53 protein-coding genes, 1 tRNA gene, 1 other RNA gene, 1 riboswitch and 1 other annotated feature (1 of these 57 only partly in view) are annotated in these 56748 nt (G+C 57.1%); of the genes, 30 read left to right on the top strand and 25 right to left on the bottom strand.

The features are described from left to right. The 5 genes from pheT to MED193_RS11520 form a co-directional block, all read left to right on the top strand. Window positions 1-1890, top strand: partial view of a phenylalanine--tRNA ligase subunit beta gene (gene pheT, locus MED193_RS11540; RefSeq protein ID WP_009809906.1) — the 3' portion only. The gene continues 507 nt to the left of window position 1, outside the view; only the last 1890 of its 2397 coding nucleotides appear in the window; its start codon lies beyond the left edge, outside the window; its stop codon occupies window positions 1888-1890. A 182-nt stretch (window positions 1891-2072) separates the two neighbouring features. Then, window positions 2073-2612, top strand: coding sequence for a GNAT family N-acetyltransferase (locus MED193_RS11535; RefSeq protein WP_039966135.1), 540 nt, complete (start codon window positions 2073-2075; stop codon window positions 2610-2612). A 178-nt stretch (window positions 2613-2790) separates the two neighbouring features. Then, window positions 2791-3240: a YtoQ family protein gene (locus MED193_RS11530; RefSeq protein ID WP_009809904.1), complete on the top strand. Its 450-nt coding sequence runs from the start codon at window positions 2791-2793 to the stop codon at window positions 3238-3240. Next, a complete protein-coding gene (locus tag MED193_RS11525) occupies window positions 3237-3770 on the top strand; it encodes a GNAT family N-acetyltransferase (protein ID WP_009809903.1) in 534 nt (177 codons plus the stop codon). Before MED193_RS11530 ends, MED193_RS11525 begins: the two co-directional genes overlap by 4 nt. Before the next feature lie 117 nt (window positions 3771-3887). Continuing rightward, entirely contained in the window at window positions 3888-4340 is a 453-nt protein-coding gene (locus tag MED193_RS11520) for a hypothetical protein (RefSeq protein ID WP_009809902.1), read from the top strand. A 77-nt stretch (window positions 4341-4417) separates the two neighbouring features. On the opposite strand, the gene MED193_RS11515 is transcribed toward MED193_RS11520, so the two are convergent. From MED193_RS11515 to ald, 3 genes are all read right to left on the bottom strand, one after another. Continuing rightward, the gene (locus MED193_RS11515) at window positions 4418-5224 is read right to left on the bottom strand and encodes a mechanosensitive ion channel family protein (protein WP_009809901.1); all 807 of its coding nucleotides are present in this window, start codon (window positions 5222-5224) and stop codon (window positions 4418-4420) included. Window positions 5225-5361: 137 nt separating this feature from the next. Then, window positions 5362-5796 carry a large conductance mechanosensitive channel protein MscL gene (gene mscL, locus MED193_RS11510; protein ID WP_009809900.1) on the bottom strand — a complete coding sequence of 145 codons (435 nt, stop codon included), beginning with the start codon at window positions 5794-5796 and terminating at the stop codon, window positions 5362-5364. A 199-nt stretch (window positions 5797-5995) separates the two neighbouring features. Next, window positions 5996-7114, bottom strand: coding sequence for an alanine dehydrogenase (gene ald, locus MED193_RS11505; RefSeq protein WP_009809899.1), 1119 nt, complete (start codon window positions 7112-7114; stop codon window positions 5996-5998). Window positions 7115-7250: 136 nt separating this feature from the next. Between ald and MED193_RS11500 the strand changes: the two genes are divergently transcribed. From MED193_RS11500 to ppk2, 3 genes are all read left to right on the top strand, one after another. After that, a complete protein-coding gene (locus MED193_RS11500) occupies window positions 7251-7709 on the top strand; it encodes an Lrp/AsnC family transcriptional regulator (protein WP_009809898.1) in 459 nt (152 codons plus the stop codon). Between the two features lie 45 nt (window positions 7710-7754). After that, on the top strand, window positions 7755-7889 hold the full coding sequence (locus tag MED193_RS23335) for a hypothetical protein (RefSeq protein ID WP_009809897.1): 135 nt from the start codon (window positions 7755-7757) through the stop codon (window positions 7887-7889). Between the two features lie 144 nt (window positions 7890-8033). Then, the gene (gene ppk2, locus MED193_RS11495; protein WP_009809896.1) at window positions 8034-8951 is read left to right on the top strand and encodes a polyphosphate kinase 2; all 918 of its coding nucleotides are present in this window, start codon (window positions 8034-8036) and stop codon (window positions 8949-8951) included. A 97-nt stretch (window positions 8952-9048) separates the two neighbouring features. Here the strand turns inward: ppk2 and MED193_RS11490 are convergent, their stop codons facing one another. Further along, a complete protein-coding gene (locus MED193_RS11490; RefSeq protein WP_157041344.1) occupies window positions 9049-9561 on the bottom strand; it encodes a MarR family winged helix-turn-helix transcriptional regulator in 513 nt (170 codons plus the stop codon). Between the two features lie 81 nt (window positions 9562-9642). Between MED193_RS11490 and MED193_RS11485 the strand changes: the two genes are divergently transcribed. Then, window positions 9643-10812 (top strand): cytochrome P450, encoded by a 1170-nt coding sequence (locus tag MED193_RS11485; protein WP_039966852.1) that lies wholly within the window; start codon window positions 9643-9645, stop codon window positions 10810-10812. Window positions 10813-11260: 448 nt separating this feature from the next. Here the strand turns inward: MED193_RS11485 and rpsU are convergent, their stop codons facing one another. Further along, window positions 11261-11467: a 30S ribosomal protein S21 gene (gene rpsU, locus MED193_RS11480; RefSeq protein ID WP_008207378.1), complete on the bottom strand. Its 207-nt coding sequence runs from the start codon at window positions 11465-11467 to the stop codon at window positions 11261-11263. Window positions 11468-11620: 153 nt separating this feature from the next. Between rpsU and MED193_RS11475 the strand changes: the two genes are divergently transcribed. Then, window positions 11621-12319: a COQ9 family protein gene (locus MED193_RS11475; RefSeq protein ID WP_009809893.1), complete on the top strand. Its 699-nt coding sequence runs from the start codon at window positions 11621-11623 to the stop codon at window positions 12317-12319. 126 nt (window positions 12320-12445) lie between these two features. Next, entirely contained in the window at window positions 12446-13441 is a 996-nt protein-coding gene (locus tag MED193_RS11470; protein ID WP_009809892.1) for an NAD(P)H-quinone oxidoreductase, read from the top strand. 101 nt (window positions 13442-13542) lie between these two features. Here the strand turns inward: MED193_RS11470 and MED193_RS11465 are convergent, their stop codons facing one another. After that, window positions 13543-14190 carry a ribonuclease T2 gene (locus MED193_RS11465; protein ID WP_009809891.1) on the bottom strand — a complete coding sequence of 216 codons (648 nt, stop codon included), beginning with the start codon at window positions 14188-14190 and terminating at the stop codon, window positions 13543-13545. A 146-nt stretch (window positions 14191-14336) separates the two neighbouring features. On the opposite strand from MED193_RS11465, the gene MED193_RS11460 reads away from it, so the two are divergent. After that, the gene (locus tag MED193_RS11460) at window positions 14337-15104 is read left to right on the top strand and encodes a DUF1013 domain-containing protein (protein ID WP_009809890.1); all 768 of its coding nucleotides are present in this window, start codon (window positions 14337-14339) and stop codon (window positions 15102-15104) included. Between the two features lie 113 nt (window positions 15105-15217). Here the strand turns inward: MED193_RS11460 and recR are convergent, their stop codons facing one another. Next, window positions 15218-15817 carry a recombination mediator RecR gene (gene recR / locus MED193_RS11455; RefSeq protein ID WP_009809889.1) on the bottom strand — a complete coding sequence of 200 codons (600 nt, stop codon included), beginning with the start codon at window positions 15815-15817 and terminating at the stop codon, window positions 15218-15220. A 531-nt stretch (window positions 15818-16348) separates the two neighbouring features. On the opposite strand from recR, the gene MED193_RS11450 reads away from it, so the two are divergent. Next, on the top strand, window positions 16349-16555 hold the full coding sequence (locus MED193_RS11450; RefSeq protein WP_009809887.1) for a cold-shock protein: 207 nt from the start codon (window positions 16349-16351) through the stop codon (window positions 16553-16555). A 166-nt stretch (window positions 16556-16721) separates the two neighbouring features. Here MED193_RS11450 and MED193_RS11445 read toward each other — a convergent pair whose 3' ends face one another. From MED193_RS11445 to MED193_RS11435, 3 genes are all read right to left on the bottom strand, one after another. Continuing rightward, entirely contained in the window at window positions 16722-17066 is a 345-nt protein-coding gene (locus MED193_RS11445) for a YbaB/EbfC family nucleoid-associated protein (protein WP_009809886.1), read from the bottom strand. A 10-nt stretch (window positions 17067-17076) separates the two neighbouring features. Next, entirely contained in the window at window positions 17077-17394 is a 318-nt protein-coding gene (locus MED193_RS11440; protein WP_254655451.1) for a hypothetical protein, read from the bottom strand. 71 nt (window positions 17395-17465) lie between these two features. Further along, the gene (locus MED193_RS11435; RefSeq protein WP_009809884.1) at window positions 17466-19292 is read right to left on the bottom strand and encodes a DNA polymerase III subunit gamma/tau; all 1827 of its coding nucleotides are present in this window, start codon (window positions 19290-19292) and stop codon (window positions 17466-17468) included. A 314-nt stretch (window positions 19293-19606) separates the two neighbouring features. On the opposite strand from MED193_RS11435, the gene MED193_RS11430 reads away from it, so the two are divergent. Continuing rightward, window positions 19607-20146 (top strand): protein-tyrosine phosphatase family protein, encoded by a 540-nt coding sequence (locus tag MED193_RS11430; RefSeq protein ID WP_009809883.1) that lies wholly within the window; start codon window positions 19607-19609, stop codon window positions 20144-20146. Window positions 20147-20206: 60 nt separating this feature from the next. Here MED193_RS11430 and MED193_RS11425 read toward each other — a convergent pair whose 3' ends face one another. The 3 genes from MED193_RS11425 to nudC form a co-directional block, all read right to left on the bottom strand. Further along, window positions 20207-20614 (bottom strand): hypothetical protein, encoded by a 408-nt coding sequence (locus MED193_RS11425; protein WP_085978296.1) that lies wholly within the window; start codon window positions 20612-20614, stop codon window positions 20207-20209. 109 nt (window positions 20615-20723) lie between these two features. Further along, a riboswitch (cobalamin riboswitch) is annotated at window positions 20724-20957 on the bottom strand. A 165-nt stretch (window positions 20958-21122) separates the two neighbouring features. Then, the gene (locus MED193_RS11420; protein WP_009809881.1) at window positions 21123-21590 is read right to left on the bottom strand and encodes a hypothetical protein; all 468 of its coding nucleotides are present in this window, start codon (window positions 21588-21590) and stop codon (window positions 21123-21125) included. Window positions 21591-21657: 67 nt separating this feature from the next. Beyond that, window positions 21658-22644 (bottom strand): NAD(+) diphosphatase, encoded by a 987-nt coding sequence (gene nudC / locus MED193_RS11415; protein ID WP_009809880.1) that lies wholly within the window; start codon window positions 22642-22644, stop codon window positions 21658-21660. Window positions 22645-22967: 323 nt separating this feature from the next. Here nudC and MED193_RS11410 point away from each other — a divergent pair, with 323 nt between their 5' ends. Beyond that, window positions 22968-24848 carry a 5'-nucleotidase C-terminal domain-containing protein gene (locus MED193_RS11410; protein WP_009809879.1) on the top strand — a complete coding sequence of 627 codons (1881 nt, stop codon included), beginning with the start codon at window positions 22968-22970 and terminating at the stop codon, window positions 24846-24848. 133 nt (window positions 24849-24981) lie between these two features. Then, window positions 24982-25080, top strand: an RNA gene (gene ffs / locus MED193_RS22580) — signal recognition particle sRNA small type. 153 nt (window positions 25081-25233) lie between these two features. Here ffs and rlmF read toward each other — a convergent pair. Next, on the bottom strand, window positions 25234-26160 hold the full coding sequence (gene rlmF, locus MED193_RS11405; protein ID WP_009809878.1) for a 23S rRNA (adenine(1618)-N(6))-methyltransferase RlmF: 927 nt from the start codon (window positions 26158-26160) through the stop codon (window positions 25234-25236). A 347-nt stretch (window positions 26161-26507) separates the two neighbouring features. Here rlmF and MED193_RS11400 point away from each other — a divergent pair. Then, window positions 26508-26585, top strand: a tRNA-Arg gene (locus tag MED193_RS11400). A 377-nt stretch (window positions 26586-26962) separates the two neighbouring features. Here MED193_RS11400 and MED193_RS11390 read toward each other — a convergent pair. The 3 genes from MED193_RS11390 to MED193_RS11380 are packed head-to-tail and all read right to left on the bottom strand — an operon-like array spanning window position 26963 to window position 30006. Next, window positions 26963-28474 carry a tripartite tricarboxylate transporter permease gene (locus tag MED193_RS11390; RefSeq protein ID WP_009809876.1) on the bottom strand — a complete coding sequence of 504 codons (1512 nt, stop codon included), beginning with the start codon at window positions 28472-28474 and terminating at the stop codon, window positions 26963-26965. A gap of 4 nt (window positions 28475-28478) precedes the next feature. After that, window positions 28479-28961 (bottom strand): tripartite tricarboxylate transporter TctB family protein, encoded by a 483-nt coding sequence (locus tag MED193_RS11385; protein WP_009809875.1) that lies wholly within the window; start codon window positions 28959-28961, stop codon window positions 28479-28481. 58 nt (window positions 28962-29019) lie between these two features. Further along, window positions 29020-30006, bottom strand: coding sequence for a tripartite tricarboxylate transporter substrate binding protein (locus MED193_RS11380; RefSeq protein ID WP_039966133.1), 987 nt, complete (start codon window positions 30004-30006; stop codon window positions 29020-29022). Window positions 30007-30114: 108 nt separating this feature from the next. On the opposite strand from MED193_RS11380, the gene MED193_RS11375 reads away from it, so the two are divergent. From MED193_RS11375 to MED193_RS11365, 3 genes are read left to right on the top strand one after another with little or no spacing between them, the layout of a single operon-like run. Continuing rightward, window positions 30115-30780, top strand: a complete 666-nt coding sequence (locus tag MED193_RS11375; protein WP_009809873.1) for a response regulator transcription factor — start codon at window positions 30115-30117, stop codon at window positions 30778-30780. After that, window positions 30773-32140 (top strand): sensor histidine kinase, encoded by a 1368-nt coding sequence (locus MED193_RS11370; protein WP_009809872.1) that lies wholly within the window; start codon window positions 30773-30775, stop codon window positions 32138-32140. The genes MED193_RS11375 and MED193_RS11370 overlap by 8 nt, the downstream gene beginning before the upstream one ends. After that, a complete protein-coding gene (locus MED193_RS11365; protein ID WP_039966131.1) occupies window positions 32119-33126 on the top strand; it encodes an ABC transporter substrate-binding protein in 1008 nt (335 codons plus the stop codon). Before MED193_RS11370 ends, MED193_RS11365 begins: the two co-directional genes overlap by 22 nt. Before the next feature lie 167 nt (window positions 33127-33293). Here MED193_RS11365 and MED193_RS11360 read toward each other — a convergent pair whose 3' ends face one another. Together MED193_RS11360 and MED193_RS11355 are read right to left on the bottom strand one after the other, a co-directional pair. After that, complete coding sequence (locus MED193_RS11360; RefSeq protein ID WP_039966850.1) at window positions 33294-33770, bottom strand: GNAT family N-acetyltransferase; 477 nt, start codon at window positions 33768-33770, stop codon at window positions 33294-33296. A gap of 11 nt (window positions 33771-33781) precedes the next feature. Beyond that, on the bottom strand, window positions 33782-34093 hold the full coding sequence (locus MED193_RS11355; protein WP_039966130.1) for an ETC complex I subunit: 312 nt from the start codon (window positions 34091-34093) through the stop codon (window positions 33782-33784). Window positions 34094-34341: 248 nt separating this feature from the next. On the opposite strand from MED193_RS11355, the gene uvrB reads away from it, so the two are divergent. Both uvrB and MED193_RS11345 read left to right on the top strand, forming a co-directional pair. Beyond that, window positions 34342-36507 carry an excinuclease ABC subunit UvrB gene (gene uvrB / locus MED193_RS11350; RefSeq protein WP_085978311.1) on the top strand — a complete coding sequence of 722 codons (2166 nt, stop codon included), beginning with the start codon at window positions 34342-34344 and terminating at the stop codon, window positions 36505-36507. Continuing rightward, window positions 36504-36998 carry a YdcF family protein gene (locus MED193_RS11345; protein ID WP_009809867.1) on the top strand — a complete coding sequence of 165 codons (495 nt, stop codon included), beginning with the start codon at window positions 36504-36506 and terminating at the stop codon, window positions 36996-36998. Before uvrB ends, MED193_RS11345 begins: the two co-directional genes overlap by 4 nt. On the opposite strand, the gene MED193_RS11340 is transcribed toward MED193_RS11345, so the two are convergent. The 4 genes from MED193_RS11340 to MED193_RS11325 form a co-directional block, all read right to left on the bottom strand. Then, window positions 36988-37377, bottom strand: a complete 390-nt coding sequence (locus tag MED193_RS11340; RefSeq protein ID WP_009809866.1) for a hypothetical protein — start codon at window positions 37375-37377, stop codon at window positions 36988-36990. The genes MED193_RS11345 and MED193_RS11340 overlap by 11 nt on opposite strands. A gap of 171 nt (window positions 37378-37548) precedes the next feature. Then, entirely contained in the window at window positions 37549-38232 is a 684-nt protein-coding gene (locus MED193_RS11335) for a DsbA family protein (protein ID WP_009809865.1), read from the bottom strand. 237 nt (window positions 38233-38469) lie between these two features. Further along, window positions 38470-40317: a methyl-accepting chemotaxis protein gene (locus tag MED193_RS11330; RefSeq protein WP_039966129.1), complete on the bottom strand. Its 1848-nt coding sequence runs from the start codon at window positions 40315-40317 to the stop codon at window positions 38470-38472. A 49-nt stretch (window positions 40318-40366) separates the two neighbouring features. Next, entirely contained in the window at window positions 40367-40936 is a 570-nt protein-coding gene (locus MED193_RS11325) for a hypothetical protein (RefSeq protein WP_009809863.1), read from the bottom strand. Between the two features lie 579 nt (window positions 40937-41515). Between MED193_RS11325 and MED193_RS11320 the strand changes: the two genes are divergently transcribed. The 3 genes from MED193_RS11320 to fdhF all read left to right on the top strand — a co-directional run bounded on the left by MED193_RS11320 (window position 41516) and on the right by fdhF (window position 46979). Further along, window positions 41516-42415, top strand: a complete 900-nt coding sequence (locus MED193_RS11320; protein WP_009809861.1) for a LysR family transcriptional regulator — start codon at window positions 41516-41518, stop codon at window positions 42413-42415. A 97-nt stretch (window positions 42416-42512) separates the two neighbouring features. Continuing rightward, window positions 42513-44201 carry an NAD(P)H-dependent oxidoreductase subunit E gene (locus MED193_RS11315; protein ID WP_039966127.1) on the top strand — a complete coding sequence of 563 codons (1689 nt, stop codon included), beginning with the start codon at window positions 42513-42515 and terminating at the stop codon, window positions 44199-44201. A gap of 3 nt (window positions 44202-44204) precedes the next feature. After that, window positions 44205-46979 carry a formate dehydrogenase subunit alpha gene (fdhF, locus tag MED193_RS11310; RefSeq protein ID WP_009809859.1) on the top strand — a complete coding sequence of 925 codons (2775 nt, stop codon included), beginning with the start codon at window positions 44205-44207 and terminating at the stop codon, window positions 46977-46979. 75 nt (window positions 46980-47054) lie between these two features. Here fdhF and MED193_RS11305 read toward each other — a convergent pair whose 3' ends face one another. Then, window positions 47055-47336 (bottom strand): DUF1330 domain-containing protein, encoded by a 282-nt coding sequence (locus MED193_RS11305; protein WP_009809858.1) that lies wholly within the window; start codon window positions 47334-47336, stop codon window positions 47055-47057. Window positions 47337-47430: 94 nt separating this feature from the next. Here MED193_RS11305 and MED193_RS11300 point away from each other — a divergent pair, with 94 nt between their 5' ends. Next, window positions 47431-48318 carry a LysR family transcriptional regulator gene (locus tag MED193_RS11300; RefSeq protein ID WP_009809857.1) on the top strand — a complete coding sequence of 296 codons (888 nt, stop codon included), beginning with the start codon at window positions 47431-47433 and terminating at the stop codon, window positions 48316-48318. Here the strand turns inward: MED193_RS11300 and MED193_RS11295 are convergent. Next, window positions 48293-48934, bottom strand: coding sequence for a TetR/AcrR family transcriptional regulator (locus MED193_RS11295; RefSeq protein ID WP_009809856.1), 642 nt, complete (start codon window positions 48932-48934; stop codon window positions 48293-48295). The genes MED193_RS11300 and MED193_RS11295 overlap by 26 nt on opposite strands. Before the next feature lie 105 nt (window positions 48935-49039). Here MED193_RS11295 and MED193_RS11290 point away from each other — a divergent pair, with 105 nt between their 5' ends. The 4 genes from MED193_RS11290 (at window position 49040) to MED193_RS11275 (ending at window position 55466) form a co-directional block, all read left to right on the top strand. After that, window positions 49040-50602: a trimethylamine methyltransferase family protein gene (locus MED193_RS11290; protein ID WP_039966849.1), complete on the top strand. Its 1563-nt coding sequence runs from the start codon at window positions 49040-49042 to the stop codon at window positions 50600-50602. Between the two features lie 106 nt (window positions 50603-50708). Next, window positions 50709-52754 (top strand): NADH:flavin oxidoreductase, encoded by a 2046-nt coding sequence (locus tag MED193_RS11285; RefSeq protein ID WP_009809854.1) that lies wholly within the window; start codon window positions 50709-50711, stop codon window positions 52752-52754. A 1-nt stretch (window position 52755) separates the two neighbouring features. Then, entirely contained in the window at window positions 52756-53481 is a 726-nt protein-coding gene (locus tag MED193_RS11280) for an NAD(P)-binding domain-containing protein (protein WP_009809853.1), read from the top strand. Between the two features lie 2 nt (window positions 53482-53483). Continuing rightward, on the top strand, window positions 53484-55466 hold the full coding sequence (locus tag MED193_RS11275) for an FAD-dependent oxidoreductase (protein ID WP_009809852.1): 1983 nt from the start codon (window positions 53484-53486) through the stop codon (window positions 55464-55466). Window positions 55467-56157: 691 nt separating this feature from the next. After that, window positions 56158-56648: a sequence feature (16S ribosomal RNA rRNA prediction is too short), on the top strand. Window positions 56649-56748: the final 100 nt, after the last annotated feature.

Genomic DNA, 56748 nt, shown 5'->3' with positions numbered 1-56748 from the left:
CGCCCCGACGCGCTGGGCATTTATGGCATCGCGCGCGATCTGGCAGCCCGTGGTCTTGGCACGCTCAAAACACCTGAATTTGCGCCAGTTACCGGCAGCTTCCCCTGTCCGATCAATGTCACCATCGACGAGGACACGCTGGATGGTTGTCCGCTGTTCTCTGGCCGTGTGATCAAAGGCGTCAAGAATGGTCCCAGCCCGCAGTGGCTGCAGGATCGGCTGACCGCGATTGGTCTGCGCCCCATCTCGGCATTGGTCGATATCACCAACTTTTTCACCTTTGACCAGAACCGCCCGCTGCATGTCTTTGACGCGGCCAAGGTTTCTGGCGATTTGCGGGTGCATCGCGCTGCAGGTGGCGAGGTCCTGAAAGCGCTGGACGAGAAGGAATATACCTTTGGGCCGGGGCAGATGGTGATCTCGGATGACAATGGCGCCGAGAGCATCGCCGGCATCATGGGCGGTGAGGAAACCGGCTGCACCGAGGAAACCGTGGATGTTTTCCTTGAAAGCGCCTTTTGGGATCACGTGCAGATCGCCCTTGCGGGCCGCGCGCTCAAAATCAACTCGGATGCGCGCTATCGTTTTGAGCGTGGCGTAGACCCCGAATTTACCATCCAGGGGCTGCATCTGGCGACCCAGATGATCCTCGAACTTTGCGGTGGCGAGGCCTCAGAGGTGGTGATTGCTGGTGATGTGCCGGATCATGCGCGCGCCTACAAACTGGACGCCGAGCGCGTTCAGTCGCTGGTGGGGATGGATATCCCCGAAAGCGACCAGCGTCAGACCTTGACCCGCCTTGGTTTCCGCCTGGAAGGCAATATGGCCAACGTCCCCAGCTGGCGTCCCGATGTGCAGGGCGAGGCGGATCTGGTGGAAGAGGTCGCCCGCATTGCCTCGCTGACCAAATTGCAAGGAAAGCCGTTGGCGCGGATGACCGATGGTATCCCCAAGGCAGTGATGACCTCGCAGCAGCGCCGCCAGCAGATGGCACGGCGTACGGCCGCCAGCCTCGGCTATAACGAGGTGGTGAGCTATACTTTCATCGACCAGGCGTCAGCTGCATTGTTTGGCGGTGGCGATGACGCCACCATGCTGGCCAATCCGATCTCGTCCGAGATGTCGCATATGCGCCCGGCCCTGCTGCCGGGCCTGTTGCAGGCTGCGGCCCGCAATCAGGCGCGTGGCTTCATGGATCTTGCGTTGTTTGAGGTCGGTCCTGCCTTCCATGGCGGCGAGCCGGGCGAGCAGCACAATCTGATCACTGGCATTCTGGTCGGCAACACCGGCCCCAAAGATGTGCATGGCGCGGCGCGCGGCGTTGATACCTTTGACGCCAAGGCCGATATCGAGGCCATCCTGGCCGCCATCGGTGCCCCGGCCAAGGTGCAGATCCTGCGCGGTGCGCAGGATTGGTGGCATCCGGGCCGTCACGGCAAGATCTGTTTGGGTCCGAAAAAGGTGCTGGGCATCTTTGGGGAACTGCACCCCAAAGTGATCAACGCGATGGGCGTCAAGGGCCCGGTTGTGGCCTTCACCATCTGGCCAGACGAGGTGCCATTGCCCCGCAAGAGCGGCGCCACCCGGTCGGCGCTGGGTCAAAGCGATCTGCAGGCGGTCGAGCGTGATTTTGCCTTTGTGGTTGATGCCGAGGTTGAGGCGCTGACCCTGGTCAATGCCGCCTCTGGTGCTGACAAGGCGCTGATCACCGATGTGCGTATCTTTGACGAATTCATTGGTGGGTCACTGGGCGAGGGCAAAAAGAGCCTGGCCCTGACCGTGCGTCTGCAGCCCAGCGACAAGACGCTGAAAGAAAAGGACATCGAGGCAGTGAGCGAGAAGATTATCGCCAAGGTGACCAAGGCCACAGGCGGTACCCTACGGGGGTGAGACCTGTCGCCATATTATTGGATGAAAAGGCGTGTCCCCTGGGACGCGCCTTTTTTCATAGCTGTACGCAGGTGGTCTAAATCTGCAATCATTGGGACTATCCCTGCGCGCTTTTGATTGGGAAGGCGGACAGGCATTGCTTGCCATTTGAACGAACGTAATCTTTGGAGGGGTTTGAAACAGTGGAATTCTTCAATGCTACAGGCGCGGATGAGCCGCAGCTCGTCGACTTGTTTGAGCGAGTATTTACGGTATCAGAGGGCGCGGAGGAGGGGGGCGTAATCGGAAGGCTGGTGCGTAACCTGATGCGCGATACCCCACCCGAAGACATCCATATTTTTACCGGATTTGAGAAGGCGGACTTGGTAGGTGGCGCAATTTTCTCCCGTCTGGCTTATACGGATGATCCCCGGCAAGTCTTTATCCTGTCGCCCATGGCCGTCGCGACTGAATGGCAGGGCAAAGGGGTCGGGCAGGCGTTATTGAACCATGCCCTCACTGTGCTTCGTTCGGGCGGGGTTGATGTGGCGATCACCTATGGGGACCCCGCGTTTTACAGCAAAGTCGGGTTCAAGGTTCTGAGCGAGGCGGACGCGGCATCGCCTTTGCCACTTAGTCTCCCTGGAGGGTGGATTGGGCAGTCCTTGAATGGTGCTACTTTGGCCCCCTTACGAGGGCGTTGCACATGTGTTCCAGCCCTGAGAGATCCGAGTATTTGGTAGACTGTAGACACCCTCAGCGTTGATCTTGCCGAAACTCTAGAGGGCGCATCTTTAACAGTTGCGATAGCCGCATAGTGTTCTCTGGGCAGGGCAGTTCCGGCGCGACTGGTCTCAGCTGTGGATCCGGTCTATCCATTGTCCAAATCAGGCTAAGGCCAGCACAGAAGGAACCGCATTTATGAAACTCAACGTTTATCTTTCCGGCGAGATCCACACCGATTGGCGCGAGCAGATCATCGAAGGTGCTAAGGGGCTGGATGTGAGCTTTCAAAGCCCGGTGACAGACCATGCTGCCAGTGATGATTGCGGTGTGTCCATTATGGGGGCTGAGGACAACAAATTCTGGCATGACCATAAGGGCGCCAAGCTCAATGCGATCCGCACCCGCAAGGGGCTAGAGGATGCTGATGTGGTGGTGGTGCGCTTTGGCGAGAAATACAAGCAATGGAACGCCGCATTCGATGCGGGCTATGCGGCGGCCTTGGGCAAATCCATCATCGTGCTCAGCCAGCCCGAGCATCAGCACGCCCTGAAAGAGGTCCATGCCGGAGCCCTGGCAGTGACGGATGAGCCGCGCCAGGTGGTCGAGATTCTGACCTATGTGTTGCAGGGCGCGCTGCCCAAATGAGCGCACCAACCTTGCGGACAGAGCGGCTGATTCTGCGCCCACATGGGGTGCAGGATTTCGACGATGTGGCGGCGCTTTGGGCTGACCCCATAGTGGTAAAATACATTGGCGGCACTCCCAGCAGTCCTGAGCAGTCCTGGGCGCGGTTGCTGCGCTACATGGGCCATTGGCAGGCCATGGGCTTTGGCTATTGGGCTGTCTGTGATCGCAAGAGCGGAGCTTTCTTGGGGGAGGTCGGCTTTGCCAACTTTCGCCGTGCTGTCAGTCCGCCATTGCCGGATGTTCCCGAAGCGGGCTGGGTTCTGGCGACAAAAGCCCACGGGCGCGGCTTGGCCAGCGAAGCGGTCGCCTGCATCCACACTTGGGTCGACCAGATGCAGAACTGGGCGCAGACGGTTGCGATTTTTGCACCTGAACATGCAGCCTCGCAGCAGGTCGCGGCAAAGCAGGGGTATCAAACCTGCGGTGAGGCAACCTATTTTGATGACCAAATCCTGGTCATGTCCCGCAAAAAAGGCGCGTCAGTTTGATGGTGGGAAAGGAAGTGAAAACCACTCGTTAACAGGCAGTGATTAGAATGTGGCGCAGCACACTTCTACCCCATCACTTGCTGGGCTTCTTCGCTGGGGCCCGAATGGACAATACCTATGCAAAACCGTCGACGCGCGCCCAAAGACATTTCCCACAAAAGTGAGGACCAGGGGCTGTTCAAAAAAGAGCTGGGCCAGTTTGGGGTATCTTTGGTGCCACATATCAAGCGCAGTAGTCGCGGTGATCTCGTGGTGCGGGGTTATCTCAATGGCAAACGTGAGATTTTTGTGATTTTTGCCGGGAGACGGGCCAAGGATGCCGTGGCAGTCGAGAGTCGCCTCAAGGCCATGTATGTCCGTGCCAATCAAGCTGCAGTAAAGGCTGGGACCCCGCCACCAGAGGTCAATCAAATTCGCCTTGCCATCCGTATCGAAGGGTCGTGGCGGTCTCGTTTTCAGCGAGATGTTTCTGGCTGGGATCACAAGAGTTTTCAACTTCTGGCCTCACGTTGGGCCTTCTCAGACGCCGATGGTATGACCAATTTGGGCGGGCGCCCTCCGTTTGCGTGAAAACACCCCGCCAAAGGCGGGGTGCCGAGCCCAACGGGAAGAGGGCTTTTTCAAAATCCCGATGACGGACGGGAGGGCTACCCCTCGCGTTTGATCTCCACTGTGTGGGGATAGGGGATCGAGATGCCTTTGGCGTCAAAGGCTTCCTTAACTGCCTGTGTCATGGAAAACTTCACTTCCCAATAGTCTGCGGCATCTACCCAGATGCGGGTCGTGAGGTCGACCGAGCTATCACCAAGATTGGTTACGCGGACCCAGGGTTCAGGGTCTTGTTTGACCCGACTGTCAGCCGCGGCCTGTTCGAGAATGATCGCTTTGGCCGCATCGGCGCTGTCGCTGTAATCAATGCCAAAGACCAGATCCACCCGGCGCGTCTCGTGATGCGAGAAATTGGTGATCACCGCGCCCCAGGCCTGACCATTGGGAATGATGATCTGAACATTGTCCGGGGTCGCCAGCTCGGTCACAAACAGGTTCAGATCCTTGACCGTGCCTGCGGTGCCGCCGATGTCGACATATTGACCAATCTTATAGGGGCGAAACAGCACCAGCATAAAGCCAGCCGCCAGATCGCTCAATGTGCCCTGCAGGGCCAGACCAATGGCCAGAGTCGCAGCACCCATCATTGCCACCAGGCTGGTGGCCTCGATCCCAAAGATGCCCAGCACGGCAATCAGCACGACAGCAATCAACACCCAGCGGATCATGCTGGCTACAAAATTACCTAAGGTCGGGTCGATTTCAGGGGTTGCATTGATCCGATTGCGAATGGCGCGGCTCACCATGCCAGCCGCCATCCAGCCGATGATCAGAACCGCCAGAGCCTTGCAGCCGTTCAGAACCATGGGCCAATAGGCAAAGCCCTGTTCAATAATGTCTTCCATATCCGTGTCTCTCTTCCGGTTTTGTGGTTTTGCGCGGATGAAGCACATCCGCATGGGCTCCGGCAAGGGGGAGAGCGGCAGGAAAAGGCCCCCCTAAAGGCAAGGGAGGCCAGGTGTCATCCTCTCTGTTAGGGGATCTATTTTTTCAAAGCGTCCCGGATTTCCATCAGAATATCCAACTCGCTGGGGCCTGCCGGGGCCTCTGGCTCAGGGGCTGCCTCTTCCTTGCGGGCGGCGGCCTCTTTCACCTGATTGACGTAGCGGACCAGCATAAAGACGACAAAGGCGATGATCAGGAAGTTGATGACAGCCATGATAAAGGCACCATGGGCAAAGACCGCAGCCCCGGCTTCGCGGGCGGCTTCCAGGCTGGCGCCCGCCGCAACCTCGCCGGAGAGCACGATATAGGAATTGGTGAAATCAACGCCGCCGGTGAACAGCCCGATGATCGGGTTGATCAGATCCCCAACCATGGATTTGACAATGGCGGTAAAGGCCGCGCCGATGATGATACCAACGGCCATATCCATCACATTGCCCTTGGCGATGAAGTCCTTGAATTCTGAGAGCATAGTTTTTCCCCTGTTGTTGTCGGCGTCTTTTAGGATCTTGCCCCATGGATGCGCCGAGTTAAGGGAAGTGCAAAATATATCTTAAGGCTAGGGGAAAATTCAGGTGCCTGTATCCTGCGCTGTGTTTAGGGCCTTTGGGGCACAAAAAAGCCCGCCAGTCGGGAGGAACTGGCGGGCGGTGAGCTTTAGTGGGCTGCAATCAGGATTTCAGCGCTAAGCTCGGGGAAGTCACGTCAAGCCCCAAGGCCTTGCCTACGGCAAAATAGGTCAGCTTGCCCGCGTGGACGTTTAACCCATTGAGCAGATGAGGGTCATCCTCGCAGGCCTGCCGCCAGCCTTTGTTGGCCAGGTTCAGCATGAAGGGCAGGGTGGCATTGCCAAGCGCCTGAGTGGACGTGCGGGCCACGGCGCCGGGCATATTGGCAACGCAGTAATGCATGATGCCGTCGACCTCATAGATCGGGTCAGCGTGGGTGGTGGCGCGGGAGGTCTCAAAACAGCCGCCCTGGTCGATGGCCACATCCACCAGCGCAGCGCCGGGCTTCATCTCGCTGAGCATGGCACGGGACACCAGCTTGGGAGCTTCGGCACCGGGGATCAGCACTGCGCCAATGACCATATCGGCTTCGCGCACCAGATCGGCGGTGGCGCCAGCGGTGGAATACTGGTTTTTGAAAACATGCCCAAACACATCGTCGAGGTATTTCAGCCGGGGCAGGGAGCGGTCCAGAATGGTCACATCCGCGCCCATGCCTGCAGCGATCTTGGCTGCGTGGGTGCCAACTACACCGCCGCCAATAACCACAACCTTGGCAGGGGCCACACCGGGGACGCCCCCCATCAGGATACCACGGCCGCCATTGGCCTTTTGCAGGGTCCAGGCGCCTACCTGTGGCGCCAGACGACCGGCAACCTCGGACATCGGAGCCAGCAGCGGCAGACCGCCATTGGCATCGGTGACGGTTTCGTAGGCGATGGCGGTGCAACCGCTCTCTAACAGATCATGGGTCTGGTCAGGATCGGGCGCCAGGTGCAGATAGGTGAACAGCAACTGACCTTCACGCAGCATCTTACGTTCAACCGCCTGTGGTTCCTTAACCTTGACGATCATATCGGCTGTGGCAAAGACCTCTTCGGCTGTGTCGATAATCACAGCACCAGCAGCGATGTAATCCGCATCGGTAAAGCCAGCGCCTAGGCCAGCGCCCTTTTGAATAAGCGCCTTATGGCCGTGATTCACAGCTTCGCGGGCAGCGTCGGGCGTCATTCCAACACGGAATTCCTGTGGCTTGATCTCTGTGGGGCAACCGATTTTCATGATCTCTCCTCCGTTTCCTTTGCGTCAGTCTGACGCAGATCTGAAAAAATATGCTGCTTTTTTGGGCATAATAAAAACATGACATTCGAAGATTCTTCACCTAAAACGGCGAAATCTAGCAAGGATCTTTGAAGAAATGTCTCTGGATAACACGGATCGTCGGATTCTGCGGGTGCTGCAACGGCAGGGGCGGATCTCTAACGCTGAGCTTAGCGAGCGGGTCAATCTGTCTGCTTCTGCCTGTCACCGGCGCGTGCAGCGGCTGGAAAGTGATGGCTATATCAAGGACTACGTTGCCTTGCTGGATGCCCGCAAGATGGTGGTGCCTACCACGGTTTTTGTCGAGATCACGCTGCAAAGCCAAGCGGATGAGCTGCTGGATGCCTTTGAACGCGCAGTAGCACGTATTCCCGATGTGTTGGAATGTCATTTGATGGCGGGATCTGCGGACTATTTGCTCAAGGTGGTTGCTGAAAACACCGAGGACTTCGCCCGCATCCACCGCCAACATCTGACCCGTCTGCCTGGGGTGGCACAGATGCAATCGAGTTTTGCCCTGCGCACCGTGTTCAAGACCACCGCCTTGCCCGTCTAGCTGCGCAACTTGTCCAAAAACTACGCTACGAAAGAGCTGACAAACATGGCGGATCAAACCGTGGTGACATACCTGGTGCCGTTTGTTTGGGCGATGGCGGCGGGCAGTGATGCCGGTAAGTCGCAACCGCAGGAATTGCGGTTGCACCTCCTGGGTAAACCGGGTTCCATTAGCGAATAGCGGGTCGCTGCTTCGTGTCTTTGTTGCGCAGTCAGAGACCTCCCCAAGCGTCACGAGACGGCTGGATTGTCGCGCGTGACATCAAAGGATCACACTGATCTGATAGTGGGGTCCGCAAAGGTAACACATTAAAGGAATACTCCCGTGACCAGCAATATCGACTCCGACTCTTTTGATTGGCTTGAGGCAGAGCTTCAGGACACTTTGGACGAGGATATCGAAATTGAATTTGCCGAACCAATGCTGTCCATGGAGCTGCGTAAGATTTACCGCGAGCAGCATCCCGAGATGCTGGACCGCAAAGTCTATTTCCGCAATCTTTTGCGGTTGCAGGCTGAACTGATCAAGCTCCAGGATTGGGTGGTCAAAACTGGGGCAAAGGTTCTGGTGATCATGGAGGGGCGCGACAGTGCGGGCAAAGGTGGTGTGATCAAACGGATCACCCAGCGGCTGAACCCACGGGTCGCAAGGGTAGTGGCGCTGCCAGCCCCCAGCCGACGAGAACAAAGCCAGTGGTATTTCCAACGCTACGTCCCGCATCTGCCCGCTGGCGGCGAGATCGTTCTGTTTGATCGCTCTTGGTACAACCGGGCCGGGGTAGAACGGGTGATGGGCTTTGCCGATGAAGACCAGGTGGAAACCTTCTTTCGAGATGTGCCGGAATTTGAACGCATGCTGGTACGGTCAAACACCATCGTGTTGAAATACTGGTTCTCGATCACCGACGAGGAGCAGCAGCTGCGCTTCATGATGCGCATCCATGACCCGATGAAACAGTGGAAGCTGTCGCCGATGGACCTAGAAAGCCGGATCCGCTGGGAGCAATATACCAAATCCAAAGAAGAGATGTTTGAGCGCACCAATATCCCTGAGGCGCCTTGGTACATTGTTGAAGGCAACGATAAAAAGCGTGAACGCCTAAATTGCATCGAACATCTATTGAGCAAGATCCCCTATCAAGAAGTGACTAGCGAGAAGGTGTCCTTGCCGGATCGGGAATATAACCCCGATTACGAGCGCCAGGTTCTGCCGGATGAGCTATATGTTCCCAAAATCTATTGAGGGTAAAAGGGCGGGGTCTTTTCGCCAATATCGCGCCGTTCTGACGCAGGTTCCGCAGTGATCTGCCGCGACGGGGTACTAAAGGGGGGCGGTTGGGCTACTTTGAAGCTTCGGTATTGGCCAGGAACCGTCTCAGATAATCGGTGAAATGGGCGATCTCATCCTGCGAGAACCCTTTCAGTAGATCGTTCTGACGTTCCAGCGCACGGGGCAAAATTTTGCTGTGCAGATCTTGCCCGCTAGGGGTAAGGCTCCACGATTTGCGGCGCTCGTCCCCCGCCAAGGCAATAGATTGCGCCAGCCCGTTGCTTTCTAATCGTTGCAAAGACCGACTGACGGCTGCCTTGTCGATCCCTGTGAGGCGCGCAGCTTGAGCGACAGAGCAGCCGGGGCTGCGTGTCATCATCACCAGCATCCGCCAATCCATCACGCCAATTCCAAACTCGGCTTGATAGGCGCGGGTTGCGTCCCGTGTCAGCCGATTGCCAGCAAAGGTTACCAGTACAACCGGGCTGTTGCTTAGGCTTAGGGTTGGCGCAGCTGGATCATCTGGGCGGCCAGTAGCGGTGACCAGGAACATATCTTCAGGTAGGGAGGCTGTATCAGTCATGGGCATATACTAGATGGGGCGTGTTGACACATCAACACATTCATCATTCAGTACAGTCAGCAAGTTCCATGGGAGGCTATGATGGCGCGGGCTGAATACTATGATATTAACCCTGGCCAGTTCTGGCAGGACCCCTACCCTGATCTTACGCAGATGCGGGCGCTAGCCCCGGTCGTCTATGTGCCGCAGCTTCAGGCCTTCTTGTTGACACGCCGTGACGACATCTTTCGTGAAGAAAAAAAGGTGGAGATATTCTCGTCAGAGCAGCCAGAGGGCTTGATGGTCCAGTTGATGGGCGAGAACATGATGCGCAAAGATGGGGAGGCGCATATGAACGAGCGCCGGGCCATTTTCCCCACGGTCTCCCCCAAAACAGTGCGAGACCACTGGATGGCGGAGTTTCGAAAGTTGACGCAGAATATCCTGGCGGAGTTGCGACCGAAAGGGGGCTGCGATCTGGTGCGTGACTACGCCATGGTTGTTTCAGGCGAGGCTTTGAGGCGGATCACTGGTCTGACAAATCTGACGGCCTATGAAATGGATCAGGTGAGCCAACATATGATTGATGGCTGTGCCAACTATGCTGCGGTGGCCGAGGTAGAGCAGCGCTGCCATGCGGCAACCGCAAAGATTGATGCCTGCATCAGTGAGTGTCTGGCGCAGCCTTTGGAGGCTGATGACCTTTCTCTCTTGGCGGTGCAGCGGCGGGCTGGACTGGACGAGCCCCGGATAAGGGCGAATATCAAACTCGCCATCTCTGGTGGGCAGAACGAGCCGCGCGACGCCATTGCCGGTACAGTTTGGGCGCTGCTACAGCACCGTGACCAGTTGGCAGAGGTACTGGCGGGGCAGGCCAGTTGGGGACAGGCCTTTGAGGAATATGCGCGTTGGATCTCACCGATCGGCATGTCGCCGCGTCGGGTTGCCAAAGAATACGAGTTGCACGGTGTGACACTGCGTTCCCAAGACCGGGTGTTTTTGATGTACAGTTGCGGAAATCGCGATGAACGGGTCTTTGCGCGCCCTGACAGCTTTGATTTACATCAGGATTGTTCCGCATCGATCTCGTTTGGTGCCGGCCCACACTTTTGCGCGGGGGCTTGGGTATCTAAAGCATTGATAGGCCAAGTTGCCCTGCCGATGTTATTTGAGACGATGCCGGGCCTTCGTCTTACGGCTGAGGCGCAGTTTGGCGGGTGGGCCTTTCGGGGGCCTTTGTCCGTCCCGGTTGCCTGGGAGAAGGGCCAATGAGACAACCAAGCTAAGTAGCTTATCCCTTACCTTCTTGGGGTGGCGTTTTTTGGGGGTAGGGCCCCGAGGTGACATTTGCCTTGAGCGCAGGGGAGCAAGGCGCGCCGCAAATATAGGGGGGGACGCTATGTCACCTCGGGTAGAGCCGGGTGTTCCAGGTCCGGCTGCAAGCACATGGACGGGGAAACCCAGAGGTGCCGTCCAGTTCAACCAGTATAGGGGGTTTGGGAAGATAAATACACGCTAAAGTTTATAATGGGCGGAAATATTTCGTAAACGGCCCAAGACGGGTCTTTTTGATTTTGTCGTGGCTCTATGCCGCCATGATTGGTGGTGCAGCCCTGAGCAAGCTATGATCAGAAATGACAAACCCCCGAGCCCAGGGCGCGGGGGTCATCAACTGTGTGTCCAGAAAAGACCTGGAAGCCAAAAGGCGGATAGAAGGAGCTTAGAGCATACCTTCGCGCTGTGCTTTCTTACGTGCCAGTTTACGGGCACGGCGGATCGCTTCAGCTTTCTCGCGCGCTTTTTTCTCGGACGGCTTTTCGAAATGTTGCTTGAGCTTCATTTCGCGGAAGACGCCTTCACGCTGCAGCTTTTTCTTCAGAGCGCGGAGCGCCTGATCGACATTGTTGTCACGAACACTAACCTGCATGTGGTTTTCACCACCTTTCTAGATAGAGTTGCAAGGATTTGCAGGAAGTGGCCATATAGCAAAGCTCCGGTTTCTTGTCTAGTACTGTGATATCAAGCGTGACTCCCCATATAACTGCGGAAGACCGCGTAAATTCAGATCGGAAGAATCCCCATGGATAGCCAGGAAAATCATACAGATCATTCTCGCGAACTGGTGGCCCAATTGCTGGATGCAGCCCTGCTGCATGTGGTGTTTGATGGCTGGTCTGAGGCTACATTTGAGGCCGCCATCACTGATACCGGTATCAATCCGGTACTTGCGCGCGCGATTTGCCCGCGCGGGGCGGTTGATCTAGCCCTAGCCTATCACCGGCGTGGTGATCAGATAATGTTGGCTCGGTTAGCAGAGGCAGACCTGTCAGATCTTAAATTTCGCGACCGAATCGCCACCATGGTTCGCTACCGGCTTGAGGCGGCGGAGGATAAGGAGGCGGTGCGTCGTGGGGTGACGCTCTTTGCTCTGCCTCAATATGCAGCCTCTGGGGCCAAGGCGCTCTGGGGCACCTGCGATGCAATCTGGACCGCGCTGGGCGACACATCGGATGATTTGAACTGGTATAGCAAACGCACCATCCTATCGGGCGTCTACTCTTCAACGCTGCTCTATTGGCTTGGGGACGACAGCCCCGATCATCAGGCGACCTGGGCATTTCTGGATCGACGGATCGACAATGTAATGCAGTTTGAAAAGGTGAAGGCAGGCCTGCGGAAGAACCCCCTGCTCAAACCTTTGTTGGCGGGGCCAGAGTGGCTGTCGACCCAAATCAAAGCTCCTGCGGCCCGCGATGACCTGCCCGGGCGCCAGGATTAGGCTCGGCAACTCTGTTTTGTGACGTAGCTATAGGCTGGGCATTGCCTCACATTCCTATCAGGATGGTGTGCAAAATACATGAGGCCGGGCTCTGAGCGCCGGGCCGGGACAACAAGGAGTCCGCGAATGAGCGACATGATGCGTGCCATTGAAATTTCCACCCCCGGCGGGCCGGAGGTTCTGACCCTCACCCAGCGCCCCATGCCTGTGCCAGGCCATGGACAGGTTGTGTTGAAGGTCGCCTATGCAGGCGTCAACCGTCCGGATGCGCTGCAACGGGCCGGCGCCTATAACCCGCCCCCCGGCGCCAGTGATCTGCCGGGTCTGGAGGCGGCAGGTGAGGTTGTTGCTCTGGGCGCTGGTGTCACGGGATTGGAAATTGGCGATCGGGTCTGTGCGCTGCTTCCCGGCGGCGGTTATGCTGAATACGTGGCGACCCCGGCGGCCCATTGCCTGCCCATTCCGGACGGTCTGAGCCTGAAACAGGCGGCCTGCCTACCGGAAACCTGCTTTACCGTCTGGTCCAATGTCTTCACCCGTGGCGGGCTGGAGGCTGGCGAGCGGTTCTTGGTCCATGGCGGATCGTCCGGCATTGGCACGACAGCGATCCAACTGGCCTCGGCCCTGGGGACGCGGGTTTTTACTACTGTGGGGTCGGATGAGAAATGCCAGGCCTGTCTGGATCTTGGGGCAGAACGCGCCATCAATTACAAGAATGAGGATTTTGTTGAGGTGCTGCGGGCTGAGGGTGGCGCGAACCTCATCCTCGACATGGTGGGCGGCGACTATATTCCTCGCAATATCAAAACCCTCGCAGATGATGGCCGCATGGTCCACATCGCCTTTCTGTCCGGCCCCAAGGCTGAGTTGAACTTTGCCCAGATCATGGCGCGCCGCCTGACGGTGACAGGTTCCACCCTGCGGCCACAAAGCGATTTGGCCAAGGCCCGCATTGCCCAGGATCTGTTCGAGGTGGTTTGGCCGCTGATTGAGGCGGGCAAACTGGCGCCGGTGATGGACAGTGAGTTCTCTCTCGAAGAGGCCGCAGCGGCGCATGCGCGGATGGAGAGCTCGGGCCATATCGGCAAGATCGTGCTGAAGGTAGCGGGGGATGCCGATTAAGCGGGCCATCGGTCGCGAACGGACAAAGGCGCGCCCTGTGAAGAGCGCGCCTTTTTGCGTTTTGAGACCCAAACCATGATTCTATGCGTCAGTTCCTTAACCTAACGGACTGGGGTAAACAGCGCGTCCTTTAGCGAGCAATCCTTGATTACATCCCGGCCACAGGGCACGGGCTGCATATCGCGTGACAGGCACAGGCGAACTTCCTGTATGTGGTGGTCCCGGCAGGTTACCGTGACACTGTCGGCGTTAAATTCGGGGTTGGCCTGGAGAAAGGCCTCTTCGATCAGGCTGGCAGGCAGGGTCACGGATCGGTCAAGCTTGCGAAAGATTGCGGGGCGGTTGACGCTTTCATAGGCGTGGCGCGATAGATCCAGATAGCCATGAGCTGACAGGCCTGAACAAGTGCCGTGTTTCTTCCATTGATGCCAAGCTAGGCCAGGAGTTCCCATGATATCAGCCATTTCGGCGGTCTCGCTGCGTCGGGGTGGGGCCTCGGGCGTGTTGCAATAGCTGGGCCATCCCCGGTGAAACTGCGGCCAGAGCCCATGCAGGGTCCAGCCAAAATCATGCCGTGGGTCACATTGGTCAGACCCCTTTGCATCGCCTTCGATCTCACACCAATTGGGCGACCAGCTGAGCGCCAGAACATAATAGTCGAATTCACCCGCCTTTTCACCATCTGCCCAAGCAGCAGGGGCAAAGATCCCGGTGAGGGCCAAAATTGCTGCGAACAAGAACCTGTGCATCGCCTCTTTCCTTATGAAAACAGCGCGACTATATAGGACTGAAGTTCCCCGACAATGGAAACCGACCCCAAACCACCGGGGCAGCCTAATTCAGGCGGCGGGAAAGTTGTATTTTGGGGCAAGATGTAGGTTTAGGAGATGAGCACATGGCAAAACCATTGATGACCAAGGCAACCGCCGTGTGGCTGGTGGACAATACAACGATCAGCTTCAAGCAGATTGCAGATTTCGTCGGCATGCACGAGTTGGAAATTCAAGGCATCGCTGATGGGGATGTGGCCACAGGCGTCAAAGGGTTTGATCCCGTGACCAACAACCAGCTGACCCAGGATGAGATCGACAAGGCAGAGGCCAACCCGCTCCACAAGCTGAAGCTAAAGTTCAACGCTGCAGCCGCTGGCGAAGAAAAACGCCGTGGTCCGCGCTATACGCCGCTGTCCAAACGTCAGGACCGGCCCAATTCGATCCTTTGGCTGGTGAAGTTTCATCCTGAGTTGTCGGACGGCCAGATTGCCAAACTGGTCGGCACCACCAAGCCAACCATTCAGTCGATCCGCGAGCGCACCCATTGGAACATTTCCAATATGCAGCCGATTGATCCGGTTGCACTGGGCCTGTGTAAGCAGTCAGAGCTGGACATGATCGTGCAGAAGGCCGCTGCCAAAAAGGCTGCCGAAGGCGGGGTGATGAGCGACGACGAGCGCCGCAAGCTGGTTTCAACCGAGCAGTCGCTTGGCATGGATGCTGAGCCCAAGATCCCTGCCGGGATCGAAGGTCTGGAAGGCTTTTCTCTGGGCGGTAGCGAGAGCCCGCGCCCCACATCTGACCCGATGGCCGATGCGGATAGCTTCTTTAATCTGCCCGACGCCAGTGATGAGGACGAGGACGACAACTCCGACGATCCCCGTAGTTAATTTGCACTTCCATCGTGCGAGTTCTAAAGGCCATACCCGAAGGGTATGGCCTTTTTTATTGGGAGGTTTGCGTTCCAGGTCCGGGGGAGAGGGGTGAGTAGAACCGCCAAGCCCTAAAGGGTTTTGCGCGCCTTAAGAGCTGCAATGATGGTGCCATCATCCAGATAGTCCAGCTCGCCGCCGATGGGTACCCCTTGGGCTAAGGTGGTGAGCTGCACCTGACCTTCCAATTGGTCAGCGATGTAGTGGGCCGTGGTCTGTCCGTCGATGGTGGCGTTGAGCGCGAGAATAACCTCGCGGACGCCTTCACTCGCGACCCGGTCCACCAGACGTGGAATGCGCAGCTCATCGGGGCCAATGGCGTCCAGCGCCGACAGGGTGCCGCCCAAGACATGATAGCGGCCCTTAAAGCTGGCAGCGCGCTCCATCGCCCAGAGGTCCGAGACCGTTTCAACCACGCAGATTTCCCCATTCGCGCGCCTCTCATCAGAGCAGATTCCGCAGATGTCTTGGGTGCCGACATTGCCACAGTTCAGGCATTCGCGCGCACTCGAGGCCACCTGGCTCAGGCTCTCCGCTAGCGGCGTAAGCAGCAGCGTTCGTTTGCGAATAAGGTGCAGAACCGCACGACGCGCCGATCGTGGGCCCATGCCGGGCAATTTCGCCATCAGAGCAATCAGGTGCTCGATCTCGCTGATGCTGTCGTCGTTCATGTTTTGGGTCCTCTACGAATGTTGCATATAGGCGCAAAGACACAGCGGGCTGCAAGGCCCATGGTCCAACTCTGGAGGACTGTTTCATGTTGGACACCGACAGCGCAGGCGAGTGGCGCTCCTTCACGGCCCCATGCGTATTTTGGCTTCACCGTAACTGGACTTCGAATCATAGCTTGGGTGTTTCGGTTCCAAAGGCCCCTTTGCACCGCCGCCACACTCTGGCTCGAGCGAGAGACGGAGGACGGAATGAGACCCAGATGGGACAGGGGTCAATCACGCGGTCGGTCCTATTTATGAGCGCGAAAGGCCATCTGCGATCGAAGTCTCGGCTTGTTCGCAGATATGACCAGGGGCGCTGATTGTATATTCACCCTTGAAAAGTGAAGTGCCTGCGCGCATATAGGCCTTGCTTACGTTTTTCTTTTTCGACCCACTGTCTCCTGTTCACGGCGTTCAGTCTTTCGATCCAGACCTACCACGCCGGGCTGCCGCACCAACGCGGGCAGCAAATTATAGGAGATTACGGACATGGCTTCAGGCACCGTAAAATGGTTTAACTCGACCAAAGGCTTCGGCTTCATCGCACCCGATGGCGGCAGCAAAGACGTATTTGTTCACATTTCTGCTGTTGAGCGTTCCGGTCTGACCGGTCTGGCCGACAACCAGAAAGTGACATTCGACATCGAACCCGGCCGCGACGGTCGTGAGTCCGCTGTGAACCTCGAACTGGCCTAAGCCTTTTCGAGACAGAATTCGGAAAACGCGGTCTCCCCTGTGGAGGCCGCGTTTTTCTTTCCGCTGTTCCTAAAGGTAGGGCTTGGCTATGCAGCGGCCCAAGCTTTAATCGCAAAAGGCGACCCCAGTGGGCCGCCTTTCTAGGTCTGATCTCAATGCCGCGAGCTTAGAACGGCAGCTTGATATCTTTGGGCAGGCCCATGCTCTCGGTGAGGTTGGCCATTTCTTCCTGCGCCTTCACGGCGGCTTTGGACTGGGCATCCTTGATCGCGGCCAGGATCAGATCCTCAACAACTTCTTTGTCATCGCCAGAAAAGATCGACGGATCAATGTCGAGCTCTTTCAACTCACCCTTGGCCGAGGCCGTAGCCTTGACCAGGCCAGCACCTGCTTCGCCCACCACCATGACATTGTGCAGCTCTTCCTGCATCTCAGCCATTTTGGTCTGCAATTCTTGTGCCGATTTCATCATCTTGGCCATATCGCCAAGACCGCCGAGGCCTTTGAGCATCTGTATTCTCCTAACTACGGTGGCGCAGCGCGCCGTAAATCATCCCCGCACATATCGCAATTGCAAGCGCGATGAACAAGTGCGGTGACCCGATGCAGCCTTCTTTAATGGCAAAGTAGCGGACATCGTCGAGAATGGGGCCATAATTGTCATAGGCGACAATTGTCGCCAGCCCAGCCCAAAGAAGCGCAGTGACCGCCGCGAGCAGGCGCCACCGTGTGAGAAGCGCCAGGATCGTCAGGGCACTCAGTGACAGGGTTATGGGCAGGCTGGATAGGGCAATAAGCTCATCCCAAGCAGAGGCCGGACCGGAGGAGGGGGACCACAAGGGGCGTATCTTGTCGCAAACCTCTGCCACGGCGGCAGAGGGGAACAGCGCGGCTGATGCCCTAAGGAGAGCTAGTCTTCCTCGAAGGGATCCCACTCGTCTTCCACCTCAGGCAGGGCTTCGGCTTCGACCTCGGCGGCCAGTTCCTGTGCGGTACGGATGCGGGTGATCTTGGCCTTAGGGAAGTTCTCCATCACCGCCTGCACCAGCGGGTGTTCGCTGGCCTTGGCACGCAGGGCGTTTTCTGCGGCATTTTCCAGCTCGGTGATGGTGTCGCCGCCGCCCTCATTCTCCAGCGAGATGATCCAGCGGGCATGGGTCCAGTTCTGCAGTTGCTGCCCCAATCGGGCGGCCAGGTCCTTGGGCGCATCCTGGGTGGGCTGAATGGTGATCCGACCTGGTTGATAAGAGACGAGACGTAGATAGGTTTTCACATATTCCAGCAATAGCCCATCGCGACGCTGGCGGATCAGCTCAACCACATGTTCAAAACTGGGGTAGCGGGCCAGAGCCTGTAGTGTTTCCGGGGCCAGCGCTGTCGCGGTGCCATTGCCGCCCTGCGCAACCGGCGCGCCGTGAGGCGCGCCACCGGATGCCATGGGCGCTCCTTTAGGAGCGCCGCCGCCCGCCGCAGGCGATGCCATGTTCTGCATGGGTGCGGAGGTCGTGCCATAGCCGCCAGAACTCATGCCGCCGCCTGGACCGTTGGGAGGGGGCGGCGGGGTGTCCTGTAGCTTTCGAATCAGCTCTTCCGGGCTGGGCAGATCGGCCACATGGGTGAGGCGGATCACAGCCATTTCAGCGGCCATCATGGCGTTGGGTGCAGCGGCGACCTCTTCCAGTGCCTTGAGCAGCATCTGCCACATTCGAGTCAACACCCGCATCGCCAAGGTTTCAGCCATGTGCTGACCTCGGGCCCGTTCATCCGGGCTGACCGTGGGGTCTTCCGCGGCATCAGGGGTGATCTTCACCACTGAAACCCAATGGGTGATCTCTGCCAGATCGCGCAGCACGGCCAGCGGGTCGGCCCCCTCGGCGTATTGGGCGCTCAATTCGGTCAGGGCTCCGGCAGCATCACCGCGCAGGACCATATCCATCAAATCCAGTACCCGCCCCCGGTCAGCCAGACCCAGCATGGCGCGGACCTGATCGGCAGTGGTTTCGCCTGCACCGTGAGAAATCGCCTGATCCAGCAGCGAGGTGGCATCGCGCACGGATCCTTCTGCGGCGCGGGTGATCAGCGCCAGGGCATCCTCGGTGATCTCAGCGCCCTCCGCTGTGGCAATCTTGCGCATCAGCGCGATCATCACTTCGGGCTCAATCCGGCGCAGATCATAGCGTTGACATCGGGACAGAACAGTCACGGGCACTTTGCGGATTTCGGTTGTGGCAAAGATGAATTTGACGTGGGCGGGCGGCTCTTCCAGGGTTTTCAGCAGCGCGTTAAAGGCGCTGGTGGAGAGCATATGCACCTCATCGATGATATAGATCTTATAGCGGGCCGAGGCCGCGCGATACTGGACCGAATCGATAATTTCGCGAATGTCGCCTACACCGGTGCGGCTGGCAGCATCCATCTCCATCACATCGACATGGCGGCCTTCCATGATCGCGGTGCAATGTTCACAGACACCGCAGGGTTCGGTGGTCGGCTGTCCGGTGCCATCAGGGCCGATGCAGTTCATCCCTTTGGCGATGATCCGCGCTGTGGTGGTTTTACCGGTTCCGCGGATGCCGGTCATGACAAATGCCTGGGCGATGCGATTGGTTTCAAAGGCATTTTTCAGCGTTCTCACCATGGCGTCCTGACCGACCAGATCGGCAAATGTCTCGGGGCGGTATTTCCGCGCCAGGACTTGATACTGGGGCTGGCTGCTGTCGCTTGTGCTGTCGTTCATAGGTCTCTTGCCGGATTCGGAAGGCGGGATCGCGTCCGCGCAAGGTACGCGGGTGGGCGGGCTTCGTCCACCGCTGTTGACCAACTGGGGGTTCGCGGGCCAGAGTTTCGGGGCGGTGCCCGCTTTGGTGCCAGGTCTAGGCCCATATTGAGGGCTGTTGTTGTGGCCCTGTGGGTCAGCTTTCTGGGCCTTATGTTGAGTGTGTGTATCCGGGTTGTTTGCAATGAATACGCCATGGTCTAAAAACACCGAGCTTTGCAGGGGCGGCTTGGTTTCGTTGTCCTGCTTTCCGGCGCGACAGAAAGGGACGTGGCATGGATGATCACCTGACCGGCCCAGCCCCGCGCCCTCTCACCCTGCACGCCTTGAGTGTGCAAGACGGCATTCTAGCGCTTTGCCCGCTTCCTGGCAGCGGCGGCGACTACAAGGGCGATATGGATCATTTGCATGACTGGCAGCCAGGATTGGTGATCTCTATGACGACCGAGGTCGAACATGTCAGCGTCGGCGCGGCCACTTTGGGGCAGGATTTTCAGGCCATGGGATGTCGCTGGATACACCTGCCACTGCCAGATTTCTCTGCCCCCACAAAAGACATGCTGAGGCAATGGCCCGAGGTCAGCGCTTTGGCGCTTCAGGCGCTGCGGGGCGGGGGGCGCGTTCTGGTACACTGCAAGGGCGGTTGTGGGCGCTCAGGCATGGTTGTTCTGCGTCTGATGATTGAAGCCGGAGAAGCGCCCGACATAGCCCTGCGAAGGTTGCGCGCAGTGCGTGCTTGCGCGGTAGAGACCGATGACCAGATGAGCTGGGCGGTTGGATCCGTAATTGGCGCAGCTCCTCAAAGGTCTGAGTGACGCAGGCATGCTCTGGTGGATTATTTGCCGTTTGCTGCGCCTGGAAAACACGCAGACCGCCTATGCGTTTGGCTGATAGCGCCCGGATTTCGCTAGGGCCTCCCCCATAGCGCAGGGGCGTCGCTCCAGTTTCGCGGCGGAAAATGCCGGGCTATTGGCCTGAAACAAGCTGTCCGCAAAACGGTCTAGAGCTTGGGTCTCGGTCGTCTCGGTGACGTCACAAAACACCCGAATGCGGTCATGCGTGGCAATGAAACGGGCGGGGCAATGGCGGGCACAGCCATCCATCAGGCTTTCGCCGCAAAGTTCAAATTCTGCTGTTGTAACCGGACGGGCCTTGTCTACCGCCCCGGCCAGCGCCGTGAGCATTCGGGCGAGGGCGGGACAAGGTGCGCCATGATGCATACAGATGCTTTGGGAAAAGTGATGGGTTTGTTCGGTCGTTCTGTGATCCATCGGTGTCATCATGCGCCCTCCGCGCGATGGCTGGGATACCAGACGAAGGCAAGAGATTCGACGCATAGAAAAAGGTCCGCCGATCACATCTCATGCACTCGCCCGGGCTCCCCGCCCAGTTTCGAGTTTCATACGTGATGGCAGGTCTCCTGACTTGCGGGTCAACGCGATTTCGGTCCTTCCCAGCCGGGGATCATGTCCCTGTACCAGTGGTTAATCCGAAGCGCTCACCGCTTACAGTTGCGGGGGCAGTCGTGGAATTGGATCGGCTGAACTAACCTCTCCGCACCACGTTCCCTTTTCATCCCGGACACTAGATTTATGCGTCGCAAGAACCATCCGTTACACGGCTATCGCTGACCGGGATGAGTCGTCAATCAAGAAGTGAGGTGCGGTCCGCCCTCAGCAAAATGCCTGTTGCCTGGCAGATGCGGGCGAGAGCGCCGATGGAGGTCAGAGCACGTCGTAAGGCAGGTTGGGCCCAATGCCAGACAGGGCCCAACCAAAAACTAGGGTGGGTTTAAGCGCTGCCAGTCAATCGCTCTTCTGTCAGGCTGGCAAACTCGGCCACGCGATGCTTGAAACGTTTATTGACCTTGGATCGCGCCAGTTTCATTGATTGCAACAACAGCCGCCCAGAGAGTGTCTTTGCCTCGACCTTGACCTTGACGGAAAGACGGGTGCGCCGTGGGGAAAGAGCCAGAAGTTCAATCTGTCCCTTGCCCGTGAGGCTGTTGCTCTCACCGATCAGACCGATCAGTGTCGCAGGTTCATAGGCTGATAGGGACAGGCGCAATTCTCGGGGTTTGCCGCGAAAATCTGCGCGCACATCCCAAGCCATGCCAACCTGCGGCGTCACGTCTTCGCTCAGGCGCTGCACCTCGACGCCGCGTCGGATGGCCGAGCGTTCAAAACTGGAAAAATCAGAAATCGCTTCAAAGACTTCTGCAAGAGGCGCGTCTACGTCTTCTTTGCTCGTTAATTCCATAATGTGCCGCCTGACCTCTGGTCAGTCCTCAAAGTTTCTTATTGGATTTGGTGATAGAATAATCTCCTTAATCCAAGGTGTCCGCAAGCCAGTTTTCCAGAAGAAAATGCGCAATTGCCCCCTTTCTCGCCGGTTTGATGACAGGGTGCTCGCCTGCAAAGACTGTCATCATATCCTGACGGCTTACCCAGATTGCATCTTCGATTTCATGCGGGTCGATGGTTATGTCGCGGCTGGTGGCCTGGCCGCTGCATCCAAACATCAACGACATCGGAAAAGGCCAGGGCTGACTAGAGAGATAGCCCACTTCGGCCACAGAAACGCCGGTTTCTTCAAATACCTCCCGTCGCACGGCAGCCTCTAGTGTTTCTCCAGGTTCGACAAAGCCAGCCAAGAGTGAGTACATGCCTTCTGGCCAGCCGGGGGAACGTCCCATCAGGACATCGTCGCCATGGGTGATCAGCATGATGACAACCGGATCGGTTCGTGGAAAATGCAGCGCCTTGCAGCTGGGGCATTTGCGCTGCCAGCCGGCTTGGCTGACCTGAGTTTTCTCACCGCAACGGGCGCAAAACTGATGTGATTGATGCCAAGACAACAGCGCCTTGGCGGTCGCGGCCAGCTCTGCCTCCAAGGGGCAGAGTCGGGCCATGATGCGGCGCAGTTCGGCAAAGACGTAACCCGCGGGCAGCTCTGGATGCTGCTGTTCGCTCAAATCTGCAAAACTGGCGAGCGCCATTTCATCCAGGGCATCCGGTTGCCAGGTGCCAAGGTCACAGGCAAACCGCTCTGTTCCGTCTGGTGCCATGCCAAGATAAAGTGCTGCGCGGCGATGGTCCTCTGCCAGGGGATGATTGGAGGCGATCCAGGCCAGCCCGTCAGGCCCGCGATCTGGGTCCGAGCGCTGGCTGAGAACCTTGCCGCGCCAGGTCATCAAAACCAGGGTCCCTGCAGTGCTCCAGGCCGCGTCGAGGGCTGCGGGGTCTTCTCTCAGCTGCGCCTTGCGGTCTAAACCGCCACCGCCACCAAAGGTAACCTCTTCTGCACGTTTCATTCGCCGCTCCCTGCACTGTTTGTTGTGCCTATACCGAGAAGCGCTCTGCGGTTTGACACATTCAGGCAGATTGATGACCCCTCAGGGCACGAAATACCAGACTATCTCTGTATTTTGCGCCGCGCGGGTGGTGAACTTGCTGTCTTGACTTTGGTTCGCTCTGAGCTAGCTGCTCTGCCACTTGGTTAATTTTTCTTAAAGGTGATGTATTTGGAGGCTTTGCAAATCCTTGAAACGCTGTTTCATAGGAGGGGCAGTTCCCAGAAAGGAAGCTGGTGAAGCAAGAGATCGGACCAGGCAGTGACGGCTGCGATTTAACCACAATGACAGAGTTGACACCTTCCAAGTCAAAGGCCACCGGTGTGTTGCGTATTCTTGCGACGACAGACTTGCATTGCCATCTGCTCAGCCGAGACTACTATGCTGATCGTGAGGATCCTGGCGTGGGGTTGTCGCGCTTGGCGAGCCTCATTGCAGAAGCGCGCAACCATATCCAGGCCCAGGGCGGAGCAACCCTAATGCTGGATAATGGCGACGCTTTGCAGGGGTCCCCGATTGGGGATACAGCGCTGAAAGCGGATCTAGAGGCCCCATCTGATTGCCCAAAGGTTACACATCCATTGATGTCTGCCTTCAAGGCTTTGGAATATGATGCCCTGGGGCTTGGCAATCATGATTTCAACTTTGGCCTGCCTGTGCTAGACGCCGTTTTACAGGATGCGCCCTGTGCGGTTCTTTGCTCCAATATGCATTCCGTTTTGCCTGATCTTGCGCTGCCTTTCGTTAAGACTGTGATTGTCGAGCGGCGCCTTGCGGCCTTGCCTGAGGCCCCAAGCCTGCGGATTGGAATTCTATCGGTACTGCCACCACAGACGATGATCTGGGATGCACATCTTCTGGAGGGAAGAGTCCGTGTGCAGGACATGGTGCAGGCCGCTGCCGCAAGCGCAGCTGAGTTGCGAAAAACTGGCTGCGATTTGGTTATTGCTCTGGCGCATACCGGCGTGGGCGGGGAGCTTTCAGTACCCAACATGGAAAACGCACTTCGCCCCATCGTGGCAACCGCCGGCATTGATGCCGTGATTGGTGGCCATACGCACCTGGTTTTGCCAGATCCTGAACATGCCTTTGCGAAACCCGTGGTTATGCCCGGCGCACATGGCTCGCATTTGGGACAAATCGACCTGCACCTGCGTTATGACGCGGAGGGCTGGCAGATCGAGACCTGGCAGGCCAGTGCTCTGCCCATATCGCGTCGCGATGCCTGGGGAAAGTTGAGTCCATTGGTCGAGGAAGACCGTGATATTGTTCAGATTTTGGCGATGGCGGATGCGCAGACACAGGCGCAGATGAAAGAACCCGTCGGCCATTGTTCCGAAGCCCTGCATTCCTACTTTATTTTCTTTGGCCAGGACCGGGGGCTCGCCTTGACGGCCTGCGCGCAGATGGCGGCAATACGGCCAATGCTCGCCGGGACGGCGGCGGGGGACCTGCCTTTGCTTTCCGCGGTGTCCTCTGGGAAATTTGGCGGCCGGTCGGGACCGGAGAATTACACGGATATCGCCGCTGGAGATCTATATATGCGTAATGTCGCGGATCTGCAGGTTTTCCCAAATGCAATCTGGGGGGTTAAAGTCAATGGCGATCAGTTGCGGGATTGGTTGGAAATGTCCGCAGGGATGTTCAATCAAATTTCTCCAGAAGGCCGCACTCCTGAATTGGTCAATCTGGAACGCGCTGGGCATAACTTTGATGTCATTTTTGGTCTGGACTATGAGATCGACGTCACACAGCCGCCACGGTTTTCCTCTTCTGGGCTGTTGATCAACCCGGATGCACATAGAATAAAAAACCTGCGCTGGAATGGTTCACCTGTCGTCAGTGGGCAGCAGTTTTCAGTTGCGACCAGTAGCTATCGTGTCAGCGGTGGCGGCAATTTCAAAATGGTGCAAGAGGCAGAGCAATTGAACCTGCCGGGTGTTAAGATCCGCGATGCGATTTGCGATTATGTTTCGGGACGTTTGCCTAAGGATGCGCTTGAAAATTCCGCATATCCCTGGCGGTTGGCGCCCTTGCCGGGAAAGCGGGTGACAGTCTACACCGGGCCAGTGGCACGCAACTACTTGGATGAGTTGCCCAAGGGACAGGTGGAAGATCAAGGTGTGACACCAAATGGCTTCCTGAAACTGCGGCTAAGCTTGTGACATTCTGTGGTCAGCCTGCGCGGCCTGCTACCGCTGCAAAGGGCAGCAGGGTCGTTCTGCCTGCTGGTTAGTTTCCTGCCGGGATTGGCGCATCGCTCTTGTCATTGCACAAAACTCTGCCTATATCGAGTTCCGAGAGGTTGGCGCGGGCAGGCGCCTCGCCAACCTGGTCAGATCCGGAAGGAAGCAGCCACAACGAGCCCCGCTTGGGTCGATGTCCAACCTCTCACCTTATCCCTGCCCTAATATTAGTCATGCCCACAGCTGCTGAAATCCGGTTTGGCGGCTTGATGGCTCGGTTTGGCGGCGCTGGGGAGCGCCTCATTCAGCGGTGTTTTGCCCCAATGAGACAGGAATGGCGCTTCAGAACGTGACCACAGGCCCCCTATGTCTGAGCCGTCTGTAAGAAGGCGCTGCGCTGCTTTTTGCTCAGAAACGTCCAGGCAATGAAACGGCTGATCTTTTGCCCCTGTGCCATTTCGACGATTTTGTAATCAGACACACGAGCCTTCTTTAGAACCCGGCGGAGGGGCGGGAGGTTATCTTTTTTTGACACCAGGCAGGTGAACCAGTGGCACTGGTCGGCAAACTCCAGGCTCTGCTCAATCATGCGCGAGACAAAGCCTATTTCGCCACCTGGGCACCAAAGTTCCGCATTTTGACCGCCAAAGTTGAACTTGGTTGAATGTCCCTTGCCAAGGTTCGCCCACTTGCGCTGGCTCCCCTTATGCGCTTGTTCCAAAGATCCGTGGAACGGTGGATTGCACAGGGTTGCATGGAAAACATCCTTGGGCCGGATCACGCCGCGAAAAATACTCTCAGGGTTGCTTTGGCGCCTAAGAGAAATTTCCAATCGGTTGAGTTCACAAATCCGCTGTGCCGATTTGATCGCGCCCGCGTCGATATCGACCCCAGTAAAGTGCCAGCCGTATTCGCTCTGGCCCGTCAGGGGGTAAACCAAGCTGGCCCCCGTGCCGATATCCAAGATCTTGATCTCCCGCCCACGCGGGACCTCTTGGTTGTTGCCGTCCGCCAACAGGTCTGCAAGATAGTGGATGTAGTCGACGCGGCCTGGAATAGCCGGGCACAAGTAGCCGTCAGGAATGTCCCAAAAATCAATGTCGTAATGCGCTTTCAGCAACGCCCGATTGAGCATACGAACGGCGTTCACATCTTGAAAATCAATCGTCGATCGGCCCGCAGGGTTCAAGATCGTACAGGCCGCAAGCTCGGGTGTCTGTGCCAGCAAACGCGAGAAGTCGTAGCCTTCTGAATGTTGATTGCGGGGGTGCAGTTTCGTCTTGGTGGCCATGGGGATGCCTTCGTTCTGGTTTGATGGAAATCACTCGGCAGATGATTTGGTACTTTTAGGTCCTCCTGCGCAAGGTGCAATTTTCTTGCCTTACAATGTCGCGTTAAGCCTGTTTTCCGACCTCAGTGTCTCAAGCTCTGCTCGCAACAGGGGCGGTAGGAACCGCGCGTTTCGTGGGCGGGCACAGCCCCTGAGCGTTCCAACGCAAAGTGGCATAGACACGCTCTCTGGGTTCAGCCAGCCCCTGGTTTCAAACAATATGTTACGGTGGTGATTTAGACCGAAAACTGAGTGATCAACCAAGTTGACACGAAGTAGCATTTGCCTGATACACCGGAGACATGTGCGGGCCGTTAGCTCAGCTGGATTAGAGCAGGGAACTTCTAATTCTCAGGTCGGGGGTTCGAGTCCTCCACGGCTCGCCATATATTTTCATTAGTCTGTTTATTTCAGAGTGTTAGTGGGGTGGCGAACTTTACGTTTCGGTTCGCCATTATTGCGGTGCCATTGGGCCGAGCGATCAGCTTTTTCATCGCAGAATTTTCCAGTTCTTCGCGCCCTGCTGCTTCCGTGTAGAGTTGCACCAAAGTCAGCGTTTTGTGACCTGTTTGGGGCAGAGCCCAGCCAGCATCTGCCAAGTGATCCGCGCAGACCTATGCTTCATTGACAGCGATTTTGGATGATTATTGCGGTGTCGGGAATGCGCTCTGCGTGATTTGCCCACGTTTTTGACCAGGTGTTATCTGGCAATCTACCAGGGCGGAGCAGTTCGCATTCCCCAAAGGTTGGAAGGGTTTAAAGATCAATCTCCATCCGCGATTCCCTGCATGCGCAACCGGGCCCTTCGGTTGCGATAGCTGGGCAAAACAATCAGCAAGGCAGCAATTGCCAATAACCCGAGTGTCATCGGACGCTCCCAAATGAATGCAATACCGTCATAGAGCTGCATCGAGCGGGCGAAATTATCCTCCAACATGCCGCCCAGAATGAAGCCGATCAACAGTGGCGCCAAAGGGTAATCGGCAAAGCGCAGAGCCGTCGCACAGATCCCGAAACCAACCAGTAGCAACAGTTCGGTTGCATTGTTCTGCCCGATGTAGGCACCCATCAAAGTGAAGAACAGGATGAATGGGATCAGATAGTTGCGCGGAATGGTCAATACTTTGGCGATATAGGGGATCAGTGGCAGGTTGAGGATCAGTAGAACCAGATTGCCAATGAACATCGACATGATCACTGCCCAGAATATCTGCGGCTCGTCGATCATAAGACGCGGACCTGGTGTGACATTGAGCGCGATAAGCGCCCCCAGCAAAATGGCGGTGGTGCCCGAGCCGGGAATGCCCAGCGTCAGCAAAGGCACAAACGAACCTGTGCAGGCCGCATTATTTGCAGTTTCAGGTGCTGCAAGCCCTTTGATCGACCCTTTTCCAAAGGCTTCTTGTTCTGCCTTAGTGGCGATATTGCGTTCCACAGCGTAACCCAAAAAGCTGGCAATCGTCGCGCCCGCGCCGGGCAGAACCCCGATGAAGAAGCCCTGAATCGATTGGCGGCCAATGACTGGAGCGATAGATTTTGCTTCTTGGCGGGTGATACGCAGGTCTTTGATTTCTTCGCCCTTGCCCACTTGAATTTTCGGTTTCAGCACCAGAAACAGCGCCTCGGGCAGCGCAAACATTGCCATCGCTAAGGTGATAAAGCCAAAGCCGGATTGCAGGTCCATGATCCCCATGGTGAAACGGGGTAGGTTGAACAGTGCGCCCTCTCCCACCGTTGCCATGATCAGTCCCAGCGTGGTCATCATCAGGGCCTTGGCCACCTGCCCTGTTCCAGCAAAGGCTGCAATGGCCGAGAGCCCAACGACCATCAGGGCGAAATATTCCGCCGAATGGAACAGCAAGGCGACAGAAGACAGGGCGGGCGCAAAGATCATCAGCAATAGGGCGCCAATGCTGCCACCTGCAAAGCTGGCGATTGCAGCAATGGTCAGGGCCTTGCCCGCCTTTCCCTGTTTGGCCATGGGGTAGCCGTCGAAACTGGAGGCAACCGTGCCTGCAACACCCGGCGCATTGAGCAGGATGGAGGACGTCGAGCCGCCAAAGATTGCCCCATAATAGACGCCCGCCAAAAGGATGAGTGCGGCAGAGGGATCGCCCATCGAAATGGCCACCGGGATCATAATGGCGATGATAGACATCGGCCCAAGCCCCGGTAGCATGCCAATAAATGTACCGATCAGGCAGCCACCGATAACCATCAGCAGGTTTTGGATCGAAAAGGCCGTTTGCAGGCCGATCAACAGTCCTTCAAGCATTGGGTTATCCTCCGATGAAATCAGGCAGGGGGCGCAGATAGATGCCGAGGACCTGTTGCACCAGGTACCAGACGATTCCGGTCGCCAACACAGAGACGAGCAACATCACCAAGTATTTCCGCTCTCCCAGTATGAAAGAGCCAAGCATCAGGAAGGCCGCGGTGGAAAAAAGGAACCCAAGAGGGCGCAGGCATAGCGCATAGGCAACCATGAGCCCGAGCAACAGCAGCGCTTGCCCTAGATTGTAATCTGTCAGGCGGCGATAGTTGATTTCACCTTCGCGTGCCTCGGCCTTCTCGAGGCCCAGCAGGATGACCAAAGAGGCCGCCAATCCGATGATAGACAGGGTCTTGGGAAAGGTGCTGGGCCAAATTGGGTTGCGTTGCATGAAGGGCGCTAATCCGCCATCCATCGTGAACCAGGCCGTATAACCGTAGGTCAGGCAGACCCCGGCAAGAATAAGTGCGATCCAACGATCAAGTGCCATCTTTCCCCTCCCTTAGATGAGCAATGCAGAGCGGTTTCCCGCTCTGCAACCTGTGGCTTCAGAGGAAGCCCAGTTTCTTCATCAAATCACCGATGACCTTTTCCTGGCCTTCGAGGAAGGTTTTGAATTCATCACCTGAATTGTGGATGTTGACCCAGCCGTTGCGGGCCCGCACAGCTTCCCATTCAGGGGTGGCATACATCTCGCTCAGCGCCTTTTGGTACTGGGCCAGCTGATCGGCCGGCAGATCTGGAGCGGCGAAGAAACCACGCCAGTTCACAAAGGACGTATCAATCCCCTGTTCTTTCATGGTCATGGCATCAGGCGCGGCAGGGACACGATCATCCGACGTGACACCAATGATTTTGACCTCTCCCGCCGCAGCCAGATCCACAGCTTCGGAGAACCCGGTTGAAAGGGCCGCAATCTCACCGGACAACAAGGCTGCCATGGCTTTGCCACCGGCGTCATAGGGGATGTATTTCACCGCAAGGGCATCTTTGCCTGCTGCTTCAAACACCATGGCGGCAACCAAGTGATCCATGCCCCCTGGAACCGATCCGCCGCCGATAGCGGTGTTGCGAGGATCCGCATCATAGGCGGCCATAAGATCGTCCATCGAGTTGATGGGGCTGTCTTTGCCCACGACAACTGCCGCGTAATCACCGATGGTGCCTGCAACCAGCGTCAGGTCGCGGAAGTTATGCGGGAATACGCCGGTGAGCGACCGGATCACGATTGGGGTCGAATTGACCATCAGGGTGCCGTGGTTGCTGGCAGAGTTTTCGATCAGGTAACCGATCGCCTTACCACCGCCACCACCGGACATGTTTTCATAAGACGCGGAGCCAACAAGGCCTGCCTTGGTTAGGGCTTCTCCGGTGCCGCGTGCGGTTCCATCCCATCCGCCGCCTGCTCCGCCGGGGATCAGGAAATGGATGCTGTCCATTACCTTGTTTCCTTCAGCCAGGGTCGGTGAAGCAAAGGTCATTGTGGCCAGCGCAGCGGCGATTAGAGCCCGACGGCCCATTGTTAATGTCGACATGGTTTCCTCCCAGAAATTGACAACTGTGCGAAAGGCAGCTCAGTTGCAGTAGCAAAGCACTTCAACCTGACACAGACCTGTCATCGCCGTTCAAAGGTTAAAACCGCCATGAAATTCTTGCTGATCGAGGACAACTTTGACTTGGCGCAAGCCATCTGTTCTCGCATGAAACAAGACGGTCATGTTGTTGATCACGCAGCAAGATTACAGGATGCCTTTGCCTATTCGGAAACCGGGGAATATGATCTGATCTTGCTGGATATAATGTTGCCGGACGGAGACGGACGCAGCTTTCTAAAACGCCACAGGGCCGGGAAAAAGGACACACCTGTCATCGTTTTGACGGCGCGCTCGCAGGTTTCAGACAGAATCAGCATGCTCGATTTGGGGGCGGACGATTATGTCACCAAGCCCTTCGATCACGAGGAATTACAGGCGCGGTGCCGCGCGGTTCTGCGCCGGAAATCGGGCACAGCGCAGACGACGGTTAGGCTGGGAAATATCGCCTTTGACCCGGTCGCAGGTAGCCTGATTGTTGACGGAGTGGCGATCACGCTGCGCAATCGGGAGTTGCGGCTGCTTGAGCTTCTGATTAATTCTCCAGGTCAGGTGTTCCCCAAACACAAACTTTTTGACAGGCTGTTTTCCTATGACGAAGATGTGTCGGAAAACGCAATAGAGGTCTACATCGGCCGATTGCGCAAGCATCTCGATCCCTCATCGCTGCGCATCACCACCCTGCGGGGCCTCGGGTATAGGCTGGATTATGACTGAGACCGTCAATGTCTCCGGCTCCCTGCGCCGCCGTCTGACACTGACGTTGATTGGTGGTGCCGCGGTCTTGGCAGTTGTTCTCTTTGCAGTGGTCCGTCTCTATGCGGCACAGATTGCGCAGCAGGGACAGGACAGCATTTTATCGGCCTCGGTGACCTCAATGCTGGACGCTGCGGTCCTGCGTGATGGCGCTGTCGTGGTGGATTTCCCCTATGCTGCGCTTTCTATGCTGAGTACCACCTCAGATGACCGGGTATTCTATGCAATCCTGCAGGATCAGACGCTATTGTCGGGTTACAAGCATCTGTCACCGCCAAATGGCAGCTTTCCCACAACCGGCACATTCATGGCGGAAACACCTGATGGGGCGCTGATCAGAGTGGCCAGTGACTCGCGCACTTTGGTCGGGGCGGACACCCGAACAGTCATCACAGTCTTCGTGGCCCAGACCCAAGAGGCCTTGCAGGTGACGTTGAACGATATTTCCCGAAGGGTTGCCCTGTTTGGTGCGGGTTTCTTTTGCCTGTCGGCACTTTTGTCATTTTGGGCCAGCGCCTCGACCATCACACCGATCCGGCGCCTGACCTCCTCGATTGCGCGGCGTGGCCCGCAGGATCTCAGCCCAGTTGCCAGCCCGGTGCCATCGGAAATGGTGTCACTTGTGGAGTCGTTGAACCGGTTGATGGGGCGTCTCGACAAGGCGCTGTCCCAGTCCGAAGAGTTCATTGCCGAAGCTGCCCACCGCGTGCGCACGCCACTGGCGACCGTTCGCTCCCACGCCGAAGCCATGCTGCACCGGGTGGACCGGGATGAAAACCGAAAGGCTCTGCGCGCGATGGTGCGCGCTATCGACGAAAGTTCGCGCGCTGCGGGGCAATTGCTGGATCATGCCATGATCACATTTCGCACCGATCATTTGGAACGCGAAGAATTAAACCTGACGGATCTATTGCAAGAACTGGTACAGCGGCTCACCCCCGTGGCTGAGATGAAAGACATCAGCCTGTTGGTCGAGAACACGGAGCCGGTACTGGTGTCGGCGGATGCCATTCTCTTACAAAACGCGATCCGTAACCTCATTGATAATGCGCTGAAATACTCGCCGATGGAAAGCGAGATCACGATCCGAGTTAGCGCCAGCCCGACCCCAACAATCGAAATTTGGGATCAGGGGGCAGGGTTCCCACCAGATCAGATTGCCAATCTTTCCTCACGATTTTCACGTGGCGACAACGCCAAGGGGATCATCGGTTCGGGTCTGGGTTTGGCGATTGCACAGGATGTGGCCGAGGCTCATGGTGGAGCACTCAAGCTATCGAACCTACCTGGAGGCGGCGCATGCGTTACATTCTCGTTGTAATTGGCCTATTGTGGCCGATGCTCATCAATGCCCAGGCCTGGGAAGATCAGCAATTGTTCAAAGGGGAAAACCCGGTTCAGACATTGCGTGTTCTGTCGAGCACCGACACAGGGTTCTTCTCCCCGATCATCCAGAGCTTTTTAGCGGCGAACCCTGATTGGAATGTCGAATATCTGGTTACAGGCACCGCCGATATCAGTGCTATTCTTCAACAGTCGCCTCAGAGCTATGATGTTGTTATCTCCAGCGCAATGGACCTTCAGGTAAAACTGGTCAATGACGGTTTTGCTCTCAAGCTGCCAAGCATCAGCCACCCTGATTGGGCGCAGTGGCGCCAGAGCCTGTTTGCCTTCACCTCTGAACCTGCAACCATTGTTGTTAATCGCTCCGCGTTTCGAGGCAAATCTATTCCTGCCAACCGGCAAGAGCTGATCAGGGCGCTCAGAGAGGCCCCGGAGGTATTTGATGGTAAGTTGGGAACCTATGATGTGCGGAGCTCCGGAGTTGGCTATCTCTTTGCGACACAGGATGCCCGTGCCTCGGAAACCTTCTGGCGGTTAATGGAGGTGATGGGCGGGTTGAAGCTGCGTCTCTATTGCTGCTCTGGAGATATGATCGACCATGTGGCCTCTGGTGAACTTCTGGTGGCCTACAATGTGCTCGGCAGCTACGCTGCTGCGCGTCAGTTGCAGGACGATCGGTTTGAGATCATTCTGCCGTCTGACTTTCCAACCACGATGATGCGCACGGGGTTCGTTTCAAAAGAAACCAAGCACCCCGTGGCAGCAGAAAGATTTGTCCGACATTTGGTAGATGGGCGTTACTTTGCGACTGGTCTAAACACCTCTTCGCTTCCGCAGCTTGGTTTGTATCCTGAGGGCAGGAACCCGACGGTGATCCCGTTGGAACCGGCGTTGATGACTTATCTCGACAAGTTGAAACGAAGGACCTTCATCCAGGAATGGTCAAATGCGGTCATTCAATAAATTGTCGTCCCAATGTCTCCGACACTGCCCGAGGCAAATTTCCTTTGAGTTCAAAAGTTGGAACCAAACCCCGTCAAGACCTGTGCCCTGCCGGACAAGCCTGTAGACATTTTGTTGAACTATGAGCGGGTTAGAGAGGCCATTCTTTCAAAGAAAGCTCTGTGAACTTATGTCTGGTCTGTGAGGGGAAGGCGCATAAATACACTCATTGGATCAGCTTCATAGCCCTCAAAGGGGGGGCAATAGCTGTAGCGCAGATTCTCATATAGGGTGCGGGCAGCGTCATACTCTGGGCAAAGGGCAGAACCGGTTTCCAAAACCAGCGCGGAGAACCCTTCCCGTCGCGCCTGGTTTGCGAGATGATCCATCAAAATGCGGGCGACGCCCCGTCCACGCGCTGTTTGAGCGACGTAGACTGATTTCACCTCTGCGGTGCCATTGCTTAGCGCTTTGTAGGCGCCGCAGCCCAAGGCTCTGTCACCATCAAAAGCCGCAAAGAAACGTACTTCTGAATTGCAAAGCGCCTCTACACCAAAGGTGTGGTCGCTGCTGGCATCCGTTGCCAAAGCTCCATGGCTCTGGTTGCCCTCAATCAATGGGCGCACCTTGGGACAGGCCGGGTCGGCGCGGCGGACCTCTATCAAAGGGGCCTGGTTCAATGGGTCCAGGGTACGCGGCGATTGGTGGCGAAGTTTTCACCATAGCCGCCGGGGCGCAGGTTGGCCTTGCGGGGTTTGGGCTCGACCACTTCGGCGTCGATGCCGTGATCCTGGGCATATTCCAGCGCCGCCTCTTTGCTGTCAAAACGGAGGCGAACCTGGCTTTGCGTATCAGACGAAGAGGTCCATCCCATCAAGGGGTCAACTTCACGGGCGCTGGCCTGGGCGTAGTCCAAAACCCATTTACGGGTCTTGGCCATTCCAGAGGTCATGGCATTTCTGGCTGGCCGGTAAATCCGCGCTCGCATGGGGGCTCTCCTCGTGACTCGACTTAGCCCATATATGCGCCGAATAGCCCTGTGCCACAAGGTGACAAATCCTGCGCATTCAACAGGTTTTGCAGGGCAGCAACAGGCGGGCCGCCAGAATTGCGTCGAATGCCCCTTGAACAAGAACAAAAACAGACCAAAATCAGCACGACTCACAGGAGAGCCGGATGCCCTACGCCCATTCAGATAAATCCGCAGCCAAGACGCCAGACCAGCAGTCAGAGCATATGGTTGAGCGTGACGCCGTTCAGCGCCCAAAACTGGAAGGCGGCAAGGCCTTTGTCATGCATACGGAGTTTTCACCGGCCGGCGATCAGCCTACGGCGATTGCAGAGCTCAGCGAAGGGGTTAAAGAGGGCGAGCGCAATCAGGTTTTGCTGGGCGCTACCGGCACTGGCAAAACATTCACCATGGCCAAGATCATCGCTGAGACCCAGCGCCCTGCGATTATCCTTGCCCCTAACAAAACGCTGGCGGCGCAGCTCTATGGGGAGTTCAAAGGCTTTTTCCCGGATAATGCCGTTGAGTATTTTGTCTCCTTCTATGACTACTATCAGCCAGAGGCCTATGTGGCGCGCTCCGATACCTTCATCGAGAAGGAGAGCCAGATCAACGAGCAGATCGACCGGATGCGCCACTCTGCGACGCGAGCGTTGTTGGAGCGCGACGATGTGATCATCATTGCCTCGGTGTCTTGCATCTACGGCATCGGCTCGGTTGAGACCTATTCGGCGATGACCCAGGATCTGAAGGTTGGTGAAGAATACGACCAGCGCCAGGTGATGGCGGATCTGGTGGCGCAACAATATAAGCGCAATGATCAGGCGTTTCAGCGCGGCTCGTTCCGGGTGCGTGGCGACACGTTGGAAATCTTCCCGGCCCACCTGGAGGACCGGGCCTGGAAGCTGTCCTTCTTTGGGGAGGAGCTGGAAGCCATCACCGAGTTTGACCCTTTGACTGGTGAGCGTACTGGGGCCTTTGAACAGATCCGCGTCTATGCGAACTCTCACTATGTGACGCCAAAACCAACGCTTAATCAGGCGGTTATTTCGATCAAGCAAGAGCTGAAGCACCGCCTGGATCAATTCAATGGTGAGGGTAAACTGCTGGAAGCTCAGCGTCTGGAACAGCGTTGCAATTTCGATATTGAGATGCTGGAAGCCACGGGCCATTGCAACGGTATCGAGAACTACTCGCGCTATCTGACCGGGCGCGGCCCAGGCGAGCCACCGCCAACACTGTTTGAATTCATCCCCGACAATGCCATTGTTTTTGCCGACGAGAGCCATGTCTCGGTGCCGCAGATCGGCGGCATGTACAAAGGCGACTTCAGGCGCAAATCTACCCTTGCAGAACATGGGTTTCGACTGCCCTCCTGTATGGACAACCGACCGCTCAAGTTCGAGGAATGGGACGCCATGCGCCCACAATCGGTCTTTGTTTCAGCAACGCCTGCCGCTTGGGAAATGGATCAGGCAGGCGGTGTTTTCACCGAACAGGTGATCCGCCCAACGGGGCTGCTGGAGCCTGAGATCGAGATCCGCCCGGTCAAGATGCAGGTGGATGACCTGCTGGATGAGGTGCGCAAAGTCACCGAAAACGGCATGCGCACGCTGGTCACCACGCTGACCAAACGCATGGCCGAGGATCTGACGGAATATTTGCACGAGCAGGGGATCAAGGTGCGCTACATGCACTCCGATATCGACACTCTGGAGCGGATTGAAATTCTGCGGGATCTGCGCCTCGGTGCCTTTGACGTGTTGATCGGCATCAACCTGCTGCGCGAGGGGTTGGATATCCCTGAATGTGGACTGGTGGCCATTCTGGACGCCGACAAGGAGGGCTTTTTGCGCTCGGAAACCTCATTGGTGCAGACCATCGGCCGCGCCGCGCGAAACGCCGAAGGTCGGGTCATTATGTACGCTGACAAGATCACCGGTTCGATGGAGCGGGCTTTGGGTGAGACCAATCGGCGACGTGAAAAACAGATCGCCTATAATCTCGAGCATGGCATCACGCCTGCCACGGTGAAAAAGAACGTCGAGGATGTGTTGGCAGGGCTCTATCAGGGCGATGTGGACATGAACCGCGTCACCGCCAATATCGACAAGCCGATGCATGGGGCCAATCTCGAGGCCCACCTAAACGGGCTGCGTGACGAAATGCGCAAGGCGGCGGAGAACCTGGAGTTCGAAGAGGCCGCGCGGCTGCGCGATGAGGTGAAACGCCTGGAAGCCGTCGATCTGGCCGTGTCGGACGATCCGATGGCACGGCAATATGCGGTAGAGAAAGCCTCTGAGGCGGCGGTGAAATCCCGTGGCCGTTCCAGCGCAGGCAAGGCCGGTACTCGGGCCTATCGGGGCAAGTCACAAAAGAAGTATAGCGGGTGAGCGTTGCCGTTGTGTTGGGAGCTGCCGTCTGGCCCGGGGGGCGGCCCTCTCCGACCCTTCGGCGGCGTTGCCTGCAAGCAGCAAAACTGTTTCGCCGGGGCAGGGTCAGCCATGTGATTTGTTGTGGGGGGCTGGGTCAACACCCCCCTAGCGAGGCCGAGGTCATGCGGCAGATTTGTCGGGAGGCCGGGGTGCCGGACAGTGCAATCCTGCTGGAGGATCAGTCCAGGACGACCCTTGAAAACCTGGCCAATATCCGCGCGCTCCTAGCGAGGCTCGACCAACCGAATATCGTTCTTGTGACGGATCGCTACCACAAATGGCGCGCGCTGATGGTGGCGCGCCATTTTGGGTTTCAGGCCCAAGCCTCCTGTCCACCTCCAAGCGATACCTCAAGGTTCAGGGTGCTGAAATCCTGGCTGCGGGAAGCACCTGCACTGATCTACTATTGGTGGCGCCTTAGGAGCCTTGACAAACAGTCTAGCGGGTGACGGTGACACGCACATAGTCGCGGCTGCCGTTGTCGTAGACTTTGACCCGCACCATGACACCGCCTTGTACGATACCGCGCCCAGCGGAGGCTTCGATATTCCCGTGTTGCACCATGCGCTCCATAATGGCGCGGTTACCCTTGTCCTTGAAAATCGGGTCCCATTCATCACCGGGCTGTGAAATGCCAAAGCGGTGATAGTTTGCCCGGTCCTGGCGCAGGATCTGCCATGGCTCTCTGAGCCGCGCGCCTTTGGAATTGTACAGATCATCGCGCCCGATAAAGGCCACGTAGTCCGCCAGTAGCTCATCGGCTAAAGCCAAGGGGGCGGAAAGGGCGAGCGCCGCGACGGCTGCCGTTAGCGTTTTTGCAAGGTGCATCAGAAAATCCTCCAGTCAAATTCGGACAGATTCTTGTGCAAACTGCGCTGGAGGACAAGTGCAACCTCGCCCCAAAGTGTGTGACATTGGGCCGTGGGGCTCTCTTTGGCCGACAGGCGGTGTTAGCCCTCCGTCACGCTGCTTTGGCAATTGACTGGGTGATAGCCGTGATCAGGCCTGACGCATCTGTGCCAGTTGCCCCAGTATATTGGTGAAATTCTCAATCCCCTGTGCACCGCTAACCAGGTGTTTTTGGTCAAAGATAACCGCCGGTACGCTCTGAATGCCCTGGCTGTGCCAAAAACTCTGTACTTCCCGTACAGTGCTTGCAAAGCGCTGATCTTCTAACACGGCCCGGGCCTCGTCTCGGTTCAGGCCAATTTCACCGGCGATATCGGCCAGAACGCCGCTGTCTGATAGATCACGATGGTGCGTGAAATGGGCTGTGAATAGCGCCTGTTTCAGATCAGCCTTGCGGTCTTGGGTCTCTGCCCAGTGCAGCAATTGATGGGCGGCAAAGGTGTTGTGCATCCGCATTTCAGGATCAAAGCGGAAGTCAAAGCCCAGATCGGCGCCAATTTTGGTCATCTGTGCGCGGTTTTGTTCGGATTGTTCTGGGGTGACTCCATATTTCTCGACAAGGTGCTCGCGCAGGTTCTGGCCCTCGGCAGGCATGTTCGGGTTCAGCTCAAAGGGGTGCCAATGCAGCTCATAGTCCGTCCCTGTGGCCTCCAATGCGGAGGCAAGTTGGCGATAGCCAATGATACACCAGGGGCACATCACGTCTGAGACCACATCGATGCGCAGAGGGGCGGGTGCGTCTTGGTCTGCTGGAGACCTGTCTTGAAGGCTCATGCGGTGGATCCTTTCGTGTGGCAACTGAGGTGCCATTCCTGGCGTGGGGTCTGAGATACGACGCCATGAAGGTGTTTTGGTGCGATTGTGTGGCTTAGATAGGGGAGCTACACGTGAGTTTCCATGCCCAGAGCCGTAGGGTCACTTGAAATTGAAGTTTGTTCCTTTGCACGTACACGAAAAAAAACCGCGCGAGCCGAAGCACGCGCGGTTTTTCGTCAGAGCGAGTTGGCCGATTTAGAAATCGTCCCAACCCGCAGCTTTCGGGAGGGCGAAGGATTCTTCGGTATCATCGGCAAAGAAATCATCTTCAGCCTGATGGAACTCAGCGTGGGCCGCAGGCGCAGGTGCCGGTGACGCGGACCGCAGGGGTGCGGCAGCTGGTTCTGCGCCGGTCTTGAAGACCGCAACCTGGTTGGCCAATTCAGTTGCATCATTGCGCAGGATTTGGCTGGCCGCGGTGCTTTCTTCGACCATGGCGGCGTTGTGTTGGGTGACGTGATCCAGTTGCGAAACACCCGTGTTGATTTCCAGCAATGTGGTGGATTGTTCGCTGGCGCCCTGGGCAATCTCGGCCACGTGATTGGAGATGGTGCCTACACGACCGATGATGTTGTCCAGTTCACTACCAGCCTTGCCAACCAAATCCACACCTTTGGCAACGTGTTGTGAGCTCTCAGAGATCAGCTGCTTGATTTCCTGAGCCGCATCAGAAGACCGCTGTGCCAGGGCCCTAACTTCTGAGGCAACCACGGCAAAGCCACGTCCGGCTTCGCCTGCACGGGCGGCCTCAACCCCGGCGTTGAGCGCCAGAAGGTTGGTCTGGAAGGAGATGTCGTCAATCACCGAGATGATCTGCGAAATCTGATTAGAAGAGGTCTCGATTTCGGACATGGCGTTAACTGCATCCGTTACAACCTGACCGCTTTGCTTGGCACCATTTTGGGCCTCTTCAACGATGACCTCGACTTGCTTGGCGCCCTCGGCTGCGGATTTCACGCTCACGGTGAGCTCTTCCATCGCGGCAGCAGTTTCTTCCAGGGTGGCAGCCTGACTTTCGGTCCGCTGCGATAGATCGCTGGAAGACTGACTGATTTCTTCTGCGTTGGCGCGGATCCGGGTGGTGCTTTCTACAACCGCATTCATGATCCCAACCAGAGTGGACAGAGTGGTGTTGTAATTGGTGCGCAGGCTTTCGTACTCGCCCTTGAAGGGGGTGTTGATCACCTGCGTCAGGTCGCCTTCGGACATGCTTTGCAGGGCGCGGTTCAACCGATCCACCACATGTTTCTGCGCTTCCTGTGCCTTTTGGCGCTCTTCCTCGACCTCTTGAGCAGCTGTGAGCTGTGTTTTCAAGTTGTCGATGGTACGGGCGATGGCGCCCATTTCGTCCCGGCGATCCAACAATGGCACAGGCTGCGAATAGTCGCCATCTGCGATCACATCGATGGTTTCCCCAACTGTTTTCAGCGGCCGCGACAGAATGCTGCGCAGGGCGATGACGGACAGCAGGCACATGATCACAAAGGCGGCGCCAGCAAAGATATGCGTCATCATCTGACCTGGGGCTGCCTCGGCAAAGGCGCGTTCTGGCGACCAGATCATTGCAATTGACCCAACCAGTACGTCAGCATTCGCACCTGCCATTGCAGGCGCAGCGATGAAGTAGCCGTCTGGGCTGGTTTCCAAGAGACCGGATTCCGCGGAGGCATTGCCCAATACGGTCAGTGCCTCAATATCTGCTTCACTTGCTTCTCCGGCGGTGGCGACAACTTTGCCTTTTGCATTTACAGCAATGCCAAACTTGGCGCGCCCGTCGGAAAGCTCCAGGATTTTCAAGATATCATTCGAGAGGCGCTCAGAGTCACCGAAACGAATAGAGCCACCGCTGCGGGCGGCCACCGTGATGGTGACGCCATTGCCAAGGGTATGCACACCCTTTTCAACGGCGTCGTTAAAGGTGGCATCAGTTCTGACCACGAGAGCGCCAGCCACAACCATAGTGGTTGCGGCGATCAGCAAACAGCACTTCATGAAGACTGACATGCCTTTGAATATTGTAATCGAGGGTATGCGGGCTTTCATTTTTTAACCTTCATTCGTTATCTGCGGTGAGCTGTTTGCTGGTTGAGTTTTACATTAAGGAGTCAGCGTCGACGCCTACAGTCATTGCACCGATGGCGGCACCGGACTCCGCATCGACGATCGTCAGGGAGATCTGGGCTTGATATCGGCGGCTGGATTCATCCAATTCAACTTCGCCAAAATGGACGGCATCCGAACCAACGCTATAGGTCTTCTGAAACTTGGCTTCGTCTCCTTGCCACATGTCAGATGTCGTACCAGAGGCCGCAACATTCAGACCCTGCCCATCCATGATAAAAACCTCGGTGATCCGGCCACCTGAGGCTTCAACCTGAGCGCGCAGAAAGTCTGCCGCTGCGTTGTTCAGCACGTCGTTGATCAAAGCGGAGTCGCCTGTGCCGACTTCAGCGCGCCACTGGAGATCCAGGGCATCTACATCGGCTTGGGCCATGGCATTTGTTTCACCATTTTGGCTAGAAATGGCGTCAACCAGAACCTGGGATTGAGCCCAGCTGCGGATATTGGTTTCAAGATATCCTGCCATTGCAGCCTGATAGTCAGAGGCAAAAGCAGGCAGGGTTGATAGGGCAAAAATAGATGCAATCGTTAGGGTACGCATTAGATGCTCCTCAGCAGTGTCCGTCCAATTTGGGTCGTTCAAGGGTATGGTTGGCGACTTACCGAGGTCTTAACTGGTCAAGTTTTAGGCTGGCTGGGAGCGGGGCGACAGACTTGGTCTTATGGCTGGACGGCGGGCTCGGGATAGGTGACCTTAACGTAATATCAGTACGATGCTTTATCACCAAAATACTGATTACGCTGTGTTTTTGTCCTCTAAAAAGATGATTTTTGGGCTGTTTATCGGCAACGGCCCGGTGCGGATTTCGCACGAATATTAGATACAGTTCTCTGTACTTTGGGCTTTCACGGGGCCAGGAGTCAGTATCTGAGCCAAAAATAGTGCAGCCTAGGGGTGTATTTCTATTTGACAGGACCCAAGAAGTTTAGAATCGGCTTGTCCCGCTGCTCTTCGCTTGAGGCTCAAATTCGCCCAGGCCTTAAACACGATTCTCAGACTTCGGTTTTATGGGCGCTTGTGGGGAATGTTCGCGCCCCAGGCTTTCTCGTCTTCTGAGCCTGTGGGGAAAGGGCATCGCATTGATTGCGTCTTGGCGGTTTCCCGCACTATGGTCGCAGGATGATAGAACTCAGAGATCTCCAATTGTTGACGGCTCTCGCACGGCATCAGCATTTTGCCAAAGCGGCCAAAGACTGTGGGATGTCGCAGCCCGCCTTTTCGATGCGCATTCGCAATCTAGAGCAGAAATTGGGTCTCTCCATTGTACGCCGTGGCAACCGCTTCCAGGGGCTAACCGGGGAAGGTGAGATGATCGTGCGCCGTGCGCGCGGAATTCTTGACGACGCCAAGGCGCTGGATCAGGAGATCGCTGCTTCACGCGGGGAGGTGACCGGCACTCTGATGATGGGGGTGGTGCCCACGGCGACGGCCTTTGCCGCACAACTGGTGAACCGTCTGCACGAGGTGCATCCGCGCGTTCTGGTTCATATTGACGTGACAACCTCTATGGCCATCCAGCAGCGGCTACTGGATGGGACCATTGATGCAGGCGTGACCTATAGCGATAGCGTGCCGCCCGGATTGGTGACGATTACTGATCTCTATGAAGAAAGCTATGTGCTGCTGGCGCCAGAGACCATGGTGGCCCAGATGGGCGATAGTATCAGCTGGCAGGACGCAGCAGCTCTGCCTCTCAGTCTGTTGGAGCCGGGTATGCAGAATCGACGTATTCTTGACCGGATTTTTGCGGGGCTGGAGTTGAAACCCGAAGTGATGTCTGAATCCAGTGGATTTATGTCGGCAATTATCATGGCCCGCGAAGGCGCGGTTGCCACCATCCTGCCGCGCGCACTGGCGGATGCTTTGGGGCCGATCGGCGGAACCCGCGCGCTGGGATTGGTGAGTGCTGGGGAGATGGAATCGCAGGCGCGTCCGATCTGTCTTGCCTGCCTGCAGCGCGATCCGGAACTGACGACAGTTGCCTCTTTGCGGCGAGTGGTTGCCGCCTTTGCATCATAAATTTTCGTTATTGCGCATTTCCCACATTCGATTTGACGATATGATTTCCTGATGACATGTGCCGAGAAAAGGCACGTGCGAATTTTTGGAGGTCAGCGTGGCACCATTGGACAATAGCAAGGGCGTCTGGAAATCCGGCAAAGGCAAAGGGCGTAAAACGCCCAAGGGCCGCCAGCTGGAGGATCAGGCGCATAGCGAGGTTCTGGAACTTCTGGGCGAGCAGCCCCGTAGCCGGGATATGCTGATCGAATTTCTGCACCTGATTCAGGATGCTTATGGTCATCTGAGCGCCCCGCATATCCGTGCGCTGGCAGAAGAGATGCGCACCGGCCAGGCCGAGATTTACGAAGTTGCGTCCTTCTATGCGCATTTTGATGTGGTGAAGGAAGGTGAGACACCGCCGCCTGCGCTGACCATCCGGGTCTGTGATTCCCTGTCCTGCGAATTGGCCGGTGCCGAGCAGTTGCAAAAGGCGTTGGAAGACGGGCTGGATGCCTCACAAGTGCGTGTGCTTCGGGCGCCCTGCATGGGCCGTTGCGATACTGCGCCGGTGCTGGAAATCGGCCACAATCACATCGACCACGCGACGCTAGAAAAGGTCGAGGCGGCGATTGCCTCGGATGACACTCATGCGCATATCCCTGACTACGAAACCTTTGCCGCCTATGAGGCCGAAGGCGGCTATGCCACGCTGAAAGAGCTGCGTGGGGGTGGCAATTGGGAAGCGGTGCAGGAGAAAGTCAAAGAGGCCGGTCTGCGCGGTCTCGGCGGTGCAGGATTTCCCTCAGGTACCAAATGGGGCTTTGTACGTGCCAATGAAGGACCACGCTATCTGGCGGTGAATGGTGACGAGGGCGAGCCCGGCACCTTCAAAGATCGCTACTATCTGGAACGTACCCCCCATGTCTTCCTTGAAGGCATGTTGATGGCGGCCTGGGCTGTGGAAGCAGAGAAAGCCTTTATCTACATGCGCGACGAATACCCTGCGGTGCTGGAAATTCTGCGCCGTGAGATCACAGCGTTGGAAGAGGCCGCGATCGTTGAGCCGGGCTATATCGCCCTGCGCCGTGGGGCAGGGGCCTATATCTGTGGCGAAGAAAGCGCCATGATTGAATCGATCGAAGGCAAGCGCGGCGAACCGCGTCACCGTCCGCCCTTTGTGGCGCAGGTGGGCATCTTTGGCCGCCCAACGCTGGTGCACAATGTCGAGACGCTTTATTGGGTTTGCAAGATCAACCGCGAAGGCCCTGAGTGCCTCAATTCGGTTGAAAAGAATGGCCGCAAAGGTCTGCGCAGCTATTCCGTGTCTGGTCGCGTCAAGAACCCCGGCGTGCATCTGCTGCCCGCCGGCTCCACCATCACCGACATTATCGAGGCCTGCGGCGGTATGCTGGAGGGGCATGCCTTCAAGGCCTATCAGCCGGGGGGGCCTTCTTCGGGCCTATTGCCTGCCTCGATGAATGATGTGCCGCTTGATTTTGACACTCTGCAGCCGCATGGCAGCTTTATCGGTTCGGCCGCTGTGGTTGTCCTGTCCGATCAGGACTCGGCCCGTGATGCGGCGCTGAACATGCTGCGCTTTTTCGAGGATGAAAGCTGCGGCCAGTGCACCCCCTGCCGGGTGGGCTGTGAAAAAGCCGTCAAGCTGATGAGCGAGAAAAAGTGGGATCAGGATCTTCTGGAAGAGCTGAGCACCGCCATGGTCGATACCTCGATCTGTGGCCTGGGCCAGGCCGCGCCCAATCCTATCCGTCTGACCATCAAACACTTCCCCGAGGAGGTCTGAGCTATGTCTGAGCAAATTACCTTTACCCTTGATGGCGAACAGATCACCGCAGATGCGGGGCTGACCATCTGGGAAGTCGCCAACGGCCGAGGGCTCAAGATCCCGCACCTGTGCCACAAGCCGCAGCCAGGTTATCGCCCCGACGGCAACTGCCGCGCCTGTATGGTCGAGATCGAAGGAGAGCGCACGTTGGCGGCGTCCTGCATTCGCGAACCCTTTGATGGCATGGTTGTCACCACCAATAACGCGCGTGCCGAAGGCGCCCGCAAGATGGTGATGGAACTCTTGGTTGCCGATCAGCCGAAACAGGAAGAGGCGCACGACAAGTCTTCGCATCTTTGGGATATGGCCGAGCTCAACGGGGTTTCGGAGTCACGATTCCCCAAGCTGGAAGAGGGCCGTATTCCGTTGCTCGATGACAGCCATGTTGCGATGAGCGTTAACCTGGATGCCTGTATCTCCTGTGGCCTTTGTGTGCGGGCCTGCCGCGAAGTTCAGGTCAATGACGTGATCGGCATGGCTGGTCGCGGCCATGATGCCTATCCGGTGTTTGATATTGCCGATGACATGGGTGCGTCCTCCTGTGTGGCCTGTGGTGAATGTGTTCAGGCCTGCCCAACAGGAGCCTTGATGCCTGCAGCCGTTCTGGATGATCAGGGCGTGGGGGATCTGAAGGACTATGATTCCGAGACCGAAAGCGTCTGCCCCTTTTGTGGTGTGGGCTGCAAGGTCAGCCTCAAAGTCAAGGACGGCAAGGTCAAACATGTCGAAGGCATCAATGGCCCCGCTAACGAGGGCCGTCTTTGCGTCAAAGGGCGCTTTGGCTTTGACTATATCCACCACCCCCATCGACTGACCAAACCACTGATCCGCCGCGACGACGCGCCTGCCAAAGGGCTCAATGTCGATCCTGGTGATCTGGCCACCCACTTCCGCGAAGCCACCTGGGACGAAGCCATGGAGCTGGCAGGTACACGCCTAAAAGCCCTGCGCGATGAAGATCCCAAATCAGTGGCGGGTTTTGGCTCGGCAAAATGCACCAATGAAGAGGCATATCTCTTCCAGAAGTTCATCCGCCAAGGCTTCAAGCACAACAACGTCGATCATTGCACCCGTCTGTGCCATGCGTCGTCCGTGGCAGCGCTGATCGAGAATGTCGGCTCTGGTGCGGTAACAGCAACCTTCAACGAGATCGAAAACGCTGATGTGGCCATCATCATCGGCTCCAACCCGATCGAGAACCACCCCGTTGCGGCGACCTACTTCAAGCAGTTCACCAAACGCGGTGGTAAGCTGATCGTGATGGATCCGCGCGGCGTCGGCATGCGCCGCTACGCGACTGAGATGCTGCAATTCCGCCCCGGCGCCGATGTGTCGATGCTGAACGCGATCATGAATGTGATCGTCGAAGAAGAGCTCTACGACAGCCAGTATATCCACCGCTGGACCGAAAACTGGGAGGCGGAGAAAGAGCACCTAAAGCAGTTCACCCCGGAAGCGATGTCAAAGATCTGCGGGATTGAACCAGAACAGCTGCGCCGCGTGGCGCGTCTCTTTGCCAATTCCAATGCCGGGCTGATCTTTTGGGGCATGGGGATCTCTCAGCACATCCATGGCACCGATAATTCGCGCTGCCTGATCAGTCTGGCGCTGATGACCGGCAATGTCGGCAAGCCTGGCGCGGGCCTGCATCCGCTGCGGGGACAGAACAACGTGCAGGGGGCCTCGGACGCGGGTCTTATCCCGATGTTTCTGCCCGACTATCAGTCGGTCATGGATGATGGCATCCGCAAGAGCTTTACCGATGTCTGGGGCGGTGGCGACTTCTCGAACGAGAAGGGCCTCACCGTGACCGAGATCGTCGATCAAGCCTATGCGGGCACTATCAAGGGCATGTATATTCAGGGTGAAAACCCGGCGATGTCGGACCCTGATGCCGATCACGCCCGCGAGGCCTTTGCCAAGCTGGATCTGATGATCGTGCAGGATATCTTCCTGACCGAGACGGCGAATTTTGCCGATATCATCCTGCCCGCCTCGGCGCTTTATGAAAAGAACGGCACCGTCTCCAACACCAACCGCCAGGTGCAGCGGGTCCGCCCCGCCGTTGCCCCTCCGGGGGAGGCACGTGAGGATTGGAAGATTACGGTTGAGCTGGCGCAGCGCATTGGCCTGCCCTGGGATTACAGCGATGTTTCCGAGGTCTTTGCTGAGATGAAGCTCAACATGAAGTCGCTCGACAATATCACCTGGGAGCGTCTGAAGACCGAGACCATCACCTACCCGTCGCTGCATGAGACCGACCCCGGTCAGGCGATCGTGTTTGGCGATGGGTTCCCGCGCACCGAAGGTCGCGCGCGCTTCACGCCTGCCAGTGTCATCGCGCCGGATGAGGCACCAGATGCCGAATACCCGATGATCATGACCACGGGCCGACAGTTGGAACATTGGCATACTGGATCGATGACACGCCGCTCGCTGGTCTTGGACGCGGTGGAGCCCGAAGCCAACTGCTCCCTCAACCCCAAGACGCTGCGTGCCCTGGGGGTCGAGCCCGGCGAGATGGTGCGCCTGTCAACCCGTCGCGGATCGATCGAGATCATGGCCCGCGCAGATCGCGCCATTGCCGAGGATATGGTCTTTGTGCCTTTCGCCTATGTGGAGGCGGCCGCCAATATCCTGACCAATCCGGCGCTGGATCCTTACGGTAAGATCCCTGAATTCAAATTTTCAGCGGTGAAGATCGAAAAGGCCCAGAGCCAGCTGGCCGCAGAATAGCCACTTGGCCATAGAGGTAGAAAAGTGGCGGCGTCGACAGGACGCCGCCACCATTTTTGGTCTACCTGTGCCAGACTAGGCCAGCAGCGTAATAGCTGACTGGCCTGCAGCGCGGCGCAGGGCGTGGGTCTCTTGCAATTCGGGGTCCTCGATCCAGGCCTTGGCAGCTTCGACGTCGGGGAATTGCAAAATCACGCCAATGCCTGTTTCATCACGGGTTCCCTCGATCACTGTTTGCTGCGGTGTTGACACTAAAGGTTTGGCACCGTGCTTCTGCAGGGCGGCTCCAGCTTTTTCACGGTAGGCCGCCATGGTTTCGGGGTCTTCCAGCACGAGATTCACATATACATAAGCCATCTTTTATCCTTCCATTGTGATGTCAAAGAGATGGAGGGACTGCAGGGGCAAGAAAACACATGCATTTGCGTGTCACCCATGCAAAAATGCACGCATGCAGATCAATTGGGATGACATGCGCACGATTCTGGCTCTGGTGCGGGCGGGCACGCTGGCCGGTGCGGCTGACGCGCTATCGGTGAGCTACACCACCGTGGCGCGCCGGGTACAACGGGCGGAAGAGATGCTGGGCCGTCCCCTGTTTGAGCGCCGTCCCGAGGGGTATTTTGCCAGTCCAGAAGCAGAAGAGCTGGCCAGAGCTGCGGCGCGGATGGAGGTGCAGGAGCAGGCGGCACTTCGCCATTTGTCTGGCCGCGACCAAGGGCTTTCTGGTCCCCTGACCTTGACGGCGCCGCAATTGTTGATTCAGACTCATCTCGCGCCCTTTCTGGCCGGGTTCTGTCGCGACAACCCAGAGATCGAACTGACGGTACGGGCCACAAACGACGTCCTGGATTTGACGCGGCGGGAGGCGGATCTGGCGATCCGGATCAGCAAATCCCCTGGTGACAATCTGGTTGGTTTGCATTTGGCGGATCAAAAAACCACCTGCGTGGCCCTCCCCGAGATCGTGGCAGGGGCGATTTCAGATCCCAGTGCGACATTGGACTGGGTCATCTATACGGGCCATTCTACCCCACCAAAATCTGCTTTGGCGCTCTACCCCAACTATCGCATTCGAGCGCGGTTTGACGATATGACCTCGCTGATTGCGGCAGCAAAGGCTGGGCTGGGGGTCACACGCATGCCGGTTTATCTGGGGCGCAACGACCCTGAACTGCAGCCTTTGCCAGGATTGGAGCCGCAGGACTATGCGCCGATCTGGGTGTTGAGCCATCAGGATCTGTTGCAATCCGCAAAGGTTCGGGCCTTGAAGGTGGCTTTGAAGCAGTTTTTCCGAACCCGGCGCGATGATTTTACCCAGATTCAGAGCCTGCCCTAGGAGAGCGGTGGCGGGCCATAAATCGATCAATGTCGTTCTGCGCCGGACGTTGACCAGTAAAGACTTCGATGTAGTCGGGCATGCGCGCCAGACGCCGGTCCTCAGGCTGTTGGATTTGCATCGAGATATAGCCGATCTGGGTGTAGATCATGGTCCGCGCCCGCACCAAGGCTGAATCCTTGCTGTATCCAAATCGTTCCAGCATCGCCGCCATCGCCGTCTCACGGCGGGCATCCGCCCGGTCCAGTCGCGGTTGTAAGGCGGCATCATTGCGGGCCCAGTTTCGGATCGCCAGATCTAACGCCGAATCGAAGAGCTCTGTATCCAGCCAGCAATCAAACAGATTGAAGATCGCTTCCGATACATTGGCCGCATAGGCTTCGGTGCGGGCAACCAGATTGCCGGTATTCTTGTCTTCCCAGTGGCGGATCATCGCCTCCAGCAACGCGCCGCGATCCTTGAAATGCCAGTAAAAGCTGGTGCGCGAGACCCCGAGCCGTTTGGCGAGCGTCATAATTTTTACCGCTTCTACGCCTGTGTTGGTCAGCTCTTCATAAGCGGCTGTCAGCCAGGCTTCTTCTGAGGTGGGTGGGCGGGAAGGGTTCTGAATATTCATGCCAATGTCCTAACACCGACACCTGACTGTCGCAATGGAGTTGACGGGTGTGATTGTTTTGCTGACATATGTGTCGAGAGGCAAATGTCCGGGGAGGCCAATGGCATGAGTGAAGCGCAGTTGAAAACACGGGGCCGTCGATCCCGCCGCGGCGAAGGTCGCAGTGCAGAACCGGGGCAGAACGCACATCTGAAGACGGCCTTCATCACGCGCAACATTCCGACCTATGATATCCTGTCGGAGGAAGGCCTGGATCGGATCGAGGCCACCGCAGAGCGGATCATGGCTGAGATTGGCATCGAATTTCGCGAAGACGCTGAAGTGGTGGAACTGTTTCGCGCGGCCGGCGCTGAGGTCAGCGATCTGACCGCTGACAGTTGGAACCTAAAGTTTGCGCCAGGAATGATCCGCGAAATCCTGAGCACAGCGCCAGAACGGTTCACCCAAGTGGCGCGTAATCCGGAAAATACGGTAGAGATCGGTGGCGATGCCATGGTCTTTGCCCCCTCGTATGGGTCACCCTTTGTGATGGATCTCGATAAGGGGCGGCGCTATGGCACGATTGCGGATTTTGAGAATTTCGTAAAACTGGCACAGATGAGCCCCAATCTGCACCATTCGGGCGGCACCATCTGCGAGCCGACCGATGTTGCGGTGAATAAACGTCATTTGGATATGGTCTATGCCCATATGCGCTATTCTGATCGTGCCTTCCTGGGATCGATCACCGCGCCGGAACGGGCCGAAGACAGTATCGAGATGTGCCGTATTCTGTTTGGTGCTGAGTTTGTTGACCAGAACTGCGTGATCATGGGGAACTTTAACACCACCTCGCCGATGGTGTTAGATGGGGTAACCACTCGTGGCATTCGTGCCTATGCGGCGGCCGGGCAGGGATCTATCCATTTGCCGTTTTTGCTGGGCGGCGCGGTTTCTCCGCTGACGGTCGCAGGATCAGTGGCCCAGTGTTTGGCCGAAAGCATGGTCTCTTGCGCAATTACACAATTGGTGCGCCCGGGGTCTCCTGCTGTCTTGGGGTCCTTCATTAGCTCCATGTCGCTGCGCACCGGCTCACCAACCTTTGGGACGCCTGAGCCGGCGCTGGGTTCGCTGGCCATGGGGCAATTGGCGCGGCGGTTGAAGTTGCCCCTACGCTGTGCCGGAAATTTCTCCACCTCTAAACTGCCGGATGCACAGGCGATGCAGCAATCGATGATGTCGATGATGTCTGCGGTGCACTGTGGTGCCAATTTCATTCTGCATTCAGCCGGTTTTCTCGACGGGCTGTTGTCTATGTCCTACGAGAAATTCATGCTCGACGCCGATCTTTGTGGTGCTTTGCACTCCTACCTCAAAGGGTTTGAAATCAACGAGGATACTTTGGGATTTGAGGCGCTGGCGGAAGGCGGGCCAGGGCAACATCTCTTTGCCACCCAGCATACCCTGCGCCATTATCAGAGCGCCTATTGGGACAGCGCCTTGGATGACCACCAACCCTGGGAGAGCTGGGATGAGCAAGGTGGAATCGATGCTGCGACCCGCGCCAACGGACGCTGGAAGGCGCAGCTGGCCAGTTATGAAGCGCCCTATATGGACCCGGGCACCGATGAGGCGCTGCAAGAGTTCATCGCCAAGACCAAAACTGCAATGCCAGACGCCTGGTATTAATTGCCCTGATGGGCCTCTGGGGGCTGTATTTAGCCACCGGGGGCCGTTTCACTCAGACTACTCGTTAACAACTGACCCAAGGCCTTTTCCCAGGAAAGAAAAACCGATGTCCAACGATCCACTTTTGCAGCCCTACACATTAAAACACCTGACCCTGCGCAATCGGATCATGACGACGAGCCATGAACCGGCCTATCCCGAAGATGGAATGCCAAAACAGCGTTACGCGGCCTATCACGCCGAACGGGCCAAGGCTGGGGTCGCACTGACCATGACAGCGGGTTCGGCGGCTGTATCGCGCAACAGCCCGCCGGTGTTCAACAATATCCTCGCCTATAAGGATGAGGTGGTGCCGTGGATCCGCAATATGACGGATCAGGTGCATGAACACGGGGCCGCAGTGATGATTCAGCTTACGCACCTTGGGCGGCGCACCCATTGGAATAAGGGGGACTGGCTGCCGGCGGTGTCCTCAACCCGTCACCGCGAACCAGCCCATCACGCCTTTCCTAAACTGGCTGAGGATTGGGATATCTCGCGCATTATCTCGGATTTTGCTGATGCGGCGGAACGGATGAAGGCTGGTGGTATGGACGGGTTAGAAATCATGACCCATGGCCATCTGCTGGACCAGTTTATCTCACCGCTGACCAATGATCTGGATGGCCCCTATGGGCGGGAACATTTGGAAAGCCGGATGCGGCTCACCACGGATATTATTGCCGCGGTGCGTCAGCGCGTTGGCGAAGATTTTGTGCTTGGGGTACGCTTTGCCCCGGATGAGGCCCACGAGGGTGGTATCACGCCTGAGATGGGCGTGGAGATCGCCAAGATCCTGAAAGACACGGGTCAGGTTGACTATCTCAACGTCAACCGTGGGCGTATCCATACCGATCCGGCGATGACCGATATGATCCCAGTGCAGGGCATGAAGAATGCCCCGCATCTGGATTTTGCCGGGTCGGTGCGCGCTGCCACGGGTATGCCGACCTTCCACGCCTCCAAAATTCCGGATGTGGCGACTGCCCGCCATGCGGTGGCCTCGGGACTGTTGGATATGGTGGGCATGACGCGTGCCCATATGGCTGACCCCCATGTGGTGCGCAAAATCATAGAGGGGCGCGAAGATGATATCCGCCCCTGTGTCGGCGCTACCTATTGTCTGGATCGGATCTATCAGGCGGGTGAGGCATTGTGCATTCACAACCCGGCCACGGGGCGCGAAGTCACCATGCCCCATGATATTGCACCTGCGGAACAGCAAAAGAAAGTTGTGGTTATCGGGGCCGGCCCTGGCGGTCTGGAGGCGGCGCGGGTGGCGGCAGAACGCGGCCATGCAGTGACCGTGTTTGAGGCGCAGCCCGATCCTGGTGGCCAGATCCGTCTGACAGTGCAGAACCCCCGCCGTGCTGAGATGATCTCGATCATCGAGTGGCGTATGGCGCAATGTGCGGCGCGCGATGTGGAGTTTCGCTTTAACACCTGGGCCGAGGCGGCAGATGTGACTGCGTTGCAGCCTGATGTGGTGATCGTGGCGACGGGTGGCATGCCCAACACCATGCTACATGAAACCGCGCAGGAGGCTGCAAATGTGGTGACCAGCTGGGACATTATATCGGGAGATGTAAAGCCGGGCGCAAATGTACTGATTTATGACGAAAGCGGCGATCATCCCGGAGTCATGTCTGCTGAAGTTGCTGCCAATACCGGGGCAAAGGTTGAGGTGATGACACCGGACCGAACCTTTGCGCCAGATATCATGGCGATGAACCTGGTACCCTATATGCGCGCGTTGCAGGATAAGGATGTGCGTTTTACCGTTACGCGCCGTCTTCTTTCGGTCACGCCCAGTGGCAATCAGCTGACGGCGACCATTGGCACCGACTACAGCAGCCACACCTCTGAGGCGCAGTATGACCAGGTGGTGGTGAACTACGGGACACTGCCGCTGGACGAGCTGTATTTTGATCTCAAAGACCTTTCTTCGAACCGGGGCGAGGTGGACCAAAATGCGCTGATCGAAGGCAAACCGCAGACCATTGTCAGCAATCCTGAGGGGGCGTTCCAGCTGTTTCGCATTGGGGATGCAGTGGCCGCGCGCAATACCCATGCAGCCATCTACGATGCCCTGCGCCTGTTAAAGGATATCTGAGATGCGGCTTGGATTTATTGGCACCGGAACCATTGCCTCTGCCGTTGTGCAAGGCCTGGCTGGGCGCGGTCATGAGATCCGCATTTCGGCACGCAGCAGAGCGAACTCGGAGGTGCTGGCAGCCAATATTGCGGAGGTACAGATCGCCGAGCTGCAAGAGATCCTGGATCACAGCGATGTGGTTTTCCTGGGCCTTATGCTGCAGGCCGCCCCGCCCATCCTGGCAGCGCTGACTTTCCGGCGAGATCTGCGGGTTGTCTCCTTTATGGCGGGGGCGGACCTGGATCAAGTCGCAGGGTTGGTTGCACCGGCTCACGTCTCAGCGGTGATGATGCCATTTCCGGGCATTGCCCAGGGCGGTTCTGCCATCATGGCACTGGGAGATGAGGACTTGTTGGAGCGGATCTTTGCCCCGCACAACGCCCTGTTCATGCTCCGCGATGCCGGCGAGCTCGAGGCCTATCTCTGTGCTCAAGCCATTCTGTCGCCGGTTGCGCGCATGACCTCTGATGCCAGCAACTGGCTTGCGGCCCGGGTCTCAGATCCGGCGCAGGGCGAGGCCTTCTTGCGGAAGCTGATTTCCAGCTCACTGGCAGACAGCTCTGCGGCTGATCTGCTGGAGGCGTTGAATACCCCCGGTGGCTATAACCAGCGCCTGCGTCACCATATGGAGAATGCAGGCATGGGGGCGGAGCTTGCGGCTGGGCTGGATGCCCTGGAGGGGTAAAGATGCAAAGCTACACTCATATTTTTCAGCCAGTAAAACTACGCCACAAAACCCTGCGCAACCGCGTGGTCTTTGGCGCTCACACCACCAATATGGCGCGTAGCGGCCTTCCGGGCGCGGCCCATTCCGCCTATTATCTGGAACGCGCCTTAGGTGGGGCGGCGATGATCGTGGTGGAGCCGATGCCTGTACATGCTTCGGCGATCCTCACCCGTGGCAATTTCTTACATTCATCTGACGCGGTGATCCCGCATTTCCGCGAATTGGTGCAGCCCTGCCAAGAGGCCGGAGCGGTGATGATCCAACAGCTATATCATGTTGGGGCGCACGGCGATCAGGATAACTCCTGGCACGCCGCCTGGTCACCCTCCGGTGGGCCCAGCTATCACGACAGTGATGGCAGCCATGCCATGTCTGAGGCGGAAATCGAAGAAACCATCGAAGGTTTCGTGCAGGCCGCTATCCGCTGCCAAAAGGCAGGCTTTGACGGGGTCGAGGTCTGGGCTGCTTATCATTGTCTGCTGGATCAGTTCTGGACCCCCTTTTCCAATCAGCGCGATGATAAATGGGGGGGCAGTCTTGAAAACCGCACGCGGCTTTCCCGAGAGATCCTGCGCCGCATCCGCGCGGCCTGTGGCGAAAATTTCATCATTGGCCTGTCAGTGAATGACGAGCCGGGCGTTGCGGTGGCGCTTAGCCGCGAGAGTATGAAAGACATTGTCGCCTTGCATGATGTGCAGGGGCTGATGGACTATGTGACCGTCGGATCTGGCTCCTATTTTGACTTTTCTCGGCTCATTCCCAGTTTCCAGCAGGCAGAGATGCTGGGGGCCGATTTGGCTGAGACACTCAGACCAGTGACGGGGCAGGCTCTGGTGATCGCCGAAAGCCATATTCGAACCCCCGAGAACGCCAATACACTGCTTGGTGCAGGGCAGGCGGATCTGGTCTCTATCGTCCGTGGCCAGATTGCCGATCCGCATCTGGTCAATAAGGCTGCTCAGAGCCGCAGCGGGGACATACGTGGCTGTCTTTCCTGTAATCAGCAGTGTTGGGGCCGACGGGGACGGGATTATTGGATCTCCTGTCTGGTGAACCCTTCGGTTGGCCGCGAGGCGGATTGGGGCGGAGATCGTTTTACTGCGACCGTGGCGCCCAAACGGATCTTGGTGGTGGGCGGCGGCCCGGCTGGGCTAGAGGCTGCGCGGGTCGCCGCCGAGCGCGGGCACCAGGTAACACTGGCAGAGGCAGGTCCGTCCCTTGGCGGTCAGTTCCGTCTTGCCGGGCTGCAACCACGTCGTGCCCAGATCACCGACCTGATAGAGTGGTACGAACGACAGTTGGGCAGCCTGGGCGTTACAATACAGCTCAACACATATTTTGATCAGGACGACATCCTTGCCCAGCGGGCGGATAGGGTGATTTTGGCCACGGGCTCCCAGCCTGTTGGAACCGGATTTCAGAAAGCGTTTCCCCATGTGGCCACATTGCCGGGTCTTGAGCGGGGACATGTCTGGTCCTGCGAAGATGTTCTGGCTGGGCGGGCTCGACTGGGCAGAGACGTTGTGGTCCTGGATGAAGGGGGGAACTGGCGTGGTTGCGGTACCGCCTGGTATTTGGCTGAAAGGAACCATCAGGTGACCCTAGTGACTCCGGATGCATTTATCGGCAAAGAATTGCAACGCTCAGCGACAGATGCGGACCTGCGCCGTTCTTTGGCCAAACTGAGCGTCCAGTTTGTGACAGAGGCAGCCGTTACCCGGTGGGGCGCCCAGGGGGCAGAGATCCAATCATTGCTCACCGGGCAACGCTCAGAAATTTTGGCGCAGGATCTGATCATGGCGACACCCAATTTTGCTGATATGTCCCTGCGCGACTCGCTGCTGTCAAAAGGGTGTGCGCCGCAGCTGATCGGGGATGCAAACGCGCCGCGACTTGCTGCTCAGGCGATTTATGAGGGCAGATCGGTGGCGCTGACACTTTAAGGTCGCCCCTGTTTCGCATTCTTGTCCGTGAATCACTTGTGAGTCTGTGATTAAGTCTGTGGGTAAGTTCTGGTTGTGCGGGTGACTCGTGGGATTGGGGTCCTTTTGGGGGCAGGGGTGCTGTAAAAAGGGTCAGTTGAGTTGACTTTGTTACCTGTTAGAGCGTTGATTTTGTTTACTTATCACATTTCTTTTGCAGAAAAGTGGAATTTGACTGGTTTTTGGGTTGCGGGTCCCCGGGGTTATACTTAGAACCCCCTCTACCGGCGGCGCTGAGGCGCTGACGGTCACCACCGAGGGTTCTGAAGGAACGGCGGCGCAGCAAGAGATTGGGGCGCGGCTGGGATTTTTGTCTTCGAGGGTGTAGCTCTTTGACATTGATGAAAACTGAAGAGATATGTGGGCGGTTTGGTTCGTTTCGATGGATCAACGTCTGTATATCAACGCTCTTAGTAATATTGCGGCGCTCAAGTAGCGAAGCGGTAGCGCGATGATAGAGTGTCAGCTTCACTGTTTGAACGGTTCACTGTTTTCTTATGAAAACTGTGTACATCAAACAGATGACTTCCGATACGTGTCCAATCCTTAGCCGGGTGGACATAGAGGCCTGCCCCCAAAGGTGGCCTTGAGTATTGGAGATGTGCAGAGGTTCGAACGTCAAGGATAAGCAAGCGATTGCTTTTCAACTTGAGAGTTTGATCCTGGCTCAGAACGAACGCTGGCGGCAGGCTTAACACATGCAAGTCGAGCGCACTCTTCGGAGTGAGCGGCGGACGGGTTAGTAACGCGTGGGAACGTGCCCTTTTCTAAGGAATAGCCACTGGAAACGGTGAGTAATACCTTATACGCCCTTCGGGGGAAAGATTTATCGGAGAAGGATCGGCCCGCGTTAGATTAGATAGTTGGTGGGGTAACGGCCTACCAAGTCTACGATCTATAGCTGGTTTTAGAGGATGATCAGCAACACTGGGACTGAGACACGGCCCAGACTCCTACGGGAGGCAGCAGTGGGGAATCTTGGACAATGGGCGCAAGCCTGATCCAGCCATGCCGCGTGAGTGATGAAGGCCCTAGGGTCGTAAAGCTCTTTCGCCAGAGATGATAATGACAGTATCTGGTAAAGAAACCCCGGCTAACTCCGTGCCAGCAGCCGCGGTAATACGGAGGGGGTTAGCGTTGTTCGGAATTACTGGGCGTAAAGCGCACGTAGGCGGATCAGAAGTATGAGGTGAAATCCCGGGGCTCAACCCCGGAACTGCCTTGTAAACTCCTGGTCTTGAGT

The organism is Roseobacter sp. MED193 (assembly GCF_000152965.1).
Taxonomy (GTDB): domain Bacteria; phylum Pseudomonadota; class Alphaproteobacteria; order Rhodobacterales; family Rhodobacteraceae; genus Pseudophaeobacter.
This window is presented reverse-complemented; position numbering and strand designations above follow the sequence as displayed.

Bases quoted from the DNA above. Each gene is read 5' to 3' on its own strand.
- MED193_RS11530 (WP_009809904.1), top strand. From the start codon at position 2,791: ATGAAACTCAACGTTTATCTTTCCGGCGAGATCCACACCGATTGGCGC.
- MED193_RS11525 (WP_009809903.1), top strand. From the start codon at position 3,237: ATGAGCGCACCAACCTTGCGGACAGAGCGGCTGATTCTGCGCCCACAT.
- MED193_RS11520 (WP_009809902.1), top strand. From the start codon at position 3,888: ATGCAAAACCGTCGACGCGCGCCCAAAGACATTTCCCACAAAAGTGAG.
- MED193_RS11515 (WP_009809901.1), bottom strand. From the start codon at position 5,224: ATGGAAGACATTATTGAACAGGGCTTTGCCTATTGGCCCATGGTTCTG.
- mscL (WP_009809900.1), bottom strand. From the start codon at position 5,796: ATGCTCTCAGAATTCAAGGACTTCATCGCCAAGGGCAATGTGATGGAT.
- ald (WP_009809899.1), bottom strand. From the start codon at position 7,114: ATGAAAATCGGTTGCCCCACAGAGATCAAGCCACAGGAATTCCGTGTT.
- MED193_RS11500 (WP_009809898.1), top strand. From the start codon at position 7,251: ATGTCTCTGGATAACACGGATCGTCGGATTCTGCGGGTGCTGCAACGG.
- MED193_RS23335 (WP_009809897.1), top strand. From the start codon at position 7,755: ATGGCGGATCAAACCGTGGTGACATACCTGGTGCCGTTTGTTTGGGCG.
- MED193_RS11490 (WP_157041344.1), bottom strand. From the start codon at position 9,561: ATGACTGATACAGCCTCCCTACCTGAAGATATGTTCCTGGTCACCGCT.
- MED193_RS11485 (WP_039966852.1), top strand. From the start codon at position 9,643: ATGGCGCGGGCTGAATACTATGATATTAACCCTGGCCAGTTCTGGCAG.
- rpsU (WP_008207378.1), bottom strand. From the start codon at position 11,467: ATGCAGGTTAGTGTTCGTGACAACAATGTCGATCAGGCGCTCCGCGCT.
- MED193_RS11475 (WP_009809893.1), top strand. From the start codon at position 11,621: ATGGATAGCCAGGAAAATCATACAGATCATTCTCGCGAACTGGTGGCC.
- MED193_RS11470 (WP_009809892.1), top strand. From the start codon at position 12,446: ATGAGCGACATGATGCGTGCCATTGAAATTTCCACCCCCGGCGGGCCG.
- MED193_RS11465 (WP_009809891.1), bottom strand. From the start codon at position 14,190: ATGCACAGGTTCTTGTTCGCAGCAATTTTGGCCCTCACCGGGATCTTT.
- MED193_RS11460 (WP_009809890.1), top strand. From the start codon at position 14,337: ATGGCAAAACCATTGATGACCAAGGCAACCGCCGTGTGGCTGGTGGAC.
- recR (WP_009809889.1), bottom strand. From the start codon at position 15,817: ATGAACGACGACAGCATCAGCGAGATCGAGCACCTGATTGCTCTGATG.
- MED193_RS11450 (WP_009809887.1), top strand. From the start codon at position 16,349: ATGGCTTCAGGCACCGTAAAATGGTTTAACTCGACCAAAGGCTTCGGC.
- MED193_RS11445 (WP_009809886.1), bottom strand. From the start codon at position 17,066: ATGCTCAAAGGCCTCGGCGGTCTTGGCGATATGGCCAAGATGATGAAA.
- MED193_RS11435 (WP_009809884.1), bottom strand. From the start codon at position 19,292: ATGAACGACAGCACAAGCGACAGCAGCCAGCCCCAGTATCAAGTCCTG.
- MED193_RS11430 (WP_009809883.1), top strand. From the start codon at position 19,607: ATGGATGATCACCTGACCGGCCCAGCCCCGCGCCCTCTCACCCTGCAC.
- MED193_RS11425 (WP_085978296.1), bottom strand. From the start codon at position 20,614: ATGATGACACCGATGGATCACAGAACGACCGAACAAACCCATCACTTT.
- MED193_RS11420 (WP_009809881.1), bottom strand. From the start codon at position 21,590: ATGGAATTAACGAGCAAAGAAGACGTAGACGCGCCTCTTGCAGAAGTC.
- nudC (WP_009809880.1), bottom strand. From the start codon at position 22,644: ATGAAACGTGCAGAAGAGGTTACCTTTGGTGGCGGTGGCGGTTTAGAC.
- MED193_RS11410 (WP_009809879.1), top strand. From the start codon at position 22,968: ATGACAGAGTTGACACCTTCCAAGTCAAAGGCCACCGGTGTGTTGCGT.
- rlmF (WP_009809878.1), bottom strand. From the start codon at position 26,160: ATGGCCACCAAGACGAAACTGCACCCCCGCAATCAACATTCAGAAGGC.
- MED193_RS11390 (WP_009809876.1), bottom strand. From the start codon at position 28,474: ATGCTTGAAGGACTGTTGATCGGCCTGCAAACGGCCTTTTCGATCCAA.
- MED193_RS11385 (WP_009809875.1), bottom strand. From the start codon at position 28,961: ATGGCACTTGATCGTTGGATCGCACTTATTCTTGCCGGGGTCTGCCTG.
- MED193_RS11380 (WP_039966133.1), bottom strand. From the start codon at position 30,006: ATGTCGACATTAACAATGGGCCGTCGGGCTCTAATCGCCGCTGCGCTG.
- MED193_RS11375 (WP_009809873.1), top strand. From the start codon at position 30,115: ATGAAATTCTTGCTGATCGAGGACAACTTTGACTTGGCGCAAGCCATC.
- MED193_RS11370 (WP_009809872.1), top strand. From the start codon at position 30,773: ATGACTGAGACCGTCAATGTCTCCGGCTCCCTGCGCCGCCGTCTGACA.
- MED193_RS11365 (WP_039966131.1), top strand. From the start codon at position 32,119: ATGCGTTACATTCTCGTTGTAATTGGCCTATTGTGGCCGATGCTCATC.
- MED193_RS11355 (WP_039966130.1), bottom strand. From the start codon at position 34,093: ATGCGAGCGCGGATTTACCGGCCAGCCAGAAATGCCATGACCTCTGGA.
- uvrB (WP_085978311.1), top strand. From the start codon at position 34,342: ATGGTTGAGCGTGACGCCGTTCAGCGCCCAAAACTGGAAGGCGGCAAG.
- MED193_RS11340 (WP_009809866.1), bottom strand. From the start codon at position 37,377: ATGCACCTTGCAAAAACGCTAACGGCAGCCGTCGCGGCGCTCGCCCTT.
- MED193_RS11335 (WP_009809865.1), bottom strand. From the start codon at position 38,232: ATGAGCCTTCAAGACAGGTCTCCAGCAGACCAAGACGCACCCGCCCCT.
- MED193_RS11330 (WP_039966129.1), bottom strand. From the start codon at position 40,317: ATGAAAGCCCGCATACCCTCGATTACAATATTCAAAGGCATGTCAGTC.
- MED193_RS11325 (WP_009809863.1), bottom strand. From the start codon at position 40,936: ATGCGTACCCTAACGATTGCATCTATTTTTGCCCTATCAACCCTGCCT.
- MED193_RS11320 (WP_009809861.1), top strand. From the start codon at position 41,516: ATGATAGAACTCAGAGATCTCCAATTGTTGACGGCTCTCGCACGGCAT.
- fdhF (WP_009809859.1), top strand. From the start codon at position 44,205: ATGTCTGAGCAAATTACCTTTACCCTTGATGGCGAACAGATCACCGCA.
- MED193_RS11305 (WP_009809858.1), bottom strand. From the start codon at position 47,336: ATGGCTTATGTATATGTGAATCTCGTGCTGGAAGACCCCGAAACCATG.
- MED193_RS11300 (WP_009809857.1), top strand. From the start codon at position 47,431: ATGCAGATCAATTGGGATGACATGCGCACGATTCTGGCTCTGGTGCGG.
- MED193_RS11295 (WP_009809856.1), bottom strand. From the start codon at position 48,934: ATGAATATTCAGAACCCTTCCCGCCCACCCACCTCAGAAGAAGCCTGG.
- MED193_RS11290 (WP_039966849.1), top strand. From the start codon at position 49,040: ATGAGTGAAGCGCAGTTGAAAACACGGGGCCGTCGATCCCGCCGCGGC.
- MED193_RS11285 (WP_009809854.1), top strand. From the start codon at position 50,709: ATGTCCAACGATCCACTTTTGCAGCCCTACACATTAAAACACCTGACC.
- MED193_RS11280 (WP_009809853.1), top strand. From the start codon at position 52,756: ATGCGGCTTGGATTTATTGGCACCGGAACCATTGCCTCTGCCGTTGTG.
- MED193_RS11275 (WP_009809852.1), top strand. From the start codon at position 53,484: ATGCAAAGCTACACTCATATTTTTCAGCCAGTAAAACTACGCCACAAA.